At 63.0% G+C, this 54,854-nt stretch carries 54 protein-coding genes, 3 tRNA genes and 2 pseudogenes (2 of these 59 running past the window's edge); 21 read left to right on the top strand and 38 right to left on the bottom strand.

The window, feature by feature from the left end:
* The 3 genes from metG to A3OO_RS0113070 form a co-directional block, all read left to right on the top strand.
* Positions 1–722: the final stretch of a methionine--tRNA ligase gene (metG, locus tag A3OO_RS0113085; protein ID WP_040573438.1), read on the top strand. The gene continues 838 nt to the left of window position 1, outside the view; only the last 722 of its 1,560 coding nucleotides appear in the window; its start codon lies beyond the left edge, outside the window; its stop codon occupies positions 720–722.
* Between the two features lie 262 nt (positions 723–984).
* Positions 985–1,467, top strand: a complete 483-nt coding sequence (locus A3OO_RS0113075; protein WP_156824821.1) for a hypothetical protein — start codon at positions 985–987, stop codon at positions 1,465–1,467.
* Between the two features lie 96 nt (positions 1,468–1,563).
* The gene (locus tag A3OO_RS0113070; protein ID WP_018408286.1) at positions 1,564–2,376 is read left to right on the top strand and encodes a class I SAM-dependent methyltransferase; all 813 of its coding nucleotides are present in this window, start codon (positions 1,564–1,566) and stop codon (positions 2,374–2,376) included.
* Positions 2,377–2,385: 9 nt separating this feature from the next.
* On the opposite strand, the gene A3OO_RS0113065 is transcribed toward A3OO_RS0113070, so the two are convergent.
* From A3OO_RS0113065 to A3OO_RS0113055, 3 genes and pseudogenes are all read right to left on the bottom strand, one after another.
* Positions 2,386–2,754: a VOC family protein gene (locus A3OO_RS0113065; RefSeq protein WP_018408285.1), complete on the bottom strand. Its 369-nt coding sequence runs from the start codon at positions 2,752–2,754 to the stop codon at positions 2,386–2,388.
* A gap of 57 nt (positions 2,755–2,811) precedes the next feature.
* Positions 2,812–3,899, bottom strand: a pseudogene (locus A3OO_RS21685) (CapA family protein).
* 62 nt (positions 3,900–3,961) lie between these two features.
* A complete protein-coding gene (locus tag A3OO_RS0113055; protein ID WP_018408282.1) occupies positions 3,962–4,228 on the bottom strand; it encodes a hypothetical protein in 267 nt (88 codons plus the stop codon).
* A gap of 257 nt (positions 4,229–4,485) precedes the next feature.
* Between A3OO_RS0113055 and A3OO_RS0113050 the strand changes: the two genes are divergently transcribed.
* From A3OO_RS0113050 to mazG, 4 genes are all read left to right on the top strand, one after another.
* Complete coding sequence (locus tag A3OO_RS0113050; RefSeq protein WP_018408281.1) at positions 4,486–5,277, top strand: TatD family hydrolase; 792 nt, start codon at positions 4,486–4,488, stop codon at positions 5,275–5,277.
* Entirely contained in the window at positions 5,274–6,068 is a 795-nt protein-coding gene (locus tag A3OO_RS0113045; protein ID WP_018408280.1) for an MBL fold metallo-hydrolase, read from the top strand. Before A3OO_RS0113050 ends, A3OO_RS0113045 begins: the two co-directional genes overlap by 4 nt.
* 514 nt (positions 6,069–6,582) lie before the next feature.
* Positions 6,583–7,248, top strand: a complete 666-nt coding sequence (locus A3OO_RS0113035; RefSeq protein ID WP_026222959.1) for a cold-shock protein — start codon at positions 6,583–6,585, stop codon at positions 7,246–7,248.
* Positions 7,249–7,319: 71 nt separating this feature from the next.
* Entirely contained in the window at positions 7,320–8,141 is an 822-nt protein-coding gene (gene mazG, locus A3OO_RS0113030) for a nucleoside triphosphate pyrophosphohydrolase (RefSeq protein ID WP_026222958.1), read from the top strand.
* A gap of 37 nt (positions 8,142–8,178) precedes the next feature.
* On the opposite strand, the gene hflX is transcribed toward mazG, so the two are convergent.
* The 7 genes from hflX to dusB form a co-directional block, all read right to left on the bottom strand.
* Entirely contained in the window at positions 8,179–9,543 is a 1,365-nt protein-coding gene (gene hflX / locus A3OO_RS0113025; RefSeq protein ID WP_018408276.1) for a GTPase HflX, read from the bottom strand.
* A gap of 4 nt (positions 9,544–9,547) precedes the next feature.
* Positions 9,548–9,811 (bottom strand): RNA chaperone Hfq, encoded by a 264-nt coding sequence (hfq, locus tag A3OO_RS0113020; protein WP_026222957.1) that lies wholly within the window; start codon positions 9,809–9,811, stop codon positions 9,548–9,550.
* A gap of 229 nt (positions 9,812–10,040) precedes the next feature.
* A complete protein-coding gene (gene ntrX, locus A3OO_RS0113010; protein WP_018408274.1) occupies positions 10,041–11,408 on the bottom strand; it encodes a nitrogen assimilation response regulator NtrX in 1,368 nt (455 codons plus the stop codon).
* A complete protein-coding gene (locus A3OO_RS0113005) occupies positions 11,408–13,696 on the bottom strand; it encodes a sensor histidine kinase NtrY-like (protein WP_018408273.1) in 2,289 nt (762 codons plus the stop codon). Before A3OO_RS0113005 ends, ntrX begins: the two co-directional genes overlap by 1 nt.
* A 55-nt stretch (positions 13,697–13,751) precedes the next feature.
* Positions 13,752–15,224, bottom strand: coding sequence for a nitrogen regulation protein NR(I) (ntrC, locus tag A3OO_RS0113000; RefSeq protein ID WP_026222956.1), 1,473 nt, complete (start codon positions 15,222–15,224; stop codon positions 13,752–13,754).
* Between the two features lie 28 nt (positions 15,225–15,252).
* Entirely contained in the window at positions 15,253–16,425 is a 1,173-nt protein-coding gene (locus A3OO_RS0112995) for a two-component system sensor histidine kinase NtrB (protein WP_018408271.1), read from the bottom strand.
* Positions 16,422–17,471 carry a tRNA dihydrouridine synthase DusB gene (dusB, locus tag A3OO_RS0112990; RefSeq protein ID WP_156824820.1) on the bottom strand — a complete coding sequence of 350 codons (1,050 nt, stop codon included), beginning with the start codon at positions 17,469–17,471 and terminating at the stop codon, positions 16,422–16,424. Before dusB ends, A3OO_RS0112995 begins: the two co-directional genes overlap by 4 nt.
* Before the next feature lie 100 nt (positions 17,472–17,571).
* On the opposite strand from dusB, the gene A3OO_RS0112985 reads away from it, so the two are divergent.
* From A3OO_RS0112985 to A3OO_RS0112970, 3 genes are all read left to right on the top strand, one after another.
* Positions 17,572–18,783: a bifunctional 2-C-methyl-D-erythritol 4-phosphate cytidylyltransferase/2-C-methyl-D-erythritol 2,4-cyclodiphosphate synthase gene (locus A3OO_RS0112985; protein WP_018408269.1), complete on the top strand. Its 1,212-nt coding sequence runs from the start codon at positions 17,572–17,574 to the stop codon at positions 18,781–18,783.
* A gap of 261 nt (positions 18,784–19,044) precedes the next feature.
* The gene (arfB, locus tag A3OO_RS0112975; protein ID WP_018408267.1) at positions 19,045–19,470 is read left to right on the top strand and encodes an alternative ribosome rescue aminoacyl-tRNA hydrolase ArfB; all 426 of its coding nucleotides are present in this window, start codon (positions 19,045–19,047) and stop codon (positions 19,468–19,470) included.
* Positions 19,471–19,660: 190 nt separating this feature from the next.
* Positions 19,661–20,170 carry a CinA family protein gene (locus A3OO_RS0112970; RefSeq protein WP_018408266.1) on the top strand — a complete coding sequence of 170 codons (510 nt, stop codon included), beginning with the start codon at positions 19,661–19,663 and terminating at the stop codon, positions 20,168–20,170.
* Here the strand turns inward: A3OO_RS0112970 and A3OO_RS0112965 are convergent.
* On the bottom strand, positions 20,155–20,625 hold the full coding sequence (locus A3OO_RS0112965) for a type II toxin-antitoxin system RatA family toxin (RefSeq protein ID WP_026222955.1): 471 nt from the start codon (positions 20,623–20,625) through the stop codon (positions 20,155–20,157). The genes A3OO_RS0112970 and A3OO_RS0112965 overlap by 16 nt on opposite strands.
* A gap of 130 nt (positions 20,626–20,755) precedes the next feature.
* On the opposite strand from A3OO_RS0112965, the gene A3OO_RS0112960 reads away from it, so the two are divergent.
* Entirely contained in the window at positions 20,756–21,250 is a 495-nt protein-coding gene (locus A3OO_RS0112960) for a hypothetical protein (protein WP_018408264.1), read from the top strand.
* Between the two features lie 222 nt (positions 21,251–21,472).
* Here A3OO_RS0112960 and lipA read toward each other — a convergent pair whose 3' ends face one another.
* From lipA to A3OO_RS0112935, 5 genes and pseudogenes are all read right to left on the bottom strand, one after another.
* The gene (gene lipA / locus A3OO_RS0112955) at positions 21,473–22,453 is read right to left on the bottom strand and encodes a lipoyl synthase (protein WP_018408263.1); all 981 of its coding nucleotides are present in this window, start codon (positions 22,451–22,453) and stop codon (positions 21,473–21,475) included.
* Positions 22,454–22,489: 36 nt separating this feature from the next.
* Positions 22,490–22,819: a hypothetical protein gene (locus tag A3OO_RS0112950; protein WP_018408262.1), complete on the bottom strand. Its 330-nt coding sequence runs from the start codon at positions 22,817–22,819 to the stop codon at positions 22,490–22,492.
* 216 nt (positions 22,820–23,035) lie between these two features.
* Positions 23,036–26,499: pseudogene (gene dnaE / locus A3OO_RS21680) on the bottom strand (DNA polymerase III subunit alpha).
* A 148-nt stretch (positions 26,500–26,647) separates the two neighbouring features.
* Positions 26,648–26,980, bottom strand: coding sequence for a hypothetical protein (locus tag A3OO_RS0112940; protein WP_018408261.1), 333 nt, complete (start codon positions 26,978–26,980; stop codon positions 26,648–26,650).
* 161 nt (positions 26,981–27,141) lie between these two features.
* A complete protein-coding gene (locus tag A3OO_RS0112935) occupies positions 27,142–27,480 on the bottom strand; it encodes a phasin family protein (RefSeq protein ID WP_026222954.1) in 339 nt (112 codons plus the stop codon).
* 236 nt (positions 27,481–27,716) lie between these two features.
* Between A3OO_RS0112935 and A3OO_RS0112930 the strand changes: the two genes are divergently transcribed.
* Positions 27,717–29,387: a serine hydrolase gene (locus tag A3OO_RS0112930; RefSeq protein ID WP_018408259.1), complete on the top strand. Its 1,671-nt coding sequence runs from the start codon at positions 27,717–27,719 to the stop codon at positions 29,385–29,387.
* Positions 29,388–29,431: 44 nt separating this feature from the next.
* Here A3OO_RS0112930 and A3OO_RS0112925 read toward each other — a convergent pair whose 3' ends face one another.
* Entirely contained in the window at positions 29,432–30,157 is a 726-nt protein-coding gene (locus A3OO_RS0112925) for a DnaJ domain-containing protein (protein WP_018408258.1), read from the bottom strand.
* Between the two features lie 10 nt (positions 30,158–30,167).
* A complete protein-coding gene (locus A3OO_RS0112920; protein ID WP_018408257.1) occupies positions 30,168–30,875 on the bottom strand; it encodes a hypothetical protein in 708 nt (235 codons plus the stop codon).
* A 119-nt stretch (positions 30,876–30,994) separates the two neighbouring features.
* Between A3OO_RS0112920 and A3OO_RS0112915 the strand changes: the two genes are divergently transcribed.
* Positions 30,995–31,585: a DUF2478 domain-containing protein gene (locus A3OO_RS0112915; protein WP_018408256.1), complete on the top strand. Its 591-nt coding sequence runs from the start codon at positions 30,995–30,997 to the stop codon at positions 31,583–31,585.
* Here the strand turns inward: A3OO_RS0112915 and A3OO_RS0112910 are convergent.
* Positions 31,578–32,609 carry an amino acid ABC transporter substrate-binding protein gene (locus tag A3OO_RS0112910; protein ID WP_018408255.1) on the bottom strand — a complete coding sequence of 344 codons (1,032 nt, stop codon included), beginning with the start codon at positions 32,607–32,609 and terminating at the stop codon, positions 31,578–31,580. The genes A3OO_RS0112915 and A3OO_RS0112910 overlap by 8 nt on opposite strands.
* 75 nt (positions 32,610–32,684) lie before the next feature.
* On the opposite strand from A3OO_RS0112910, the gene metC reads away from it, so the two are divergent.
* Together metC and A3OO_RS0112900 are read left to right on the top strand one after the other, a co-directional pair.
* Positions 32,685–33,869 (top strand): cystathionine beta-lyase, encoded by a 1,185-nt coding sequence (gene metC / locus A3OO_RS0112905; RefSeq protein ID WP_018408254.1) that lies wholly within the window; start codon positions 32,685–32,687, stop codon positions 33,867–33,869.
* Between the two features lie 74 nt (positions 33,870–33,943).
* The gene (locus A3OO_RS0112900; RefSeq protein ID WP_040573433.1) at positions 33,944–34,300 is read left to right on the top strand and encodes a hypothetical protein; all 357 of its coding nucleotides are present in this window, start codon (positions 33,944–33,946) and stop codon (positions 34,298–34,300) included.
* A 5-nt stretch (positions 34,301–34,305) separates the two neighbouring features.
* Here the strand turns inward: A3OO_RS0112900 and A3OO_RS0112895 are convergent, their stop codons facing one another.
* The 10 genes from A3OO_RS0112895 to A3OO_RS0112850 form a co-directional block, all read right to left on the bottom strand.
* A complete protein-coding gene (locus A3OO_RS0112895) occupies positions 34,306–34,776 on the bottom strand; it encodes an NUDIX hydrolase (RefSeq protein WP_018408252.1) in 471 nt (156 codons plus the stop codon).
* A complete protein-coding gene (locus A3OO_RS0112890; protein WP_018408251.1) occupies positions 34,773–35,771 on the bottom strand; it encodes an inorganic phosphate transporter in 999 nt (332 codons plus the stop codon). The genes A3OO_RS0112895 and A3OO_RS0112890 overlap by 4 nt, the downstream gene beginning before the upstream one ends.
* A 9-nt stretch (positions 35,772–35,780) precedes the next feature.
* On the bottom strand, positions 35,781–36,425 hold the full coding sequence (locus tag A3OO_RS0112885) for a DUF47 domain-containing protein (RefSeq protein ID WP_018408250.1): 645 nt from the start codon (positions 36,423–36,425) through the stop codon (positions 35,781–35,783).
* A gap of 126 nt (positions 36,426–36,551) precedes the next feature.
* Positions 36,552–37,274: a DUF2865 domain-containing protein gene (locus A3OO_RS0112880; protein ID WP_018408249.1), complete on the bottom strand. Its 723-nt coding sequence runs from the start codon at positions 37,272–37,274 to the stop codon at positions 36,552–36,554.
* Positions 37,275–37,302: 28 nt separating this feature from the next.
* Positions 37,303–37,379, bottom strand: a tRNA-Arg gene (locus tag A3OO_RS0112875).
* Positions 37,380–37,460: 81 nt separating this feature from the next.
* Positions 37,461–37,537, bottom strand: a tRNA-Arg gene (locus tag A3OO_RS0112870).
* Between the two features lie 9 nt (positions 37,538–37,546).
* Positions 37,547–37,855, bottom strand: coding sequence for an ETC complex I subunit (locus A3OO_RS0112865; RefSeq protein ID WP_026222953.1), 309 nt, complete (start codon positions 37,853–37,855; stop codon positions 37,547–37,549).
* 64 nt (positions 37,856–37,919) lie between these two features.
* Positions 37,920–37,996: transfer RNA gene (locus A3OO_RS0112860), tRNA-Pro, on the bottom strand.
* Between the two features lie 83 nt (positions 37,997–38,079).
* Positions 38,080–38,541, bottom strand: coding sequence for a DUF192 domain-containing protein (locus A3OO_RS0112855; protein WP_026222952.1), 462 nt, complete (start codon positions 38,539–38,541; stop codon positions 38,080–38,082).
* A 40-nt stretch (positions 38,542–38,581) separates the two neighbouring features.
* Positions 38,582–39,193, bottom strand: coding sequence for a cold-shock protein (locus A3OO_RS0112850; protein ID WP_018408246.1), 612 nt, complete (start codon positions 39,191–39,193; stop codon positions 38,582–38,584).
* 401 nt (positions 39,194–39,594) lie between these two features.
* On the opposite strand from A3OO_RS0112850, the gene A3OO_RS0112840 reads away from it, so the two are divergent.
* Entirely contained in the window at positions 39,595–41,064 is a 1,470-nt protein-coding gene (locus tag A3OO_RS0112840) for an aspartate aminotransferase family protein (RefSeq protein WP_018408244.1), read from the top strand.
* 39 nt (positions 41,065–41,103) lie between these two features.
* Here A3OO_RS0112840 and A3OO_RS0112835 read toward each other — a convergent pair whose 3' ends face one another.
* Positions 41,104–41,994, bottom strand: a complete 891-nt coding sequence (locus A3OO_RS0112835) for a branched-chain amino acid aminotransferase (RefSeq protein ID WP_018408243.1) — start codon at positions 41,992–41,994, stop codon at positions 41,104–41,106.
* 134 nt (positions 41,995–42,128) lie between these two features.
* On the opposite strand from A3OO_RS0112835, the gene A3OO_RS0112830 reads away from it, so the two are divergent.
* From A3OO_RS0112830 to A3OO_RS0112820, 3 genes are read left to right on the top strand one after another with little or no spacing between them, the layout of a single operon-like run.
* A complete protein-coding gene (locus tag A3OO_RS0112830; protein WP_018408242.1) occupies positions 42,129–42,692 on the top strand; it encodes a MarR family winged helix-turn-helix transcriptional regulator in 564 nt (187 codons plus the stop codon).
* Positions 42,689–43,429 carry a response regulator gene (locus A3OO_RS0112825; protein WP_040573876.1) on the top strand — a complete coding sequence of 247 codons (741 nt, stop codon included), beginning with the start codon at positions 42,689–42,691 and terminating at the stop codon, positions 43,427–43,429. Before A3OO_RS0112830 ends, A3OO_RS0112825 begins: the two co-directional genes overlap by 4 nt.
* A gap of 19 nt (positions 43,430–43,448) precedes the next feature.
* Positions 43,449–44,819 carry an ATP-binding protein gene (locus tag A3OO_RS0112820; RefSeq protein ID WP_018408240.1) on the top strand — a complete coding sequence of 457 codons (1,371 nt, stop codon included), beginning with the start codon at positions 43,449–43,451 and terminating at the stop codon, positions 44,817–44,819.
* A gap of 72 nt (positions 44,820–44,891) precedes the next feature.
* Here the strand turns inward: A3OO_RS0112820 and A3OO_RS0112815 are convergent, their stop codons facing one another.
* The 4 genes from A3OO_RS0112815 to A3OO_RS0112795 form a co-directional block, all read right to left on the bottom strand.
* The gene (locus tag A3OO_RS0112815; RefSeq protein WP_018408239.1) at positions 44,892–45,569 is read right to left on the bottom strand and encodes a hypothetical protein; all 678 of its coding nucleotides are present in this window, start codon (positions 45,567–45,569) and stop codon (positions 44,892–44,894) included.
* A 77-nt stretch (positions 45,570–45,646) separates the two neighbouring features.
* Positions 45,647–46,468 carry a pyrroline-5-carboxylate reductase gene (gene proC / locus A3OO_RS0112810; RefSeq protein ID WP_018408238.1) on the bottom strand — a complete coding sequence of 274 codons (822 nt, stop codon included), beginning with the start codon at positions 46,466–46,468 and terminating at the stop codon, positions 45,647–45,649.
* Positions 46,465–46,968, bottom strand: a complete 504-nt coding sequence (locus A3OO_RS0112805) for a type III secretion system chaperone family protein (protein WP_018408237.1) — start codon at positions 46,966–46,968, stop codon at positions 46,465–46,467. The genes proC and A3OO_RS0112805 overlap by 4 nt, the downstream gene beginning before the upstream one ends.
* 357 nt (positions 46,969–47,325) lie before the next feature.
* A complete protein-coding gene (locus tag A3OO_RS0112795) occupies positions 47,326–47,820 on the bottom strand; it encodes a L,D-transpeptidase (protein ID WP_018408235.1) in 495 nt (164 codons plus the stop codon).
* Between the two features lie 344 nt (positions 47,821–48,164).
* On the opposite strand from A3OO_RS0112795, the gene A3OO_RS0112790 reads away from it, so the two are divergent.
* Positions 48,165–49,034: a methyltransferase domain-containing protein gene (locus tag A3OO_RS0112790; protein ID WP_018408234.1), complete on the top strand. Its 870-nt coding sequence runs from the start codon at positions 48,165–48,167 to the stop codon at positions 49,032–49,034.
* A 114-nt stretch (positions 49,035–49,148) separates the two neighbouring features.
* Here the strand turns inward: A3OO_RS0112790 and A3OO_RS0112780 are convergent, their stop codons facing one another.
* Positions 49,149–49,508, bottom strand: a complete 360-nt coding sequence (locus A3OO_RS0112780; RefSeq protein WP_018408233.1) for a protease inhibitor I42 family protein — start codon at positions 49,506–49,508, stop codon at positions 49,149–49,151.
* 58 nt (positions 49,509–49,566) lie between these two features.
* Positions 49,567–50,235: a methyltransferase family protein gene (locus tag A3OO_RS0112775; RefSeq protein ID WP_018408232.1), complete on the bottom strand. Its 669-nt coding sequence runs from the start codon at positions 50,233–50,235 to the stop codon at positions 49,567–49,569.
* 1,037 nt (positions 50,236–51,272) lie between these two features.
* On the opposite strand from A3OO_RS0112775, the gene A3OO_RS0112765 reads away from it, so the two are divergent.
* Positions 51,273–52,682 (top strand): TolC family outer membrane protein, encoded by a 1,410-nt coding sequence (locus tag A3OO_RS0112765; RefSeq protein ID WP_026222947.1) that lies wholly within the window; start codon positions 51,273–51,275, stop codon positions 52,680–52,682.
* A gap of 39 nt (positions 52,683–52,721) precedes the next feature.
* Here A3OO_RS0112765 and A3OO_RS0112760 read toward each other — a convergent pair whose 3' ends face one another.
* Positions 52,722–53,375 carry a hypothetical protein gene (locus A3OO_RS0112760; RefSeq protein ID WP_018408229.1) on the bottom strand — a complete coding sequence of 218 codons (654 nt, stop codon included), beginning with the start codon at positions 53,373–53,375 and terminating at the stop codon, positions 52,722–52,724.
* Between the two features lie 356 nt (positions 53,376–53,731).
* Positions 53,732–54,854 carry the 3' portion of an NAD(P)/FAD-dependent oxidoreductase gene (locus A3OO_RS21675; protein WP_018408228.1) on the bottom strand. Its footprint extends 14 nt past the window's final position, so only the last 1,123 of its 1,137 coding nucleotides appear in the window; its start codon lies off the right edge, out of view — the gene reads right to left on this strand; it ends in the stop codon at positions 53,732–53,734.

Genomic DNA, 54,854 nt, shown 5'->3' with positions numbered 1-54,854 from the left:
TCCTGATGTCCGCAGGCGCGCCTCTGCCCAAGCAGGTCGTCGTGCATGGCTTCCTGTTTTCCAAAGGCGAGAAGATGTCGAAGTCGGTCGGCAATGTCGTCGATCCCATCGATCTGGCCGAGCGCTATGGCGTTGACCAGCTGCGCTACTTCTTCTTGCGCGAGATTCCTTTTGGCCAGGACGGCAATTATTCGCACGAGGCGATCGTCAATCGCATCAACGCCGACCTCGCCAATGATCTCGGCAATCTCGCGCAGCGGTCGCTGTCGATGATCGCCAAGAATTGTATGGGCGCCGTACCACGTATACACGCGCTTACGGACGCCGACCAAGACATTCTCGCGCAGGCGGCCGACGTTCTCGCGAAAGCGCGCGCCGCCATGGAGGATTACGCGCCGCACCACGCCCTGGCGGAAATTTTCCGTATCGTCGCCGAGGCCAATCGTTATTTCGCCGGTGAAGAGCCCTGGGCGAAGAAGAAGAGCGACCCTGCGCGGATGGAGACGATTCTCTACGTCACCGCCGAGACGCTGCGCCGTCTGGCGATTCCCCTGCAGCCGTTTATGCCCGAGTCCGCCGGCAAGCTTCTCGATCTCCTGGGCGTTGGCCCGGATGAACGCGACTTGGCGCATGCCGACGAGGCGAACGCCCTGCAGGAGGGCGCGCCACTGCCGCCGCCGACGCCGGTGTTTCCACGGTTTGTGGAAGAGAAGGCGAATTAGCCCGCTCCAGCAGGCGCGGGGAGCCGCCGCCGCGCTCGCCATGTGCTGACCATAATCAGCCGTTTCAAATGGCGGCGGCGCAGCGGCGCGCAATGACCTTCGTCATTGCGGGCTTGTCGGCCAAAGCGCGGGCGTGCAATTATGATCGCCCGGGCTCCTTGTGAAGGAACTCGCGCCGCTCGGTCGAGCGCCCGCGCAACAATATCCGCCTTCGTTGTGTCGTATCTCGGACGGCTCTTTTTCTTACAGAGGAACTCATGGAATGGCGCGTGGCATTTCAACAATTCTGACGGCGGTTATCTTCGGCGCGATCGGTTTTGGGCTCGGCATCTACGCTGCGCCGACCGAAGGCGTCGCCAATCTGAAAGCCGCGATCGAGGGCCGGTTTAAACCTGCGCCCGCCGAGGACGCTGCGCCGGCCGAAACCCCGGCGACTCCCGCCGAGTCGGACGCGACGGCCCAACCCGACGCCTCGGCCGCGCCTGCGCCTGAGACGCCTCCGGCTGAGCAGCCGGCGGCCGTAGAGGCTCCAATGGAGAGCGCGCCTGCGCCCGCTCCGGCGCCGTTGACCGAAGCGCCGCCGCCGCCCCAACCCGCGCCCATGGCGATGCCGGAGGCGCCTCCGGCCCCAGAGGCAGTGGTCGAGCAGCCGGTCAAGCCCAAGCCGAAGCCGAAGCCCAAGGCTAAGCCCAAGCCGAAGCCCGCAGCTCCGGTCGAGGCGCCGGCGGAACAACCTGCGCAGTAAAGCGCCAGTCGCCGCCGCCCAGCCCCTGTTTCGCTCACGAGCAGGGGCGGGGTCGCAGCAGGCGCTTCTGGCTCTGTTCATCGAGGGAATGTCGCCATGACCAGCGACACAGCGCGCTTCGTCGGCGACATTCCCATTTTTTACGACCGGGGCCTCGGCCCGGTGATCTTTGAGGATTATGCCGCCGATATCGCCCATCGGACGGCCGCGAGCGCTCCCCTCGACTTGCTCGAAACGGCGGCAGGCACGGGAATCGTCACGCGCAAGCTGCGCGACTTTCTCAGCCCGCAGGCGAAGTTGACGGCGTCGGATCTCAACGCGCCTATGCTCGAAGTGGCGATGACGAAGTTCGGCGCGACCGAGCAAGTGATATTCCGACCGGCCGATGCGACCGCCCTGCCGTTTGACGACGAAGCCTTCGACGCGATCGTCTGCCAGTTCGGACTGATGTTCTTTCCCGATAAGCACCGTGCGCATCGCGAGGCGCGACGCACGCTGCGGCCTGGCGGCCGTTACCTCTTTAGCGTCTGGGATGCGCCGAGCTACAATCCTTTCTCCCGCATCGGACTCGAGGTGGTCGAGCTCTTCTTTCCCGACGATCCGCCGCAGTTTTTGAAGGCGCCCTTTTCATGCTCCGAGATTGATCCGATCAAGGAATCGCTGCTGGGCGCCGGCTTCACGGACATCACCATTTCCGTACGGCCGCGCGTCAAGGAGGTAGCCGACCCTGCGGCCTTCGCGAGGGGGCTCGTTTTCGGCAGTCCGCTCTTTGAACAGATTCGCGAGCGCGGCGGCGTGCGCCCCGAATCGCTTGTCGAGGCGCTGGCGGAGAGGTTCACGCAAGAACTCGGCGATAACCCCATGCGCCTGCCGATGCAGGCGATTTTCTATGAAGCCAGGGCGGCGTAGGGCGGCGTCCTACTGCGGCATGGTCATCAGCTCGAGCACATGGCCGTCCGGGCTCTTGAAATAGACTCCTCGGCCGCCGTTCCAGTCGTTCAGCTGGCCGTCCGTGAATCGACCCGGCGCGCTTCCAAAGACGACTCCTTCGTCCTTCACGCGGCGGAAGATCTCGTCAAATTCTTCGTCGCCGACGTGGAAGGCATAGTGGCTGGCGCCGAAGCCCTCATCCTTGTCGAACAGCAGGGTGAGTTCGCTGTTGACCTTCACAGGCGCGAAATGGCCCTTGGCGCCGTCGTAGCGCAGACCGAAAATCCGTGCGAACCAGCGCGCCGCCGCCTCATTATCGCGCGCCGGCACGATGGTGTGATTGAGAATGATGGCCATCGTTCAAGCTCCGCCTGTCTCTCGACGAATTTCAGATGGGGAGTAGCGGCCTCCCAGTCACGAGCGTCGCGGCGCTACTTCGCCGCCGGACCAGGACGCCGACAGCGCGCCATCGGGTTGGCGCCGGACGCGAACGCCGAATGGCGCGCTTTCGCGATCGAGCGTTTGCGCGAGCCATTCGGCATCGGCGCTCGACGCCCGTTCGAGACGAAAGCGCCGCATATGCAGCGGGACCAATCTCAGTTGGATGAGATCGCCGTTCGCGTCGAGATCGACGAAATACATCAGTGAGAGATCGCCGCGATAGCGTTCGTGGCCACTGATGCCCTCGTAGTCGTTCAGGAAATCACCGCAGCCATAAAGCGCCAAGCGGTTGCGATAGACTTCGAATCCCCTCGCATGATGTGACGAATGTCCGTGGACGACGGAAGCGCCGGCGTCTTCGATCAGCCGATGCGCGAATTGTCTCTGGGCGTTCGAAACGCCATAGCCCCAGTTCGAGCCCCAGTGGATCGACATCACCAAAATATCTTCGCTCCGCGCCGCGCTTCGCGCCAGGTCGCAGGCGAAGGCGGCGCTTTCCGCAGAAAGGTCAGGCAGAAGATTGACGCCGGGCGACGACGGCGTCGCCGCCCACTCCAAGGGCGTTCCGCTGTCGGGCAGGGCGAAGGACAGCACGACCACCCGTCCCTTGCTCGAGATCTCAATAATCGCCGGCCGCTGCGCTTGGCCGGCGGAGCGTCCGGCGCCGGCGACGGCGATATTCAGACGCTCGAGCACGCCGAGAGGAGGCCGGAGCGGCCCCAATCGAGAACGTGATTATTGGCAAGCGCGCAGCAATCGATTCCGGCGGCGCGCAGACATTCCGCATTCTGCGGACTGACGCGATAATTGATCGCCTTGTGTTCGGCCGTCTCGCTGCGCGTCACGCTCGTTTCGAGATTGACGATGCGCGCGTCAGGCGCGTGCGCTTCAAGCTCGGCGAGCGCGTCGCCCCAGATATAGGAAGGATCAACCGACCGCGGAATCGGCCCGGACGCCGCTTCGGCCAGGCGAACATATTCATGCGCCGAGGAAACATATTCCTCATAGAGGTTCGGCGGGCAGGGCAACGGAAGGATCTGATCGACGCCTCGGCCGATCATCACATCGCCACACAGGAAAAGTCGGACGGCCGGCGCGCCGTCACGCGGCGGCGCGGCGACGCTCATATCGTTGGGGGAAGATTCTCTTCGTCGTCGCCGGCGACCAGCGAGACGATTTCTCCCGCCACGTCCTTGAGCGGCGCGCCGGCGCCAAAGATGTCCGGATCGCCGGACATCCACATGGCCGCCTCCTCGACATCAGCGATCGTTGGCCGCAGATCCATGATCGCCGACAGCGTCGCGTCGTCGATATCGCCGAGGACGTCCGTCACGTCCTTGATCGTCGCCAGCGGGCGGCCGTCGCCGTCCGGCGCGGAAGACTGCGTCAAGTTTTTGCTCCTCGCGCTTGCAACGTCCCGCCCGAGCTTGATCCGTGACGGTCTCGCATAATGCCGGCGATGAGAAAGGCGCGTTGCATAGCCAAGAAAATATAGCGCCGCGCATCTTAGCCGCGAAGGAGCCCTAGGCTAAATATTTGTGTTTTCCGCCGTCCGAGCCATATTGCCGCATAGATCCAAACGCGTCATCAAGCACCCGGCGCCCGCGCCCGCGGCCATTCCGTGTTGCTCTTTCCTGACCGAGTCTGATGCTCATCGACACCCATTGTCACCTAGACTTTCCCGATTTCGCGCCAGAGCTCGCGGAGACGATCGCCCGCGCGAAAGCGCGCGGCGTCGCGAGAATGATCACGATCTCGACGCATCTATCGCGCTTCGAGCGTGTAAAGGCGGTTGCCGAAGCCTATTCGGAGGTCTTTTGCACCGTCGGGACGCATCCGCACCATTCGCACGAAGAGGCCGAGCCGACCGTCGAGGCGCTGGTGACTCTGTCGCAACATCCAAAATGCGTCGGATTGGGCGAAGCGGGCCTCGACTATCACTATGACCACGCGCCGCGCGACGTAGCGCAGCGCATCTTCCGCATTCACGTCCAGGCCGCCCGCGAAACCGGCCTTCCGCTCGTCATCCATACCCGTGACGCCGATGAAGACTGCGCCGCGATTTTGAAGGACGAAATGGGGAAGGGGGCTTTCCCCGCCCTGCTCCATTGCTTCACGAGCGGGCCCGCGCTCGCCCAAACCGCGCTGCAGCTCGGCCTCTATATTTCCTTTTCCGGCGTCGTGACCTTCAAGAACGCCGAATATCTGCGCGAGATCGCCCGCGACGTGCCGCTGGAGCGCATGCTGGTCGAAACCGACGCGCCGTTCCTTGCGCCGACGCCCCATCGCGGCAAGCGCAACGAGCCGGCCTTCGTCGTCGACACCGCGCGCGTGCTCGCCGACCTCAAGGGAATCAGCGCCGCCGAACTTGCAATCGCCACAACGCAAAATGCGCTGCGGCTGTTTTCCAAAATGCCGCCTCTGGACGCCGTCGCGTGAGCCTGAGAATCAGGATCCTTGGGTGCGGCTCGTCGGGCGGCGTGCCGCGCGTCGGGCAGGGCTGGGGAAAGTGCGATCCGGACAATCCTAAAAATCGGCGCCGGCGCTGCTCGATTCTCGTCGCGCGCGGCCCTGCTGACGCAGCGACGCAAGTGCTCGTGGACACCGGACCGGATCTGCGCGAGCAGCTCATCGACGCCGACGTCAAGCGGCTCGACGCGGTTTTCTATACCCATCCCCATGCCGACCACACGCACGGCGTCGACGATGTGCGCGGCCTGGTCATTCTGAGCGGTCGGCGCATCCCGGCCTATATGGACGAACCGACTTCGCGGTCCTTCGCCACGAAGTTCGACTACATCTTCAAGACGCCGCCGGGGAGCTTTTATCCGCCGCTGATGACCGAACATCGGCTGCATCTGGGGCGCGCCGAGACGGTCGACGGACCGGGCGGCGCGATCGTCGCCACGCCTTTTCGCCTGGACCATGGCGACATGGACGCACTCGGTTTTCGCTTCGACAACGTGGCCTACACGCCGGATCTTCACGCAATTCCGCCAGAGAGCGTTCAGTATCTGGAAGGGCTCGATCTCTGGATTATCGACGCGCTGCGCCATCAGCGGCACGGCACGCATCTGTCCGTCAGTCAGGCGCTGGACTTCATCGCGCATTTCAAGCCAAAGCGCGCCGTTCTGACGGATCTGCACGTCGATTTGGATTACGACGCGCTCGCCGCGACGCTGCCGGAAAATGTCACGCCGGCTTTTGACGGAATGGCGCTCGAAGTCTGACGTCGCAGGCATCGCCAAAAATGATATATTTTGGTTCCATAATATCGATTATGCGAATCGTGGATGAGGGATGCGCTGGCGCCGTCGGCTCATGCCTTTCGCTCGCCTGAGAATTTGCGTCGATGTCATGTCGGGCGGAACGCCGCCGCCGGCGCCCTCGGATGACGCATTATGTTGACAAGGCGGCGCGTGTTCAGCGCATGGCGCGGCAATCCCACCCGCGCAGCTCATCTAAACTCCTGCAATCGCGAACATTCCCGCCGACGCAGGAATTTGACCTTGTTGTCAAACCATGGCGACTGTTTGGATTTTTGGATCACCCCACGGATTTCTCTGGCCTTCGGGGGCAAAACTCTGGTAAAAGGCTCGCTGCGCGGGACTATATGGCATTCAAGAGGCACATCATCGTCGTTTCCGGGCGGGCGCGTTATTTGAGACGCGCCAACTGGAGCGGTTGGGCGCACAAGGTTGGCATAGCGGTCTTGCCGTTTTTGGCGGAGACGAGCAGGTAGACATGAGCAAAGGTAGAGATTTTCGGGGCCCCCGCAAGCGCGGATTTGATGACGACGCTCCGTATAGCTATGATTCGCCGCGCACGAGCCGGGCGCCGCGATCACCCTTTGGCGGCGGATTTCCAGATTCGCCGCCTCCGATGTCGAACGAGCCAGCAGTCGACGCCATCGTGAAGTGGTTTAAGACTGACAAGGGGTTCGGCTTCGTTGAGCTTGCCAATGGCACCGGCGATGCGTTCCTCCATATCGGCGCCGTTCAGGCGGCGGGATACGACACGCTGCCGCCCGGCGCGAAATTGCAGGTGCAGGTCACGAGCTCGGTGAAGGGCCAGCAAGTGGCGCGCATTCTCGAGGTCGATTTGGCTGGCGCCGCTGAGCGCGCGCCTCCGCCGCCGCCGCGCGCAGGCGGCGGTTTTGACAGCCCCCGGCCCCGTCGTCAGGCGCCCGATCCGTCGACCGCCGTTCCGGTCGCCGGCAAGGTCAAATGGTTCGACGAGACAAAAGGCTTTGGCTTCGTGCAGTCGGACGACGGCGGCAAGGACGTGTTCGTCCATATTTCGATTCTGGGCCCTTCCGGCGTGAACCGGCTCGCCGAGGGGCAGCCGGTCACTATGCAGGTCGTCGATACGGCGAAAGGCAGAGAAGCGCTGTCGATCATCCTGGATTGAGCCTCGCTCCGTAGATCCGTGCGCCGCGATCCTCCTTGAGGGCCGCGGCGCTTTTCTTTTGGGGAAACCTCATGTCCGGTCGACCGCACGGCGACGTCGCCAGACTGATCGAAATCATGGCGGCGCTGCGCACGCCCGGCAGCGGTTGTCCCTGGGATCTCGAGCAGGATTTCCGCTCGATCGCGCCCTACACGATCGAGGAAGCCTATGAGGTCGCTGACGCCATCGAGCGCAACGATCTCACCGATCTCAAAGATGAGTTGGGCGATCTCCTCTTGCAGGTCGTGTTCCATGCCCGAATGGCGCAGGAGCAGGCCGCCTTCGCCTTCAAGGACGTCGTCGACGCCATCTGCGACAAGCTCATTCGCCGGCATCCGCACGTCTTCGGCGACGTCCAGGCTCTCGACGCCGACGGCGTGACCACACAATGGAGCGCAATCAAAGCGCGCGAGAAGGCGGGCAAGCAGGGCGCGCCGCCGGCCAGTTTGCTTGACGGCGTGCCCCTCGCCCTGCCCGCGCTGACGCGCGCCCTGAAGCTGCAACAGAAGGCGTCCGCGGTCGGCTTCGACTGGGACGACGCGCAGCAGGTTCTTGGCAAGATTCGCGAGGAAACCGAGGAAGTCGCCGCGGAACTCGCGGCTCCCGGCGCCAGCGCCTCGCCGGCGCTCGAGGAGGAGATCGGCGATCTGCTGTTCGTGGTCACCAATCTTGCGCGCCACGCCAGGGTTGATCCCGAGCAGGCGCTTCGCTGCGCCAACACGAAATTCGAGCGGCGGTTCCACCACATCGAGCAGCGTCTCAAGGAGATGGGCCATTCGCCTGAAGCAGCGTCTCTCGATGAGATGGAGGCGCTGTGGGTCGAGGCGAAAGGCGCGGAGCGCAAGCCGCGCTGACGGCTCTCTCAAACGTCTGAAGATTACGCGCCGTCTGTTAGCGCCCCGCGCCGGCTTCACGGATCATTTCGGCCTGCGGGAACCGCCTCGCGAGGCCCTCCGAACGTTCAGGATCGATACGAACGACGAGATGGACGCCGCCCTCCGGCAACGCTTCACGTTCGAGCACTTCGGTATGGGCGTGAAGCCAGGCGAGCCCTTCGCCGTCGGCGACGTCGAGGTTCATTTCAAATCGAACCCGTCCCGCCGCCAGGGTGGACTCTATTCTTGCCAGCAACTCATCGAGCCCCTGCCCGGTCAAGGCTGATACGAGCGTCGGCCGCCGTTGAGGCTCGATCCCGCTCACGGCGAGCTGCAGCGCCGAAAGCCGATCGGGATCGAGCGCGTCGATCTTGTTCCAAACTTCCAAAATCCGCCCCTCGGCTTCGCCTTTCAGACCGAGTTCGCTCAGGATCGACTCCACGTCCTTCGCCTGCGCTTCCCAATCTTCGTGCGAGACGTCCCGAATATGGAGAACCACGTCGGCCAGCGTCACTTCTTCGAGCGTCGCCCGGAAGGCGGAGACGAGCATGGTGGGCAGGTCGGAGATGAATCCCACCGTGTCGGAGAGCAGAATGCGCGCGCCATGCGGCAGTTTGATCTGGCGAAGCGTGGGATCGAGGGTCGCGAACAGCATGTCCTGCGCCAGCACCTCGGCCTTGGTCAGGCGATTGAAAAGCGTGGACTTTCCGGCATTCGTGTAACCGACGAGCGCGACGACCGGATAGGGAACGTCTCGCCGCGTCTTGCGATGCAGCGCGCGCGTGCGCTTCACCTTGTCAAGATCGTGCTCGATGCGCCGCATTCGCTCCTCGATCAGGCGCCGGTCCGTCTCGATCTGCGTCTCGCCGGGTCCGCCAAGAAAGCCGAAACCGCCGCGCTGGCGTTCAAGGTGGGTCCAGGAGCGGACGAGCCGCGACTTCTGATAGGCGAGATGCGCGAGCTCCACCTGCAGCGAGCCTTCCTTGGTTCGGGCGCGCTCGCCGAAGATTTCGAGAATGAGCCCGGTCCTGTCGATGACCTTGGCGTCCCACGCCCTTTCAAGATTGCGCTGCTGCACGGGCGAGAGCTGGCAGTCCATGCTGACGAGCACGGCGTCCTTCGCCTTGACGAGTTCGCCGATCTCTTCGACCTTGCCCTTCCCTAGGTATGTCGCGGGCCGAACTTCGTTCAACGATATGGGGACTTGACCGACGACATCGAGGTCGATCGCCTCGGCAAGCCCCACCGCCTCCATGAGACGCGCCGCCGTGTCGCGCGCACGCGCCGCGCCGCCTTGAGTCCCATAGGGCCCAATGACCAATGCGCGGGCGCCGGCGCCGTTCGGCGCCGTCCCGTTATCTGCTCCGCTGTCAGCCTTCAATCGCCTACCGCTGCTTGTCGGCCTGGCCCTCGTCGTCGCCCGGCTCAAACATTTGTATGGGGTGTCCGGGCATGATCGTCGAGATGGCGTGCTTGTAGACGAGCTGAGAATGCCCGTCTCGTCGCAGCAACAGGCAAAAATTATCGAACCAGGTGACGATTCCCTGGAGCTTGACGCCATTGACGAGGAAGATCGTGAGCGGGACTTTATTCTTCCTGACGAAATTCAAAAATGTATCTTGCAGATTCTGCGAACGCTCTGACGACATCGGCTGTCCTGTTCTTTTTTGTGAGCCGAGCGGAATGACGCCGCCCCCAGGGGATCGTTCTTCTTTTTTCGCCGCCGTGTTCATTAGAACCTTTCAAATGGCGAAGCGCAAGGCGCAAGTCGCGCGCTTTCCGCCGCCAGTTCATGGCAAGCGTTCGGCTTTAACTCCGCGCCGACTCTCGCCGCCAACATAATGTAACGCTTTAACTAGCTCTTCTAAGTTAATGTTTCTATGACTCGACCGAGAGCGACTTAAGTTTTCGGTGTAAGGCCGAGCGCTCCATGCCGATGAACTCCGCCGTTCGGGAGATATTCCCCGAGAAGCGATTGAGCTGAGCGACGAGGTATTCGCGCTCGAAAACTTCCCGCGCCTCTCTGAGGGGCAGGCTCATCAGTTTCTCGCCGCGCACTCCGGCGGGAGTCGCCGGCACGAGTTCGCCGACATCGGCCGGAAGCATTTCGGCCGTGATCGTCGCGCTGGAATCGCCAGACGTAAGGATCATCAGGCGCTCGACATTATTTCTCAACTGGCGGATGTTGCCGGGCCAGTCATGCAACTGCAGGATAGCAAGGGCGTCTTCCGAGATCCGTCGGCGCGGCATGCCGGAAGCGAGCGACATATTCTCCATGAAATAGTCGATGAGCGCCGGGATGTCCTCGCGCCGCTCCGCCAGCGAGGGAATTCGGATCGGCACCACCGCGAGGCGATGAAATAGATCCTCGCGCAGCGTCCCCTCTTCGATCGCCGACGCGAGATCGCGCGCCGAGGACGAGATGATGCGCACGTCGACCTCGACCTTGTTCGATCCGCCGACCCGCTGAAACGTTTGATCGACCAGCACGCGCAGGATTTTTGCCTGGCTATCCTTCGGCATGTCGGCGATTTCGTCGAGGAACAGCGTCCCGCCATGCGCCTCCTCAAGCGCGCCGATCTTGCGCTCGCCGTCGGCGCCTTCGCGACCGAACAGCTCGATTTCCATGTTCTCCGGCGTGATCGTGGCCGAATTGATGACGACGAACGGCCCGCCGGCGCGACTCGAGGCCTCGTGGATGCAGCGGGCGGCGAGTTCCTTGCCTGTCCCAGGGGCGCCGGTGATCAGCACGCGCGAATTCACAGGGGCGACGCGGCCAATGAGCTGCTGCAGCTGATGGGCCGCCGGCGAATCGCCGACGATGCGGTCGAAGGCTCCTGCCCGCTGGCGCAGCGCGGAAAGTTCGCGCCGCAGCTGATAGGCTTCAAGCGCCCGCTCGGCGACGAGCACCAGCCGATCCGCCTTGAAGGGCTTTTCGATAAAGTCGTATGCGCCGATCTTGATCGCGCTGACCGCGGTTTCGATATTGCCGTGGCCCGAGATCATGACCACGGGCAGGCCCTTGTGCTGCTTCTGCGCGACTTCGAGCACCTGGAGGCCGTCGAGCCGAGACCCTTGCAGCCAGATGTCGAGAAAAACCAGATGCGGACGCCGGCTTGCGATCGCCGCAAGCGCTTCATCGGAGTCTTTGGCGGTGCGGACCCCGTGCCCTTCGTCGCTCAGAATCCCGGCGACAAGCTCTCTGATGTCCTCTTCATCGTCGACGATCAAAATATCGCTGGCCATTATACCCCGCTCTGTCCCGGCTCACTTGCATGCGCCGGCGCTTTTTCAGCCTGTGCGCCAGCCGCGCGCGGCTCCTCTTTCGAGGACGTTTCCGCGGCAAGGGGCACAATGAGCCTGACGCAGGCCCCCCGACCCGACGGCGCGTCCAGCAGCTCCAGCCGGCCTCCGTGATCCTCGACGATCTTGGCGACGATCGGCAGACCCAGTCCGGTGCCGTCCGATCGCGTCGTCATGTAAGGCTCGAGCAAGCGCTGCCGGTTCATCGCCGGGAAGCCCTTACCATTATCGATCACGTAGATTTCCGCCATGCGATCGCGCACATTCAATCTGATTTCGACTCTTCCCTTTTCCAGAGCGTCTTTTTCTTCTCGTGCGGCGATGCCTTCGACGGCGTTCTTCACGATATTGGTGAGCGCTTGCGACAGCAAGCGGCGATCGAACTGCGCGATGACGGACGTTTCCGGCAACTCTTCGACGATGTCGAGATCGGCGTTGCCGACGCGCATGAGGAACGCGACCTGCCGAATGCATTCGTTGAGATCGTCGCGCGCCGGGCGCGCCTTCGGCATACGCGCAAAGGACGAAAACTCGTCGACCATACGCTTGATGTCGTCGACCTGGCGCACAATCGTGTCTGTGCATTGGTCGAAAATGTCTCGATCTTCCTGGATGACCTTGCCGTATTTGCGGCGCAGCCGCTCGGCCGAAAGCTGAATCGGCGTCAACGGATTTTTAATTTCATGCGCGATGCGCCGTGCGACGTCCGCCCAGGCGGAGGTGCGCTGCGCCATCACGAGGTCCGTGATGTCGTCGAGCGTCACCACGTAGTTGTGATGTCCCGCATCGGCGCGCGCCGAGGTGACTCGCACATTCAAGGTGCGCTCGGCGACGCCGCGCTTGATGATGATCTGGCTTTGAACGGCGCGCGGAAAGACTTCCGCCGCGTCCTTCAGGATCGGGACGATCTCCGGCAAGACCGACGCCACCGAGGCGCCGACGGTCGCCTGCCCCGTCGGGTCCGCCAGCGACAATTCCTCGGCTGAGCGGTTGAGAATGGTGACGACGCTTTCCGAGTCCACGCCCATCACCGCGACCGGCACGCCGGAGAGCACGGCCTCGGTGAATTCGCGACGCTCGTCATTGATCCGATTGGCCTCGATCAGCCGGTTTTGCTGAAGATTGAGCTCGGTCGTCATATTGTTGAAGACGTCGCCGAGGCGCGCCAAATCGCCATGCTGCTTGTCGACGTTGACGCGAACATCGAGATTGCCGGCCGACACCTCGTCGGTTGCGGCGATGAGATCCCGGATCGGCGTCACCAGCCGGTCGGCGAAATCCAGTCCAAACCAGATGGACGACAGCAGCATGATCGTCGTCAAGAAGGCGTACATCAGCACGAATGCGCGCTGGACGGCAGCGCGATAGGCGTCGAAGACGTCATAGCTGCTGATCAGGTTCTGAGCCTGTTTGGGAAATTCCACGGCGATCGGGTCAATTGGCCGAGTGACGTAAAGGAATGTGTCCTGAAAGGCGCTAAGCGCACGCAAAGCGACGAAGCTCTTGCCGTCATCGATCACGAGGCACAGAGGCTCCCCGCGCCGCGCGTCGTCGAACTCGGATTGCGGCGGGGCGATGATAATGGAGGCGGCGTTCTGCGCCACGTCGACGCGGTCGAGAATTTCGCCGTTGGATTTCACCAGCGCCGCGACGGAGAAGCCCAGAAAATACGCTCGCGACTGAAATATTTGATGAAAGTACGGACGGTCCGAGTTGTAGAGAATGGCTGCGCGATCAAGATCGGACGCCGTGAGCTGCGCCTCCTGGAGCAAGGCCCGGCACTGACTCTCGCGGAACACCGCCGCGGCTTCCGCCGTATTGTGGACGAAGACCTTGACGCTCGACATGAAGGCGGGATTGAGCACGCGCTCCAGAGTCAGCGATCCCGCCACGGCCAGCAGAATCGCCGGAATCAAAGCAATGACCACGAAAAAGCCGACCGTGCGCACGTGTAGGCGCGCCGCCGCTTCCCCGCGCCGCCAGACTCGGTAGAGGCGCCAGGCCTTGACGATCACCATCGCGAGCAGAACGGCGACAAAGACGCCGTTGATGATGAGCAGCGGCAATAGGCGGTCGTCTGTCGGCGATATCGCGCCGAATTCGGCCACGACCAGGAATGTAGCCAAAGCACAGCCGACGGCGCCGATCACAATGATCGGGCCGAACCAGCTGCGAAACGGCGTTCTGCCTTTCGCCTTTGGCGGAGAAGCCGAGTCTCCGGTCAGGGCCATGGCGCCTGTATAGGCTCCGCCCGCGCCGGTTGCAATTGAACGGCCCGAAGAGTCGCTATCGCGGTGAACGCATCAGGCGGATGTCTAGATCGTTCACTTTCTTGCGCAGCGTATTGCGGTTCAGTCCGAGCAATTCCGCCGCCTTGATTTGATTGCCGCGCGTGGCCGCAAGCGCCGCGGACACAAGCGGAATTTCGATCTCGCGAATGATCCGATGATAGAGACCGGGCGGCGGCAACTGATCCCCATAGTCGCGGAAGAGCTTGGCGAGATGAAGCTCGACGGAGCTCGAAAGCGTTTGTCCATCAGACAATTCTTGCGACGGCGCGGCTGCGGCTGAGCCTTTGTCGCCCGGGTCAGCCTGCCGAATCTCATGTTCAAGTTCGGTCTCGACGAGCTGATCGGAAATGACTTCCTGCGGGTGCAGCGCGGCAAGCCTGCGGATGAGGTTTTCGAGTTCGCGGATGTTGCCCGGCCAGCGATATCTCTTCATCCGGTCGAGCGCGGCCTGATCGATGTATTTCTGCGGCAGTCCTTCGCTCGCCGCCACCTTGAAGAAGTGATGCACGAGGTCGGGGATGTCCTCGGCGCGCTCGCGCAACGGCGGCAGCCGAAGCGGCACGACGTTCAGGCGGAAGTAGAGATCCTCGCGGAACAGGCCCTGCTGGATCAGGATCCGTAGATCCTTGTTGGTGGCGGCGATGATTCGGACATTGGTCTTGATCGGCGTGCGACCGCCCACGGTCGTGTATTCGCCCTGCTGCAACACGCGAAGCAGCCTGGTCTGCGCCTCCATCGGCATGTCGCCGATCTCGTCGAGAAACAGCGTGCCGCCCTCGGCCTGCTCGAAGCGCCCGGCCGATCGCTGGTTGGCGCCGGTGAAGGCGCCCTTCTCATGGCCGAAGAGTTCGCTTTCGATCAGATCGCGCGGAATCGCCGCCATATTCACGGCGACGAAGGGGCCTTTTTTGCGCTTTCCGTAATCGTGCAGGGCTCGGGCGACAAGCTCCTTGCCGGTTCCCGACTCGCCATTGATCATGACCGTGAGGTCGGTCTGCATCAATCGCGCGAGGGAGCGATAGATTTCCTGCATCGCGGGGGAGCGGCCGACGAGCGGCATTCCCTCGATCTCATCGTGGCGGTCATCTTCGGGCTGCTTGCGGGGCTCGGCCATGGCGCGGCCGACGATGCCCACGAGCTCCTTGAGGTCGAAAGGTTTGGGCAGATAGTCGTATGCGCCGCGCTCTGACGCCCGAATGGCGGTCATGAACGTGTTTTGCGCGCTCATGACGATGATCGGAAGCTCAGGACGAAGCTTTTTGATGCGCGGCAGAAGCTCGAAAGCGTTCTCGTCGGGCATGACGACGTCGGTGACCACGAGATCGCCCTCGCCCGACTGCACCCACCGCCACAAGGTCGCGGCCGCGCCGGTGGTGCGCACTTCATAGCCTGCGCGCGAAAGCGCCTGCGCGACGACCGTGCGTATGGACGCGTCGTCGTCGGCGACCAGAATTTCTCCTCGCGTCATTGCTTCGGTCTCCCGCCTTTGCGAGATGTCATGCACGCCGTTCCTCGCGTTGATCGGGCCGCTTTGCCCTGTACATCGGCATCAAAACCCGAAACGTTGTCCGTCTGGGGAGGGACTCGCACTCCACGATGCCGCCGTGGTCGTTGACGATCTTCGCAACCAGTGCAAGTCCGAGGCCAGTTCCTGTCGATTTGGTGGTGACAAAGGGATCAAAGAGATGCGCGGCGATGTCTTCCGGAACGCCGGGGCCATTGTCGCGCACACAGAATTCGAGCGGCAGTCCAATGGGGCTTTTCTCGCCAAGCGCGCGCAGGCTGACGCCGGGCCGGAAAGCGGTCGAGAGTTCGATCTCCCCATCGACGGCTTCGCCGACGGCTTCCGCCGCGTTCTTCACGAGATTGAGGAACGCCTGCACCAATTGATCGCGGTTGGCGTAAACCGGCGGCAGCGATGGGTCGTAGTTCTCGACGAAGCGAACGTTGCGGGCGAATCCGCTCTGTGCGACGCGCTTCACGTGATCCAGCACCGAATGGATGTTCACCTGCTCGCGCTGCAACGGACGCGCGTCGGAAAACACTTCCATCCGGTCGACAAGCCGCACAATCCGATCGGTCTCGTCGCAAATCAGCCGCGTCAGCGCGCGGTCCTGATCGCCCAGCGCCGATTCGAGCAGTTGTGCGGCGCCGCGAATGCCGGACAGCGGATTCTTGATTTCATGCGCCAGCATCGAGGCCAGCCCAGAAACCGAGCGAACGGCGCCACGATGCGTCAATTGCCTGTCTATTTTGTCGGCAATTGTCCGCTCCTGCAGCATGACAAGCACGAGCCCGTCGCCTTCGGGCAGCGGCGCGCAATGAACGTCGACGCGTCGGTCGGCCTCCTGGCCGGGGCGGCCGAGATCGACCTTGTATTCGTTAATCGTCGCGCCACGTTCGCGAACCTGCTCGATGAGCGCCGTGAGCGGCGATCCGAACGGCAGCAGCCGATCAAGCGACTGACCGATGAGCAGAGGCTTGCCGAGTTCGAAGAAGGCCTCCGCGGCGGCGTTGGCGTCCTCAATGACGCCATCGCGGGCGACGGTCAGAATCGCGTTGGGCAGAGCCTCAAGCATGCATGATCGGCCGGCGTCATTGATGATCTTGAGCGGCTCGTAGCCGCCGCAATGCGCGCTATTGCGTCGAGGGCGGTCGAAAACGCTCATGCCGCGATCCCCTGCTCTGCAGGCTGCGCCTTCAGAAAAATCAGCTCAATCAGCCGCGCCGCCTCATCGGGCGAATCTGTGGTGACCAGCGCGTGGCGCGCATCGGCTGCGGCATGTACCGCCGAGCGACCGACGAGGCGATCGACATAGGCGGCGAGATGTTTGCGCGCGTGCCTCAACCCGGCCGACGCGCCCATCGACGCCAGCAGACCTTCGAGGTGTTCGCGCGCGATGTCGGCGCGCTGCGCCAGCGTGGGCGGCGCGCGCCGATCGCCGGTCTGCAGAAAATGCGCGATATCGCCGACGATCCAGGGTTGCCCCAGGGCCGCCCGTCCGATCATGACCCCGTCGGCGCGCGAATGCTCGAGCATCTCCACGGCGTCGTCTTCGCCGGCGCAGTCGCCATTGGCGATCACCGGAATTCGCACGGCCGCTTTCGCCGCCGCGATCGCCCGCCAATCGGCCTTGCCTGCATAAAACTGCTGGCGCGTGCGCCCATGCACGGTGATCATCGCGGCGCCTTCGGCTTCCGCGCGTCGCGCAAGCTCCGCGACGTTTCGGGTCGTTTCATCCCATCCAAGCCGCATCTTGACGCTCAGCGGCACGCATATTGCCTCGCGTGCTGCAGAGATCAGCCGCGCCGCTTGATCGAGATCGCGCATCAGCGCGGCGCCCGCGAGGCCTCCGGTGACACGCTTGCAAGGACAGCCCATGTTGATGTCGATCCAGTCAGCTCCAGAGGATTCGGCGCTTCGCGCGGCCGCCGCCATTTCCGCCGGCTCGCGCGTGGCGATCTGAATGACCCGGGGCCACGCGCCGGCGCATTCCAGCCGCATCGCCGTTTCGCGATCGCCGCGGGCGACGCCAGCGGCCATCACCATCTCGCTTACCGTCGCCGACGCCCCCAGACGCGACGCGATACGGCGCATGGTCGGGTCGGTCACGCCGGCCATCGGCGCGAGCAGCGCGCGACCGGTGAGCGTGATCCCGCCAATGCTCAAAGGCGAAGGGTCAAAGCCAACGCCTAGTTTTTTGGCAGTAGCCATCTTGCCCACATCATAAGCAGTTCTCTTCGCACTTGCAACATAGCATTTCTCCAGCCCGTCGCCATTTGACGGCGTTGGCGAAAACCGACAGAGAGCGGCCATGGGCGCCGCTCACCACATTCCTTCCATCGCCATCCTGATCGTCGCCGGCGGGCGCGGCGCGCGGGCGGGCGACGGCCTGCCCAAACAATATCGACCGATCGCCGGCATGACGCTGCTCGCCCGAACGCTGCATGGGCTGCATATGGCCATGCCCCAGGCAACGCTCAAGGTCGTCATCCATAAAGACGACCTCGACCAATACGCCGCGAGCGTCGCGGAGCTCTCCCCTTCCGATCGGGCGCGGCTTCTGCCGCCGGCCTTCGGCGGCGCGAGTCGGCAGGAAAGCGTCAGGAACGGCCTCGAGGCACTCGCGAGCGAGGGCGCGCCGGACATCGTGCTGATTCATGACGCGGCGCGTCCTTTCGCGGACGCCGCGCTCATCGCGCGCGCGATCGAAGCCGCCGAGATTCATGGCGCCGCCGCCCCCGGCGTGCCGCTCGCCGATACGATAAAGGAGATCGACGCCGCCGGCGTCGTCGTCGCGACGCCCGACCGCGCGAGGCTCCGCGCCGTGCAAACGCCGCAGTCCTTTCGCTTCGATCTGATAATGGAAGCCCATCGCGCTGCGGCCGCCGGCGGGCGCGATTATACCGACGACGCCATGATCGCCGAAGCCGCCGGCGTGAAGGTGCATATTTTTGAAGGCGACGCCGCCAATTTCAAACTCACGACGCAACAGGACTTCGCGCGCGCCATGGAGCAGTTGAAGCAACCCGCATTCGCCGATCTGCCCGACATCCGCATGGGTCAGGGGTATGACGTCCACGCCTTCGGGCCGGGCGGTGCCGTCTGGCTCGGCGGCGTCGCGGTCCCGCATACGCATGGTCTCGCCGGCCATTCGGACGCCGACGTGCTGTCCCACGCCATCACCGACGCCATTCTCGGCGCGATTGCCGAGGGCGACATCGGCGCGCATTTCCCGCCGTCCGATCCGCAATGGAAGGGTGCGGCGTCGTCGATCTTTCTGGCGCGCGCCTGCGAACTGGTCCGGGCGCGCGGCGGCGCGATCGCCAATGTCGATGCCACGATCATTTGTGAAGCGCCGAAGATCGGCCCGCACCGCGAGCGGATCCGTGAAAGCCTCGCCGCGACGATGGGCGTCGAGATCGGCCGCGTCGCGATCAAGGCGACGACCACCGAGCGGCTGGGATTTACCGGCCGGCAGGAAGGCATGGCGGCGCTGGCGATCGCGACGGTAAGGTTGCCGTGAGGGACTGAGCGAACCTGCGTCTGCTCCCAGTCGCGTCACTGCGCGCCGGACGCGAAGCGATCCAGTGTCGCTGACGAATCGGATTGTCATTCCCGACGCGCGCTTGCGCGCGATCGGGAATCCAGAGGCGCAACAAGTATCCTCGTTATTGCTCTGGATTCCCGGTCAGGCCTGCGGCCTGACCGGGAATGACACAGCGCGCAATGACGACTGGCCCGCATGACCTGCTATTAAGACCGGTTCGCAAAGCCGAGGCCTCTCATGATCCGCGTGACCGATAGAATCGCGCTCCACGAATGGGAAATCGTGGAGGAGTTCGCGCGCGCGTCGGGGCCCGGCGGCCAGAATGTGCAGAAGGTCGAAACCGCCGTGCGGCTGCGCTTCGATATCCGCAATTCGCCCAGCCTCGTGGATGACGTGAAGGCGCGGCTCGCGCGCCTCGCCGGCCGGCGGTTGACGAAGGACGGCGTCATCCTCATCGAAGCGCGCCGCCATCGCACGCAGGAACGCAATCGGGCGGATGCGCTCGATCGTCTCATCGACCTTATCCGCATCGCGGCGGCTCCGCCGCCCCCGCCGCGAAAGAAGACCCGACCGACGCTCGGCTCTAAGCTGAGACGTCTCGACGGCAAGAAGCAGCGCGGCGACGTGAAGGCGCTGCGCGGCAAGCCGACACATGAGTTATGATCCGGCTGATCCGTGTTGGGCCATGTCATTCCCGGCAGACCGCAGGCCTGACCGGGAATCCAGAGCCGATACAGCAGCGCTGGTTTTGCCCTGGATTCCCATCGCGCGCGTTGCGCGCGATCGGGAATGACACTTGAGCCGTTCAAAGGATGTCGTATGACATACGTAATCCAGATTTATGAGATACGTAATGAGTGAACATACGACTTACATAAAAGCTAATGCGCTTCTCGATAAAGCCCGCGCCAAAGGCCTGCGTCTTGCGTGCGCCGAATCCTGCACCGGCGGGCTGGTGGCCGCAGCGCTCACCGAAATCCCAGGCTCGTCCGATGTGTTCGAGCGCGGGTTCGTCACCTATTCCAATGAGGCGAAGCGCGACATGCTGGGCGTCGCTGACGCATTGCTCAAGGCGCATGGCGCCGTCAGCGCCGAGGTCGCGCGCGCCATGGCGCTGGGCGCCGTCGATCACTCGCTGGCCGATGTCGCCGTCGCGGTGACGGGCGTCGCCGGACCCGGCGGCGGTTCGGCGGAAAAGCCTGTGGGGCTCGTTCATTTCGCCTGCGCCCGGCGCGACGGCGGCGTCGACCATGTTGAGCGGCGCTATGGACCGCAGACGCGCGCCGAGATCCGCGCCGCCTCCGTCATGCAAGCGCTGGACATGATGATGGACGCCGTCGACGCGGCTCAACGGCGGCCGTAAACCTCGTCGGCGCGCGTGGCGAAGGCGTCCGCATATTTGTGGAACGCGCGATCAAACATCGCGCCCATCACAAAGCCAAGCGCCGGACTCTTGAATTCATAGGCGATGTAGAACTCGACCATCGACCGCGGCGCGCCGGCGGTCACCGCCGGCTCGTCGCGAAACGTCCAGCGATTATCGAGCTTTCGAAACGGTCCCTCGGCGCACTCGACTCGGATGTCCAGTTTGTTGGAGTCGCAGCAGACGCGGCTCACATAGCGCTCGCAGATCGCTTTGAAGCCGACCTGCATCTCGATCAGCGACACCTCGACCCCAGGCGAGATCTCCGACCGTCTGCGGATGCGAACGGCCTCGCAGAGGGGCACGAATTGCGGATAGGATTCAACGTCGCGCACTAGCGCAAACATTTCTCCTGCGCTGTGCGGCACGTAGCGACGGTTGCGGAAACTCTTCATGGGCCAAGCTTCTAGTTCATTGACGAGAGCGGCAAAAGTCGGCGCCGTCACGCGGCTGGAACAATTGCGTCGCATCGCAGTTCTATCGACGAGCTCTCGCTGGCTCATGAGATATTCTACGGAGGGAACAATGGCCAACAAATCAGATTTCACAGCTGATGAATGGAAAAAACTGCTTGAATCGCCGCTGCTGGCCGGCTTCGCCGTAAGCGCCGGCGATCCGAGCGGCTTCATCGGCACGCTGCAGGAGGGTTTCGCGAGCGCCAAGGCTTTGGCCGCCGCAAAATCCGATCCCAACGCCGACGCGCTGATCAAGGCGGTTGTCGAGGACCTTCTCACGCCGGACGGACGCACTGCGGCCCGCGACGGGGTGAAGGGCGTGGTTGACGGGGCCAAAGTGGAGGAGTTCAAAGACCGGGCGCTCGTCGAGTTGCGCCGCACCGCCTCCATCCTCGATTCGAAAGCGCCCAATGAGTCGAAGGCGTTCAAGAACTGGCTCAATCATATCGCCAATCTGGTGGCGGAAGCGGGCGTCGAGGGCGGTTTTCTGGGCTTTGGCGGCGTGAAGGTCACCGACGCCGAACGCGCGACGCTGGCGGAAATCTCCACCGCGCTTAGCGCTTAATCTACCTCCGTTTTTCGAGGAAAATTTGCAAAATCGGGGAGGACGAGCCCCCTCCCTGTCCCACCCCGCTTCGCGGGAGAGGGGACGCCAATGAGCCGCATTTCGGAAAGCTCGATGAAGCGCCGAGTCTAACTCCCTCTCCCGCGAAGCGGGGGAGGGTGGGGGTGGGGGCTAAGCCGCGCCCACATGTTAATTCCGCATGTCCGCGTCCACCCGGCACGTTTACCGTTCCGCGAGCCGCTGTTCGCGCGCCGAGCGGAGCTTGGCGAAATCGTCGCCGGCATGATGCGACGAGCGGGTGAGCGGCGAGGCGGCGACGTAGAGAAAGCCCTTCGCGTAGGCGAGCGTCTTATAGGACTCGAATTCCTCCGGCGTCACGAAGCGCTCGATCGCGTGGTGCTTGCGCGTCGGCTGCAGATATTGGCCGATGGTGATGAAATCGATGTCCGCCGAGCGCATGTCGTCCATCACCTGCATCACCTCGAGACGGCTCTCGCCGAGCCCGACCATGATTCCCGACTTGGTGAAAAGCGAGGGGTTCAGCTCCTTGGCGCGCTGAAGCAATCGCAGCGAGTGGAAATAGCGCGCGCCCGGCCGCACCGTCACATAGAGCGACGGCACGGTCTCGAGATTGTGATTGAAGACGTCCGGCCCCGCCGCCACCACCCGCTCCAGCGCGCCAGGCTTTCTGAGGAAGTCCGGCGTGAGCACTTCGATCGTCGTTTCGGGACAGGCCGACCGGATGGCTGCGATGGTCTCGGCGAAATGACCGGCGCCGCCGTCATCGAGATCGTCGCGATCGACGGACGTCACCACGACATGCGACAGGCCAAGAGCGCGCGTCGCTTCCCCGACCCTGCCCGGCTCGGTCGGATCGAGCCGCGTCGGCAGGCCCGTGGCGACATTGCAGAACGCGCAGGCGCGCGTGCAGATCTCGCCCATGATCATGAAGGTGGCGTGCTTTTTCTCCCAGCATTCGCCGATGTTGGGACAGGAAGCTTCCTGGCAGACGGTCGTGAGCCCGGCGTCCTTTAAGAGGCCGCTGGTTTCCGCCCAGGCCTTCGAACCCGGCGCCTTGACGCGAATCCACGGCGGCTTGCGCAGCATAGGCGCGTCGGGCCGGCCCGCCTTTTCAGGATGACGGAGAGGCGCCTCGCCCCGTTTCTTTCGGGGGTCGTCATTCAAGAGATCAAGCACGGTCAAGAGCGGAGAGTCTCCTCTCTCACCAAGCTAGGCATATCAATGGCGAACGGCAATGTCCTCGGGAGATCTATTGGCGAGAGGCAGCGCTCCGCACGCGACGCAGAACAGCGCCGCGCCGACCGCGCCGGAAACCAAGACCGCTTCCGCGCATCGTTGCCCCACGCCGGCCCGAACCGCGAGTTCGGCCGCCAGCCATGCCCCCGTGACCCCCGAGAGCAGCAAAGCCCCTGCTCGCACGTCGGCGTGCAGAACATGCGAGAGCTTTGTGGCGCTCCAGCCGACAAGGCCGCCGATGAGCAGAAGAGCGAGGAACTGCGCGTTGGGCGCGCCAACGATCGCGGCTGCGGCTGAGAGCAACGCGTCCATGAGTGCCTCCCGGCGGGGTGAGGAAAGGTTGCAGCTAGAGCTGACGCCCCATCAACGATTTAGACGAGGCTTTGTTCCCAGCTTTCCTACGGAAACCGCGCACCTCGCGGTGCGCTCCTGTGCCGCTGTCACCAAGCTGATTCAAAATAAGCAGACATAATGCTTTTAAATCATGTACTTGAATGTTAAACTTATTGTTTAAGTTTAACGTCGTCTCTACAGATATTCGACCTCCAGAACGCCCGGTATGGCGCGCAGTGCGCCCGCGACGTCCGGAGTGATGGGATAGCTTCCGGGCAGTCGGATTTCGATTTCCTCCCGTCCCGAATCGCGCTTCAGAAGAATCGACACCTCGCCGTCGCCGCGGCCGGCGAGCCGCGTCTTGATTCCGTCGAGCGGCCCCTCGTCCCCGACCACGACACGCAGGCCCTTTTGCGCGCGCGCCGCCGCCGCGGCCAAAGGTTCGACCGTGACGATGCGCGCCCGGACGTCCTCGCCCTCGACCGCCGCGGAGAGGGTCACCAGCACCGCCGCGCCCTTCTCCAGAAGGTCGCGATATTGCGTCAGTCCCTCCTGGAACAGAATCGCCTCATATTGTCCGCTGACGTCCGAGAGCTGCAGGATGCCCATCTTGGAGCCGGACTTGGTGCGCCTCTCGGTCCTGTCCAGAACCACGGCGGCGAGCCGGCCAGCGGTGGCTCCCCGCTTGACCGAGGCGGCGAATTCGCTCCAGCGCGACACGCGGATTTTCGGCAAGAGGCCGGCGTAAGCGTCGAGCGGATGGCCCGAGAGAAAAAAGCCAGCGGCTTCATATTCGCGCCGCAACGTCTCGGCCGCTGGCCAGGGCGGGGTCTTTGGAACCGCAAGGTCCGCAGCCTCGGCTTCGCCAAAGAGCGCATTTTGTCCGGCCTTGCGGTCCTCGGCGTGCCTGTTGGCCGCGGCGAGCATCGCCTCGATCGCCGCGAAAGCCCGGGCGCGATTAGGCTCGAGTTCGTCGAACGCGCCGCAGGCGGCGAGGCTCTCCAGCGTCTTCTTGTTTACTTCGCGCGGGTTCAGACGTCTCGCGACGTCGGCGAGACTCGCAAATCGGCGCTCCGCCCGCGAACGCACAAGCGACTCGGCCTGCGCTTCGCCGACGCCCTTGAGCGCCGAAAATGCGTAGCGGATCGCGAGCCTGCCTTCGGCGCCCGGCGCGACGTCAAAGTCGACGCCCGACTCATTGATCGACGGCGGTTCGACCGCGATGCCCATGCGCCGCGCCTCGTCGCGGAACTCGGCAAGCTTGTCGGTCTGGCTCTTGTCGAATGTCATCGAGGCGGCAAGGAACTCCGCCGGATAATGCGTCTTGAACCAGGCGGTCTGATAGGCGATCAGCGCATAGGCCGCCGCATGGCTCTTGTTGAAGCCGTAATCAGCGAATTTCGCCAAGAGGTCGAAGATTTCGTTGGCCTTCTGCTTGCTGAGCCCCCGCTCCATCGCGCCGCTGACGAAACGGTCGCGCTGGGCGTCCATCTCGGACTTGATCTTCTTGCCCATGGCGCGACGCAGATTGTCGGCTTCGCCGAGCGAATAGCCGGAGAGGAGCTGAGCGATCTGCATCACCTGCTCCTGGTAGATGATGACGCCGAAGGTCTCCTTCAGAATGGGCTCGATCGCCGGGTGAATGTAGTCTGGCTCTTCGTCGCCGAGCTTCACCGCGCAATAGGTTGGGATATTCGCCATCGGTCCGGGGCGATACAGCGCCACCAGCGCAATGATGTCCTCAAACCGATCGGCGTGCATTTCGACCAGCGCCTTGCGCATGCCGGCGCTTTCCAGCTGGAATATCCCGACGGTCTCGCCGCGGCCGAGCAGCGCATAGGTCGCCGGATCATCGAGCGGAACCTTGGCGAGATCGAAATGGGGATCTCGGCGGCGCGCCAGGCGGCTTGCCGTTGCGAGAACGGTGAGCGTCTTCAGACCGAGAAAGTCGAATTTGATCAGCCCCGCCGGCTCGACCCACTTCATATTGAACTGGGTCGCCGGCATGTCGGACTTGGGGTCGCGGTAAAGCGGCGTCACCTCGTGCAGCGGCCGGTCGCCGATGACGACGCCGGCGGCGTGGGTGGAGGCGTTGGAATAAAGCCCCTCGAGCAAACCGGCGATTTTAAAGAGCCGCTTGACGCGCTCGTCCTCCTCCACGGCCTCGCGCAACTTCTGCTCGCTCGCCAGCGCTTCGGCGAGCGTGACGGGCTTGGCGGGATTCTGCGGCACGAGCTTGGCGAGCTTGTCGACCTGTCCGAGCGGCATTTCGAGAACGCGACCGACGCTGCGCAAAACGCCGCGCGCCAGGAAGGAGCCGAAGGTGATGATCTGCGCGACTCGGTCGGCGCCATAGCGGCGTCTGACATAGTCGATCACTTCGCCGCGGCGCGTCTGGCAGAAGTCGATGTCGAAATCCGGCATCGAATTGCGCTCAGGGTTAAGGAAGCGTTCGAAGAAGAGTCCGAAGCGAACCGGATCCAGATCGGTGATGGTCAGCGCGTAGGCGACGAGCGAGCCCGCGCCGGAGCCGCGTCCCGGTCCAACCGGAATTCCCTGAGATTTGGCGAATTTGATGAAGTCCGAAACGATAAGGAAGTAGCCTGGGAAGCGCATCTTCTCGATGACGGAAAGTTCGAAATCTAGACGCGCGGCGTATTCCACCCGCGTTCGGCCCGGCGCCGGCCCATGCGCGGCGAGGCGCTGCTCAAGCCCTTCGATCGCTTCACGGCGCAGCTCCTGCGCCTCGATGTCGTCGAGCGACTGAGCATCGCGCGCGTCTTGCACGAATCGCGGCATGATCGGCTTGCGCGTCCGCGGTCGGAAGCTGACTCGACGGGCGATCTCCAGCGTGTTGGCGGTCGCCTCTGGGAGATCGGCGAACTGCGCGCGCATTTGGGCGCGAGTCTTGAAGTAGTGCTCGGGCGAGACCCGCCTCCGATCGTCGACGCTCGTCACCGCGCCTTCGGCGATGCAGAGCAGCGCATCATGCGCTTCATAGTCGTCCTGGGCGGAGCGAAGAAGGGCTCATTGGTGGCCACGAGCGGCAAGCCGCGACGATAGGCAAGGTCCAGCAGCTGCGGCTCGACGTCGCGTTCAGAGCGCAAATTGTGGCGCTGGACCTCGATATACAGCCTGTCGCCGTAGAGACGCTCGAGCGTCGCCAGGCGCGCGCCCGCCTGCTCCGGCCTGCCCTGCGCCAGGGCGCGGTCCAAGGCGCCGTCGGGCCCGCCGGTCAGCGCGATCAACTCCTCGGCGTCGGCGGCGAGCGCGTCCAGCGTCAGATGCGGCTCGTCGCCCTGCTCGACTTCGAGAAAGGCGCGCGAGGCGAGCCGCATCAAATTGCGATAGCCGGCCTCGGTCTTGGCCAGCAGCACGATATTGGCGAAACGATCGTCGCGCGCCGAGACTGCGCCGCCCTTGCCGTCGGCGAAATCGACCCGGAGCTGTGCGCCTGCGATCGGTTGGAGGCCGGCCTTGGCCGCCTTCTCCGAAAATTCCAGGGCCGCGAAGAGATTATTGGTGTCAGTGACAGCGAGCGCGGGCTGGAGATCGCGCACCGCGAGATCAATCAGCTTGCCAAGCGAAAGCGCGCCCTCGCGCAGCGAATAGGCGGTGTGGAGGTGAAGATGCACAAAGCCGGCTTCGGCGGCAGGCATGGTCGCAGGCCTTGGGGAACGCGGGGCGGATCGGGTCGAAGTCTACAGTTTGGCGCCCCGTCCCGGAACTCCTCGCGCGCCGCCGTCCCCAGATAGCGTGAAAAGCGGCGCCCGCCCCGACGGTTTCAGGTCTGGGGCGGAAAGCGGTCTATCGCTGCAAAACCGCGAAGCGGTGAACGTTCACGCCATATTCGGTGAGGAGCCGGTGCATCGCGGGAGAGAGGCGAACCACACGAGACGCGCTCAGATTCGAGCTGCAGTCGTTCTTGAGGCCGACGTATTTTTCGTGAAGGGCGTTCGCCTCCCCTTCGCCAACGGTTGAGCGGACCTGCTCAAGCACGGCGTTCACTTCCGCCCCGCCATATTGCTGGACGAGGGAACAGCCGATGCGCACATCCTGCGCAGTCGCGGGCGTTGCAGCGCTCAGAAGAAACGCGCCAAACAGGGCGAGGGCGGCGAGGGCCGGCTTTCCATGACTCATGTGGTGCTCCTTGGCTAAAGACGGCCGTTCGGACTTTGCTTGACCACAGGTCTCCAGCGAAGCAGCACGAACGGCGCTCAGTCTAAAGCCCGGCGGAGGCGACAGCCTCCCCGGGGCTCATGTGTCCTAGCCGCGCTTTGGACGTACGTGTTTAGCGCCTATTACTCGGCCGGGCTATAGACTTTCGCGGCAGACTCGATCGGCTTGAACGCTTCCTTGGCGAGCGAGGTGTAGAGCTCTCCGAGCTTGGTCGCTTCGGCCATGAAATCCTCGTAGGCGCTCTTGGCGAAATCGGACTGAAGCTGAAGCGCTTCGTCGATCTTCTTGACCGCGATCAGCTTTTCGGCCAGGACGCGGCTCTTTTCGAAGGATTTCTTGGAATAATCGGTGGTCTCGGCGGCGATGCTCTGCCAGCCCTTGGTCACCGCGGCCGCAGCGGCGGACACGGCTTCAAACTGCTCTTTGCCGAGCTTCTGAACGCTGTCGAAATTAGCTGCCATGGGTTCGTCCTCATGATTTTGGCGCAAAGGCGCCCTATGCGGCGCTATGCGCCCGCTCACGACTTTTTTATATGCAATGCACAAATTAAAGTCAATGAAAATGTTGCGGCGCAATAAACGTTGCGCGAGGCTAGCGCTTAACCAGCGGGTAACTGCAAGCCCTTAAATTGCCAAATCGTCACTTTTGGCGCGGCTGGGCGGTTGCGCGAACAACAGTGAAGTCAAGGGGCGCGTTTATGCTGAGATCGAGTTTGTCGGACCGCCTGCCGCGGCCCCGCTCCCTCGCGGCAAGCTTTGCCACGATCACGGTCCTCGTCACAATGTCGGCGATCCCCGCGGAGGCGCGCGGCAGACATCATTTTCATCACCGCAGCGCTTCTGACGACCGCAATTCGGCCGTTCGGGCGCGCGCCAACGCCAATAGCGATCCTGTCGTCGGCGAACATCGCGGCTTTTCGGCCATCGTCGTCGACGCCAACAGCGGCCGCGCGCTCTATTCCCGCTCCGAGCACGAGTTGCGCCATCCAGCCTCGGTCACAAAGGTGATGACGCTCTATCTTCTGTTCGAGCAGCTCGAACAAGGGCGGCTGCGCCTCGACTCGCCTCTGATGATTTCGCAACACGCGGCGGCGCAGGCGCCGTCCAAGCTAGGCCTGCGTCCTGGACAGACGATCAGCGTCGACAATGCGATCAAGGCGGTCGTCACCAAATCGGCCAATGACATCGCCTGCGCGATCGCCGAGAACGTCGCGGGCGACGAGCATAGTTTCGCGCAGATGATGACGCGCAAGGCCCATGCGCTCGGGATGCGCAACACCAATTATGAGAACGCATCGGGACTTCCAGATCCAAATCAGGTCACGACGGCCTATGATCTTGCGGTGCTCGGACGCGCCATCCAGGAGCGCTTTCCGCGCTACTATCGCTATTTCTCGACGCCGAGCTTCGCCTACAATGGCGCGCTGCACCGAAATCACAATCATCTCCTCGGCCAGGTCGAGGGCATGGACGGCATCAAGACCGGCTATACGCGCGCGTCCGGCTTCAATCTTCTGACCTCCGTGCGCCGTCGCGGGCATCACATCGTCGCGGTGGTGATGGGCGGCAAGACCGCCTACGGGCGGGATCGCATCATGGCGGGACTGATCGAGGAAAATATCGACGGCGGCTCTTCCGTAAGAACTGCGGCGGCGGTGAGCGAAGATCCGCGCGCCATCGAGGCGCAAGACCGGCTCGCTTCTGAGCGCGCGATGCGCGCCGAGCGCGCCGCGGAACGCGCCCAACAGATCGCCGCCGAGCGCTTGGCTTATGCAGAGCCTCAGGAAAATTCGGGTGCGGAGCCCGAACCGTTTGTCCGCCAGCTGAACGCTCCGGTTCCGGCGGCGGCCATTCCGCCGCAGGAGAGCGCCGAGCGGCCAGCAGTTCGTCCTGCCTTCGTTTCTGGCGGTCAGAAGCGAACGAGCGACGACAGGGATGCGGAACGCAAGGGCGCGTCTCCGGGCGCGAAAGGCCGCGCCGGCGCAACGCCAGTCGCCGCACGCGACGGCTCGACGACGAACGGCGCGCGTAAAATCGACGTTACGCCCGTGTCGACGACGCCTTCCGCCATTCGCGGCAGCGGCGCAAAATCACAGGTCAAGGCGGACGCCGCGCGTCCTGGGCGCCCGGGCTGGATGATTCAGATCGGCGCGACCGACGATCAGGATAAAGCCAACCAGTTGCTCGTGCGCGCTCGGAGCCAGCTGCAAGGCTTTCCCGCGACCGCGAAGGCGTTCACCGAGAAGGTTCAGAGGGGAAGCGAAACGCTCTATCGCGCGCGTTTCGCTGGACTCGAGGAAGACACGGCGCAGTCGGCGTGTAAGGCGCTCAAGCGCTCCGGCTTCTCCTGCTTCACGACAAAGAACTGATCATGTCCGCGACTTGGGACCACGACTACAGCGCGCGACGTGCGTCAGTGCTGGTGACGCCGCATCAGGACGTCCTTGGCCTCGTTTACCCTGGCCGCAAGATCCGTCGTTCCGCCAAGATCTGGATGAAGCTTCTTCATCAATTCACGATGGGCGCGCGCAATATCTGCCGCCGCCGCGCCGCGCTTGAGGCCGAGGATTTCGTAAGCCTCGTCTTCCGAAATCGCGCCCGAGCGACGCGCGCCGCCCTCGCCCGGACGAAAACCCCCCGAGTTTGCGTGCGTATCGCTTGCCGCACGCCAGCCGGAAAATCGGCGGTCCAGATAAGCCTCTAAGAGCCTGGCGCCGTCAGGATCGTCACGGCGGCAAACGTCGTAAAGTTCGAGGAGCGCAGGCCGCGCCAATGAATCCAGATGCGCGCCTTCGTGCTGCCCGGCCAGAATCACGCCCCGTATAGCTCCCGAGGAATGGTCGAGCTCCATCTCGATCATCGCTGATCGAACCCGTGATACGCCGCCGGCGCCTGCCCCCGCTTTGCGAAAGCCGCTCAGCGCGCCCCCGCCGACGCCCATGAGCCAAACGCCAAAGCCCAAGAGCGCCATGCCGAGGTCAAGGCGTCCCCGCACCAGAAGCAAGGCGCCCAGCGCGAGAGCAAGGAAGCCGCCCCCGCGCTTGAAAATCACCGCCAATAGCGCCGGCGACGTCTTCGTATAGGCGTTCAGCGCCATGATCGTCAGGAGCAGGGCGATGAGTCCGATCAGAATGGGCATCCTTTTATCCTCAACCGATCTGAGACAGTAGCAGGCGCGCTGCGCCCTCGCCTTCGTCGGCGCGCCGCTCCAATTCGCGTCTGCCCCCCACCGCATACGCCGCCGCGGCGGCGAGAAGCTCCGCCAAACGCCGCGGAGCCGTGGCGTCAAACGCCGCATAGGCGCCGCCCGTCAGGCGAGCGATCTCACGATAGGCCTGCTGTGCGGCTAAGTCCTGGCCCTCCTGGAACATGAAGGCTTTGACGCCGAGCAACCCGAGTTCGCCTGCCGTCGCCGCGAGGGCGTCGAGCCGTTCCTCCATGGCGTCGCCGATGTAAATAAGCGCGCCCACGCGTCCCGCACGCGATTCATCGAGAGCGTGACGCAGAACCTTGCCGATCTGCGTGCGGCCGCCGCGACAGGCGATGCGCGACATCAGGGCGCCGAGCCCCTCGCCTCCCGAGACAAAGCGCGAGGCGCGGCATTCCCCGAAGCCGCGGAAATAGACGAGTTGAACGTCCAGTCCGCCCTGCGCGGCGGTCGTGCGGAACATTTCGCCCTGAATCGACTGGGCCATGTCCCAGGTCGGCTGTCGGCTCATTGTGGCGTCCAGCGCGAAAATCAGGCGTCCGCGCGACGCGCTCGTCGCGACGTTCTTGGCCTTGTCCAGGAAGGCGTCTATCGGCCCCGATTGCGCAGAGCCTTGAGCTGCCGGCGGTTTAGGTGAATGTTCGCCCACTGCGGTTCACGTCGTTTTATCGGACGCTCTCTATCAAATCGGCCGCGCTCTCTGATAAACAAGAGGCTTGGCGCGCAACCTGAAACATAGGCTCTTTCAGCGCGCACGGCGAGGATTCGATGTCGATCCCCAGCGAAGAATCTCATGCCTTGAGCGAGTCGCCGCTGTCGGCCGCGATCGGATGGACGCGCATCGCGGCCCTGCCCGCGGAAGATAGCGTTCGGGTTCAGTCCCTCATGCAAGCTTTCGCCGAAGAGCTGATGCGGGATGGCGTGCGAGTCGGCGGCGTGACGCAGACGCGCGTCGCTGAGCCCTCTGGCCGATCGGCGATCATGTTGCGCGACGTCGCCACCGGCGCATTTTATCCGATCTCGCAGGACCTCGGCCCCGGTTCGGTCGCCTGCAATCTCGATACGAGCGAACTGGCGCTCGCCTGCGCGGCGATTGAGCGCGCGGCGCGCGACGGCGCGCAACTGATCGTGGTCAGCAAGTTCTCCAAACAGGAGGCCTCGCGCGGCGGTCTCTGCGACGCCTTCCGAGCGGCGATGACCGCGCGCATTCCGGTGATCGCGGCGGTTTCTCCGCATTATCGCGACGAATGGCGCGCCTTCGCCGGGCCGCTGGCGGAAGACATCGCGCCCGAGCGCCAAGCGTTGGCGGATTGGTGGGCGAAGCTACGCGCGCCCTCGCCGGATCGAACGTCTATCTGACCGGCGGCGCATACATCAGGCCGCCCTTGTTCCACAAAGCATTCAGCCTGCGCTCCATGGCGTAAGGCGCGCCCTGCCCGAGATTGCGCTCAAAAACGTCGGCGTAATTGCCGACATGTTTAACGATTCGGTAGGCCCAATCCTGAGAAAGGCCGAGATCGTCGCCATGGGCGCCGTCAACGCCGAGCAGCCGCCGTATTTGCGGATTTTCGGAAGACAAAGCGGAGTCGGCGTTCGCCTTCGACACCTCCAGCTCCTCTGCGTCGATCATCGCGAAAAGCGTCCAGCGAACGATGTTCAGCCACTGGTCGTCGCCTTGGCGCACAAGCGGGCCGCGCGGCGACTTCGAAAGAAGGTCCGGCAGAACCGCGTGATCCGCAGGGGCGGTCAAGCCGATGCGGACGCTGTGCAGCATGGAAACGTCAGCGGTCAGCGCCTCGCATTTCTCCTCGTCATAGGCCTTGGCCGCTTCCTCGAGGCTCGGAAACAGCTTGGGATCATATTTCGCCTTGCGAGCGCGGAAAAAGTCGGCGACCGCGAGTTCATAGGGCGTGCCCTGCTCGATGCAGATCGATGCGCCGTCCAGGTCTTGAACCGAAGCGGATCCGCGCTTGCGTCGAACCAAAAACCCTTGTCCGTCGTGCATGAATACGGCGGCGTAGATCAGCTTTTGGCCGGCGTCGCGGGACTGGGTCCACGGCGACGCGCTGACGAGCAGATCGGCGGCGCCGGCTTGCAGCGCGCCGGCGCGCTCTTTCTGCGAAAGCTCAACGAATCGCGCCTTGGCCGGGTCGTCGAGGACGGCGCTCGCGACGGCCCGGCAGAAATCGACGTCGAAGCCACGCCATTCGCCCGCGCCGTCGCGCTGAGCAAAGCCGGGCGCGTCGGTGACGCCGCAGGTCAAAAAGCCGCGCTTCATGATTTGCGCAAGCGTCGGACCGACATCCGTTTGCGCCCCGGCGCTGAGGGCGAAAAGCGCTCCGGCGAAGGCCGCAAAGAAGGCGAAAGCTGTGCGGCGGATCATGGCGGGCTCGGCATCCGGCGGAGGATATACTACGGTCGCGCGGCGTTCACGCAAAAGCGAGTCGTCAGAGGCGGCATGTCCGAAGAAAAGAGAAAAGCAAAGCGCAAGTTAAAGCCGGCCACTCTGGTGACGCAAGCCGGCCGCACGCCATTCGATCATTTCGGCTTCGTCAATCCGCCCATTTATCGCGGTTCGACGGTGCTCTTCCCGACGGTCGCCGCTCTCGAGGCGTTACGGCAGCCGTACACCTACGGCACCAAGGGAACGCCCACGACTCGCGCGCTCGAGCAGGGCTGGAGCGAGATCGCCGGCGCCGCTGATACGGTGTTGACGCCCTCCGGCCTTGCCGCGATCGGGCTGGCGCTGCTCACCGCGACGCATGCGGGCGCGCACGCGCTCATCGTGGATTCCGCCTATCAGCCGACGAGGATCTTCTGCGACGGTCTCCTCGCGCGCTTCGGGGTCAAAGTCGACTATTATGATCCCTTGATCGGCGGCGGCATCGCCGCGATGATGAAGCCCGAAACGACCGCGGTGCTCGTCGAGTCGCCCGGTTCCCAGACCATGGAAGTTCAAGACATTCCCGCAATCGCCGCCGCCGCCCACGCCCATGGCGCCTGCGTGATCGCGGACAACACCTGGGCGACCCCTCTATTCTTCCCGCCGCATGAGCGCGGCTGCGACCTCGCCGTCGAAGCCGGCACCAAATATCTGGCTGGCCACGCAGATCTCCTCATGGGGCTCGTTTCCGCCAATTCTGAGTGGGCGAAGCGCCTGCGCGCCACCTTCAACGCCTTCAGCATGGGGTCTAGTCCCGACGACGCTGCGCTCGCCTTACGCGGGCTGCGCACCATGGCGCTACGGCTGCGCGAACAGGAGCGCGCCGCCCTCGACATCGCGCAGTGGCTGGAGGACCGACCGGAAGTTTCGCGCGTGCTGCATCCCGCCCTTGCGACGCATTCCGGACACGCGCTGTGGAAACGCGACTTTACCGGCGCCTCTGGCGTTTTTTCGGTTATCCTCAAAGAGACTTCAAAAAAGGCGGTCGCCGCTTTTGTCGACGGATTGGAATTGTTCGGTATCGGATTCTCATGGGGCGGCTATGAAAGCCTTGTCCTGCCCTTCGACTGCTCTTCATACAGGACGGCGACGCGCTGGACGCCGGAAGGACCGGCGCTGCGCTTCTCGATCGGACTGGAGGATGTCGCAGATCTGAAGTCGGATCTCGAGGCGGGGCTCGCTCGGCTCAACGGCTCGTGAAGGCGGCGCGCCGCAGCGCATTCCAGGTTTTCGCATACCTATCGTGAAAAGATGTGTTGAAGAGGAGAAGCAGTATGGTGGCCGTTTCCCGGGTTGCTGCCTATGTGGCCGTCTGCAGTTTTTTGATTGCGGGCGTCGCGTCGGCGCTGGCGGCCAGTGGTCAAGATTTTCCGAACTCCACATGCGCCTGCAAGGGATGTGGCCAGAACAAGTCGGACCTCATCGGCAAATGCCCCGACGTCTGCAAGGATAAGACGGTCTACGACAAAGGCGACAAGGATGCTGCCCCAGCAGCTGGAGCCAAGAGCCGCTCGAGCAGGAGAGACAAGACCGCCAAAGTTCCCGAACCTACGGGGTTTTGTAAGGCCGCCCGCATGAAGCTTCCGAAAGGCTGGATGCGCGCCGATCCTCCGTCGGCGAAAACGCGCTAGGCGCGCTAGACTTTTGGCGGAGTCGACGCGTCGCAGAACGCCAGCATCAGGTCGCGCAGTTCTGGCTCCTCGACGAGTCCGGCGGCGACGACGCACTCGAACCATCGGGTGGCGCGCTGCTTCTTCTCGCGCCAATTCTTGCGCTGCCTTTGCACGCGGAGAGAAAACACCTCGACGCAGCAGTCGACGGCCGCGCCGCTGTCGAGGCGTTTTTCATAGCGGAAATCGCCGAGCTTCACTTTGTCCGTCTTGCCGACGAGGCCCGCCTCCTGCACCGCTTCGATCGCCGCGACGATATGCGGTTTGCGGCCTTTCATCGGCCAGCCCTTCGGAATCACCCAGCGCTTTGTGTCGCGGGAGGTGACCAGCATGATCTCCAGGCGGCCATTGTTGATTCGCCAAGGTAAAGCCGCGTATTGCGTGCGAAGGACAGAACCTGCGCCGACGCGCTTCTTCTTCGTTTTGGGCGTCTTCATGCCGCGAACCTCGCGAGCACGTAGAAGGCCGCGGCGAAAAAGGCGGCCATCGGCATGGTGATGACCCACGCGACAACAATGTCCTTCGCGACATTCCAGCGGACCGCCGCCACGCGCCTCGACGCGCCCACGCCAATGATCGCGCCGGTGATCGTATGCGTCGTCGACACAGGAACGCCCAGCGCCGTCGCGAGGAACAGAGTGATCGCGCCGCCCGTCTCGGCGCAGAACCCTTGCACCGGCGTCAGGCGGGTGATCCTGGATCCCATCGTGCGCACGATCCGCCATCCGCCGAACAAGGTTCCAAGGCCCATCGCCGCCTGACAGGCGATGACAACCCAAAATGGCACGTAGAACTCACCGCCGAGCGCCCCGTGCGAATAGAGGAGCACCGCGATCACGCCCATGGTTTTCTGCGCGTCATTGCCGCCATGGCCCAGCGAATAAAGCGAGGCGGAGGCGAATTGCAGGATGCGAAACAGCGAATCGACGCCGCCCGGCGTCCGGCGCACGAATATCCAGGACACGAGCAGGATCAGCGCGAGCGCCAGGACGAATCCGAGCGCCGGCGACAATACGATCGCTGCGCCGGTCTTGAGCAGCCCGTTCCAGACGATCGCGGACGCGCCGACTTTGGCCACGCCGGCGCCCACGAGACCTCCGACGAGGGCGTGTGAACTCGATGACGGAATGCCCAATCCCCATGTGATCAGATTCCAGACGATCGCCCCCATCAGTGCGCCGAACACTACGAAATCATCCACGATATCCGGTGAGACGATGCCAGCGCCCACTGTTTGCGCCACGTGAAGCCCAAAAAACAGGAAGGCGATGAAGTTGAAGAAGGCGGCCCACGCCACTGCGAACTGCGGACGCAGAACGCGGGTTGAGACGATCGTCGCGATGGAATTGGCGGCGTCGTGCAGACCGTTCAGGAAATCGAAGATCAGAGCGACCGCGACGAGCCCAATCAGATAGAATGAAAAGTTCTGCAAGCGTCGTCCCTAAGTATGCTCGATGACGATGCCGGCGACGCGGTCGGCGACGTCCTCGAAGCCGTCGACGACTCTTTCAAGATGGCCGTAGATTTCCGCGCCGACGATAAACGCCATCGGGTCTTTGTGGCGGTGCGCCAGAAACAGCTCCTTCAGGCCCTGATCGTGGATAGCGTCGGCCTCGTCCTCAATGCGGGTAATCTCCTCGCTGAACGCGTTGAGCCTGCCGGCATTCTGGCGCATCAAGCGCAACAAAGGTATGGCGCTGCGCGTGAGCTCCGCCGATTGGACGATAATGTCGCCCATGCGACGCATGCCGGGCTCAAAATCTCGCGTCTCGTAGAGCAGCGTCGCCTTCGCCGTTTGATGCATTTGGTCGATCGCGTCGTCCATCGCGGTGACCAGGTCACGGATGTCGCTGCGATCAAACGGGGTGATGAACGTGCGGCGAACCGCCAGATGGGCCTCGCGGACGATCGCGTCCGCCTCATGTTCCTGGCGGCGGATTTCTTGACTGCAGACGAGCACGCGGTCCCCCCCGTTCAGCAAGTCCCGCAAGGCGTGTGATCCGGCGACGAGCGTCTCCGCATGCCGCTCGAAAAGATCGAAGAAGCGCTCCTCTCTCGGCATGAGCGCCTGAAACCAAGACAGCATGGCGCTCTCGCCTCCCGCGAATCTGTCACAAAAGCGTCACAAACGAGCTCGCGGCACATAGCCGGCGCGGCTTCGAGTGTAAAGCGCGAGACGCCGCGGCCGCGACGATTTTGGCGGGCGCTGCGTCTATTCAGCGCGACGGAATCCGTTCCGGGAGGCGTGCGCCTCTTCCCGCGCAAGGTCGCGCGACAGCACACCTCGTAGCCGCGCCCTGATCTGGCGCGAGGCGTGACTGACGCTCACCAGGCTTGAGCGGCTGTAAATGAATGCGCCCTTCTCGCCAACAAGGATATCCCCGGTTTGCAATGTGGGATCGCGGCGGGACAGCCCAAGGTAATAGTCGTGAGACGCGGCCGGATCGTTGCACGCGCACCCCGCCGTCAGCTTGTCGCGAAAGCTGAACGCCGCCGGAAGCGCCGAATAGCGTTGCCCTTTGGCGTTGCGCGCCTGCTCGATGCTTGCGCCCTCGTAGAGCTGCACCTGTGCCGACGGACAGGCGAGTTCGCAAGAGTGCTGGCCGGAAATCCGCGATAATTTGACGAGGGGAAAATAATAGCCGTCGCAGGCGCGCACGCAGTAGCCGCCGCCGGACATCGAGTCCGTGTCGGCGGCGCCTACGGGTTCGGGTTTGGCGTAATGAACTGAAGTCTTCGGCGGGCGCCGCGGCTGCCGCGGGCGCGCACGCATGACCCGCCAGGAGCGGTGGGACGAGAACGCCGGAGGTTGATCGGGTCCGAACAAGAAATCTAAAAATTCACCTTGAGCCAAAACGTCGAAGGGTGAGATGAGCGCCAAGGCGAACGCCAGAGCGCCGGCGATCCCTGTCGCACCCGGGCGGTTGAGCCGCATTCGCCGTCCCCGTCTACTATACTTCGACTGGCGACCCCGGCAGGATTCGAACCTGCGACCTACTGCTTCGAAGGCAGTTGCTCTATCCAGCTGAGCTACGGAGCCGTCGACGGCGCAGCTTTCGCCGCGGGACCGTATCAGTTCGGCCAACGCGGCGCCAGCAACGCCCGACAGGGTAGTCATATATGGCGACCCCGGCAGGATTCGAACCTGCGACCTACTGCTTAGAAGGCAGTTGCTCTATCCGGCTGAGCTACGGGGTCGAAACAGCCTCAGTGCGTCCAGAGACCGATGCGGCTGGTCTTGAAATTATCTGAATAGGATGCGCCGCGCCGGGCCGCCAGATTGGGCTTCGGCTCCTCGACCCGGTAGGCGAGGCCGCTGCGCTCCGCGTAGGCGATCGCCTCCTCCTTGGTGGAAAAATTGAGCCTGACCTGCTGGCGCATGTCACCGGAGCTCGTCCAGCCCATGAGCGGCTCGATGCTGCGCGGAAGCTCCGGCTCGAAGTCAAGCCGCCACATGTCCGATCCCGGACCGGACTGAGTGGCGCTCGGCGCTGGAAGATAAATGCGTGCGGTCATAGGGCCTCGTCGTTGGCTGCGCTCGTAGACGCGTCATGAGAGCGGCGCGCGGCGGTCTTCGCGCTGGTCGGGGCAGCAGGATTCGAACCTGCGACCTGAAGTACCCAAAACTTCCGCGCTACCAGGCTGCGCTATACCCCGCCGGACCAAGCCGCGCCTACGGCGGCTCTGCCCTCGCTCAAATTTCGCTACCACGCACGGCCGCCCCTCACAAGGGAATGCGACTATCGCTTGAACATGCGGTGCCGCACCTGGTCCCCGGGCGCGAGCGACATTTTCCGCGCGGCGCCGGCGTTCAGCTCCAGCACCGCATAGGCTGGCGCAGGCGAAGGGATGATTCGCTCCGACATCGGCTCGGTGTCGGCGGCTACGCCCACCACACGCCCATCACGCCCGATGAAAACCATATCGAGCGGAATGTAAGTATTTCTCATCCACATCGAAACAGGCCCCTCGGCCTTGAATTCGAACAGCATGCCGTGATCGGCGGGCATCGATTTGCGGAACATGAGGCCGCGGGCGCGCGCCCTGGGCGTGTCGGCGACTTCGACTTTGAAGTCATGCTCGCCCGTCGCCGTCACGATGCGCATGATTTCAACGGCGGGTTCGGCCCGCGCGACTGTCGAGGCGATCAGCGCCAGAAAGATCGACATAACTATCGTGCGGAAGATTTGCGCAGTTCTCATTCGGGTGGGCTCCAAAGAGCCGTGCGCAGCATGGATGTCTTCAGTGCGACGGGACGCTTTTAGCGTCGAGCGGCCGCACTTCGGCCGCCATCAGACCCTTGGGACCGTCGCCGTAACGCACGAGCACGCTATCGCCCGGCTTGAGTTCGGTCATGCCGTAGCGGCGCACCGTCTCCATGTGCAGAAAGATGTCTTCGGTGCCTTCGCCGCGCGTGAGGAAGCCGAATCCCTTCATGCGGTTGAACCATTTGACGATGGCGATCTCATAGCCGCTTGTCGGGACAACCTGAACATGGGTGCGCCCGGCGCAGGATTGTGACGGATGCACCGCAGTGGTTTCGTCCATCGCGATGACGCGAAAGACCTGCATGCCCTTGCCGCGCTTCTGCGCCTCGCAAACGACTCGCGCGCCTTCAAAGGCCGTTTGCAGACCGCCGCGGCGGAGAATGGTGACATGCAGGAGAATATCGTCGGAGCCGTCGTCGGGCACCACGAAACCATAGCCCTTGGCGACATCGAACCATTTAATCCGTCCCGCGACTTCGACCAATTCGAGGCCGGCCTCATCGGATTCTGTCGCGCTTGTTGTCAAATCATCTTGAAAAGTCACTTTAGCGCTCACCGACCAACTCCCCGTGCTGATCCAGAGCATTCGATTGGCGCGCGCTGGCAATTATCCTGTAGCGCGAATCACCCCGCGTCGCTCATGAATCACTCTTAACAAGATAACACCCACGGCGCGCCATCCAACCGGCAAATTTCGTCCACCAACGAATGTCTGTGGATACGCGCGCCGCGCTGCGCGAATGGGCGAAGCCATTGTCGCAGAAACTGAAACATGCGCGCGCGCCACGACGCGTGCAGCGATATTGCGCGATAAACGCAGATTCTGTCGCGGATAAAATCGGCGGAGACGTCCAAAATCTTTGAGCCTGTGGCTCATGCGCCACATCGACGGGGATTTGACAAACGCGCCCCGGGCGCGCAATCGGAACCCGGCGAGCCTCGTGCGCCCTGTCGCCTGCCCGCCTTTCCTCGGTTGGAGCGCCGCCAATGACCAACTCGTCGACCGCGCCAGCGAACGCGCCCAAGACTGTCCGCGCTACGGGAAGCGCCCCAGCGCAAGTTGATCCCCGCTATGATCTTGCCGCGCTTGTGGCGGCCCGCGAGAGCGAGCGCTTTTCGCTGCATACAAAGCACCTCAATGAAATGTGGGTGCGCGTTCTCAAGACGATCGGCTATGACGTTGGCTTCACCCGGGGCCTTGGGCCTTATCTGTGGGACCGCAAGGGCGACCGCTATCTCGATCTCCTCAGCGGCTGGGGAGTCTTCGCGCTCGGACGCAACCATCCGGCCGTGCGCGATGCGCTCGTAAGCGTGCTTGACGGCGAGTTCGCCAATCTCGTGCAACTTGACGTTTCAGTGCTGGCCGGCGTTCTCGCGGAAAAATTGCTCGCCTACGCGCCTTGGCTGGAAAAGGTCTTTTTCGCCAATTCGGGCGCGGAGTCGGTTGAAGCGGCGATCAAATTCGCGCGCGCGGCGACGGGTCGGCCCGGAATCTTGCACTGCGCGCATTCCTTTCACGGTCTGACATATGGTTCGCTGTCGATGAACGGCGACGAAATCTTCAAGAAGGGTTTTGGGCCGCTGCTGCCGAATGCGCGCGAGGTCGCGTTCGATGATCTCGAAGCGCTCGAACGCGCTTTGGCGGGCCGCGACGTCGCCGCCTTCTTCGTCGAGCCGATCCAGGGCAAGGGCGTCAACATTCCGCAAGAGGGCTATCTTCTCGGCGCGCAGGCGCTCTGCCGCAAATACGGAACGCTGTTCGTCGCCGACGAGATTCAGACGGGAGTGGGCCGGACGGGCCGGTTTTTCGCCATCGATCACTTCCCGGGCGTCGAACCCGATATGATCGTCGTCGCAAAGGCGCTGTCCGGCGGCCATGTTCCGGTCGGAGCGGTGCTCACGCGTAAAGCGATCTTCGACAAGGTCTTCGACCGCATGGATCGCGCCGTCGTGCACGGCTCGACCTTCAGCAAGAACGATCTCGCTATGGCGGCCGGCGTCGTAACGCTCGACGTGCTGAAGAACGAGCGGGTGATCGAGAATGCGGCCAAGACGGGCGACCGTCTGCTCGCTTCGTTCCAACGGATGGCTGGCGGCTACGAGCTTGTCGCCGACGTGCGCGGCAAGGGCCTCATGATCGGAATCGAATTCGGGCCGCCGAAGTCGTTCAAACTGAAGGCCGCTTGGAATCTCCTGGAGACGGTGAATTCAGGCCTGTTCTGCCAACTCATCTCCATCCCGCTGTTTCGCGATCATAAAGTGCTGACGCAAGTGGCCGGGCACGGCAATCACACGATCAAGCTGCTGCCGCCGCTCACGATTTCCGATGAAGATTGCGATTGGATCGAGCAATCCTTCGATGCGGTCATTGCAGACGCGCATAAGGCGCCGTCCGCCGTCTGGTCGCTCGGCAAGACTCTGGCGGAACACGCGATTAAGGCGCGAATGAGCGGCTGACCGCTTTTGCGCGCGTGGGAGCCGCGCGCAGAGTCGCGCTCAAGCCGCGGGCGAAGGCTGCTTTTCCACCTCGCGCGAATAGTCTTCGATCAGCGCGCGCGAAAGCTCGCCCGGCGTGAAGCGATAGACGCCGATTTCCGAAACGGGCGTCACTTCTGCGCCGGTGCCGCAGATGAGGCACTCCGAAAACGACGCCAGCTCCTCAGGCATGATCCTGCGCTCGACGACTTCAACGCCGCGTCTTTTCGCAAGGTCAATCACCGTGCGCCTGGTGATGCCGTCGAGGAAACAATCGGCGATCGGCGTATGCAGCGCGCCGTCCTGAACAAAAAAGACGTTTGCGCCGGTGCATTCGGCGACTCGGCCGAGCCAATCGTACATCAGCGCGTCGGCAAAGCCGCGCCGCTCCGCGCGGTGCTTCGAAATGGTGCAAATCATATAAAGACCTGCGGCCTTCGCCATCGAAGGCGCGGTCAGCGGATCGGGGCGCCGGTATTCGGCGATGTCGAGCTTGATGCCTTTCATCTTGGTCTCGACGTCAAACATGCTCGGCCAATCCCAAACGGCGATTGCGACGTTGATCGTCGAATTCTGCGCCGCGACCGCCATCATTTCGCTGCCGCGCCAAGCCACCGGACGCACATAGCAGTTCGAGAGGCCATTGGCCTTGACGGTCTCATGCTTAGCGGCGTCGATCTCTTCGACGCTGTATGGAATCTCGAAATCGAGGATTCGAGCGGACGTCTGAAACCGCTCGGAATGTTCCCGCGATTTGAAGATCGTCCCGCCGTAGGCGCGCTCGCCTTCGAAGACGCAAGACGCGTAATGCAGCCCATGCGAGAGAACGTGAAGCTTCGCTTCGCGCCACGGAACGAGCGCACCATTATACCAAATGAATCCGTCGCGCTGATCGAAGGGCGGAAGCGACATGGCGAACTCCGGAAGACGCGATCGAGAGGCCAAACAAGGCGCTGCGACGCTTGGTCAGCACTAGCTATCGGTCAGATTTATGTCAATATAGTTGACGTAAATAGCTCGTGCCAAAACGTCAGGCAATAAATAGCGTGGATGAACTCGTAGCGGGAAAAATCCCCGAGCCGCCCAGCGTCGCCGCCTGGCCGAATACGGCCGCGGAAGCGGCCGCCGCCGCGGGCGACGGCGACGCGCTCGAGCTCGTGGAGTTATTTTTTTTCGCCTATCGTGATTTCGTGGGGGACGCCGACCGGCTGCTCGAGAACTATGGGTTCGGACGGGCGCATCACCGTGTGCTGCATTTCGTCAACCGTCGCCCTGGCCTCACCATCGCCGCGCTGCTGGACATTTTGAAAATCACCAAGCAGAGCCTCAACCGCGTGCTCAAACAACTTCTTGAGGCGGGCTTCGTCGAGGCGCGCGCCGGCGTCGTCGACCGCCGCCAGCGCCTGCTCTATCCGACCCCCAAGGGCGCGACGCTCGCGCGCGATCTCGCGGCGCTGCAATCAGCGCGTTTCCGGACAGTCATGGACGAGCTCCCGCCTGCGGCGCGCGGCGCCGCCTCAAAATTCCTGTTCGCGATGATCGACTCCGGCGAGCGCGAACGCGTTCGAGCGCATCTTGCATGCGCGAAAACAGCCGGCGCCGCGACATGACGGTTATTTCCCAACGCGCCGCGCCGCACGCGAAAGCGGCCCATATCCTCGTCGTTGACGACGATCAGCGCATTCGCACCTTGCTCTCGCGCTATTTGATGAATGAGGGCTATTTCGTTAGCGCTGCGGCCGATACGAGGGAGGCGAGCGCCAGAATGCGCGACATCGCCTTCGATCTCATTGTCCTGGATGTCATGATGCCTGGCGAAAGCGGCACGGCCTTCGTGGCGCGGCTGCGCAAGAGCGCGGAACCGCTGCGCTCCGCGCCCATCCTGATGCTGACGGCGCTTACCGAGACGGCGGACCGTGTCGAAGGGCTTGAAGCCGGCGTCGATGACTATCTCGCCAAGCCTTTCGATCCGCGGGAGTTGTCGCTGCGCATCGCCAGCATTTTGCGCCGCGCGCGGCGCGCAGATTCCGCGGGACCAAAGCGCTTTGGCGAATTCGCCTTTGATCCGTCGCGAGGCGAGTTGCTGCACGACGGCGCGCCGGTCCGCCTCACGACGCGCGAGCGCGATCTGTTGCGGGCGCTGGCCGAAAGCGACGGCGCGATTGTCTCCCGCCAAACTTTGGCGCAACGTGATCCCGCACGAAGCGCGAGCGAGCGCAGCGTCGATGTTGAGATCGCCCGATTGAGGCGAAAGATCGAGACCGACCCGAATGCGCCGCGCTATCTTCAGACGGTGCGCGGGCACGGCTATCGTCTGCTCGTCGACCCGCTACGCGCCAACGGCTGAAAATGATAGAGTCGTCACGATGACAGTCGTCTTACCGGAAGTTCTCGCCGCGCCCCGCAATCTGTGGCGGCGCTTCGCCAACTGGCTGCATGACCGCATGCCGAAGGGGCTTTACGCCCGCGCGCTGCTGATCGTGATCCTGCCGGTCGTGCTCCTCCAGTCCGCGGTCGCCTATGTTTTCATGGAGCGGCATTGGGAGGTCGTGACCTACCGTCTTTCCGCGGGGGTGGCCCGGCAAGTGGCGGCGCTCGTCGATATCTACCAGACGTTCCCGGACGACCCGGATCACGCGCGACTGCGCCGCATCGCCGCCTTCGATCTCAATATGGAGATTGCGGTTCTCCCCAAGCAGGACCTGCCTGGGCCGGCGCCAAAGTCGTCTTTGTTCTCGCTGCTGGACAAGGCGCTCACGAAGGAGCTCACGCGCAAACTTAAGGAGCCCTTCTGGATCAACACCGCGCTTCCCGGCAGCCTGATCGAAATCCGCGTCGCGCTCAACGACGCGACGTTGAGAATGCTCGCCACGCGCACGCACGCATACGCCTCGAACTCGTATATTTTCTTCATGTGGATGGCGATCGCCTCAGTCATCATCCTCGCCATCGCCACGTCCTTCTTGCGCAATCAGATCAGGCCGATCCTGCGGCTGGCCCGCGCCGCCGAGGAGTTCGGCAAAGGCCGCAATGTCGTATTCAGTCCGCGCGGCGCACGCGAGGTGCGTCAGGCGGGAGCCGCCTTTCTCGACATGAAACGCCGTTTCGAACGCGCGATCGAGCAACGCACGACGATGCTCAATGGCGTTTCGCACGATCTGCGAACCATCATCACGCGTTTCAAGCTTTCGCTGGCGCTGATGCGCGATTCGCATGAAGCCGTCGAAATGCGCAAGGATGTCGACGAGATGGAGCGCATGGTCGAGGCCTATCTCGCCTTTGCGCGCGGCGACGGCGACGAAAAATCCTCCCCCACCGATATTGCGGCCATCCTCGACGAACTGCGGGCGGACACTGTGAAGCGCGGTCTCGCGGCGTCCGTGAAGATTGAGGGCGATCCGACAATCGTCGCGCGGCCGGCGGCGATCAAGCGGCTGCTCGCCAACCTGGTCGGCAATGCGCAGCGCTACGGCAAGCGGATCGAACTCTCAGTGATCAATGACGGCGCGATGATGACCGTTCATATCGATGACGACGGGCCCGGCATCGCCGTCGAGCGTCGCGAAGACGCTTTCAGGCCGTTCTACCGGCTAGACGAATCCCGCAACCAGAACGACGGAAACTCAGGGCTAGGCCTCGCCATCGCACGCGACATCGCACGCGGCCATGGCGGGGACATTACGCTCGACCGCAGCCCGCTCGGCGGCTTGCGGGCGACGGCAAGTCTCCCGCTTTAGAGCAAGGAATCGCTCGATACCAAAATGGTGGAGCAGGTTCTCATCGAGGAACCTGCTCCGGGCGGCAGCCAATCACGCGCGCGCGTGGGGATAGCCGCTGTCGTCGTCGTGGTAATCGCGCCCACCACGTCGCGTCCGCCAGCCGAACAGACTTTGCGCGAAGGAATAGAAGGGCCGCGTCAGTCTTGCGAAATCCTCCGCCCGATCGACGTAGCGCTCGCCGCGCGTGAGTTCGCGATCGAGCGTCGATAGGGCGTCGTGAATATCGCCTGCGAACCAATCCTCGAGCACGCGGCTCCAGGCTAACGCCAACCCCTGCAGTTTGAGCGAGCCGACCGGGCCCTCGCTGTCGATGTCCGCCGCCTCCAGCATGAAGCGCATCGAGTTCACGGTTTCGCGGTTGAGCGCCGCGGCGGTGAGCGGATCGCGCGCCGCCCAGCGGCCGACGCTCGCCAGCGCCTCACGATGCGGTTCGAGCGAATCGAGCCGGCGGCGCAAAACGTCATAGAGCCGCTCGCGCGCGGGTTCGTGTGAGGCTTCCTTGGGCGCCGCGTCGAGAACCTCCCGGTCGATGCGCCGAGAGAACGCCCCCATGATCGCGCCCTTCGATGGAAAAAGTTCGCGCAGATCGGCAAGCGAGTTGCCAGCCTCATGAGCGATATCGGTGAGCGTCACGTCGCTGAACTCTCGCCGCGTGGCGAGCCGCAGCGTCGCATCGATCACTCGGTCGCGGGAGCCGCCGCTGGTCATGTCTGTCTCCAGGTCCGAAGGAATTTTCTAGTCAGTATTCTATTGTCGCCGGGCCGCGGGACAAGGCGCGCGCCGTCTCAACCGGAAAGTTCCCCTGCCCGGCGCTTCGCCGCAGCTACGGCGCGGCGCATCAGCGCGGCGAGGCCGTCCTCCGGCGCTTCAAGAACCTCGAGCGCCGCCGCCGTCGTGCCGCCTGGCGACGTCACGCGCCGGCGCAATTCGTCGGGGCCTGTCTCGGGCTGTCGGCGCATCAGTTCGCCGGCGCCTTCGACCGTCGCTCGGGCGAGCCGCGCCGCGAGGGCGGCCGGCAGACCGGCTTCGGCGCCGGCGGCGGCGAGGCACTCGGCGAAATAGAAGACATAAGCGGGACCCGAGCCGGAAACCGCCGTCACGACGTCGATGAGCGCCTCGTCATCGACCCACTCGACGCCGCCGACGGCGCTAAGCAATGCGTCGGCGAGCGCGCGCTGAGCGGCGCTCGTCGTTGCGCTGGCGTAGGCGCCGGTGACGCCGCGCCCGATCGCCGCCGGCGTATTTGGCATCGCGCGCACGACGGCTTGCGTCGGCAGGCGCGCGGCGAGGTCCGCGATGCGCTTGCCGGCGAGGATCGACACGACAATGGCGCCGCGCGCCACGAAAGGGGACGCGGCCGCGGCACCCGCATCGAACGCCTGCGGCTTGACGGCGAGAACCACGGCGTCGCAAGGAGCAGCGGCGCCGTTCAGCGCGTAGCCCTTCGCGGCGCACAGCTCCTGGAGCCGCGGCGACGGCTGCGGCTCGACGATTGACGCTGCTCCCAGCAGATCCTGCGCGGCCCAGCCTTCGAGTAGCGCCAGACCCATGTTTCCGGCGCCGATCAGAGCGACCGACTTTCCGCGCAGCTCGCCCGCGTCGGTCACGCCTCGCCTTTCGTCTCGAAATTGGCGGTGGCGAGCGCTTCCCTGGCGTTCTTTCCGGCCCAGAGCACGAATTGAAAGGCTTGATAATGCCGCTCACACGCCTGAAGCGCGTTGTCGAGCAAGGCCGCGCATTGCGTCGCCGAGGGCTGCGCCCCTCCCGTCAGGATGAGGCCATGACGGTGCATCGCGACCCCCTCCTTCGGCCAGAAGTCGAAGTGCCCGATCCACATCTGCTCGTTGATCGCATTGACGAGCGACATCAGTTCACCGCGCCTCCGTTCGGGCGCCTTGAGATCGAAAGCGCAACTGACGTGCAGCGTTTCGAGCTGCGGAAGCCAAGTAAAGGCGACGTGATATTCCGTCCAAGCTCCGGCGACGGAAATGGAAATCTCGTCTTCATCGTCTCGATCGAAGGACCAATCATTGGTGGCCGCCAGTTGCTCCACAACATCCACCGGATGTTCAGCGCGTTCCGTTTCTTTTTCCGTTGCGATCAGCATGTGCCAACCTTTTTCTCAATGTCAGCATAACGCGGCGACTAAAAGACAGGCGACGATGCGTCGTGGAGCTTTGCGTGAGGGTGCCTCCTTTTCAAGCGATTGATTCAAAGTCGAATCATCTCTTGCGATCACTATACTCCACACAAGAACTAGGACGCCAAAAAAGCGATCGTCAGACTGTGTTCGAGGCGGAGACTGCGGGATTCGCGTGTCTGCGTCCATGCCGCGGCTGCCCTCTTCCACAGCCACGCGCGCCAAAAAAAAGCTCTGGATAAAAGACGAATCGCGCGGAGAACGAAAGAGCCTCGTCCGCACGTTCGCGGGCGAGGCTTGCGATTATTTGATGGATCGCCTGGGCTAGCGCGTCATCATGACCGGCGATCCCACGTCGACGCGATCGTAGAGGTCGGAAACGTCCTCGTTCAACATTCGAATGCAGCCGTAGGAGGCGGCCGTGCCGATTGAAGCGCGCATCCTCTGGGTCGTGCCGTGAATCGCCACTTCGCCGCTGCTGAGCGTCAAAGCGCGCACGCCCATCGGGTTGCGCGGCGAGCCGCCACGAATGAAATTCGGCAGTTCCGGGTGGTCGGCTTTCACTACCGCTGGCGGAACCCAGTCGGGATTGACATATTTTCCCTCGATGGACGTCGCGCCCGACCATTCCTTGCCGCGCTTGGGGACGGCCACGGGGTAGCTGATGGCGACTCCTGTATCGACAACATAGAACAGCCTTCGCTGGCTGGCGCTGATCACGACCGTGCCGGGAGCGACGTGGGGAGAGAAAGAGACGATGTTGCGCGCGTTCGCGTCCTGCGGAAGCGCGGCGACGCCAAGGCCGACAACTGTCGCCATCAAAACTGACTGAAGCGTTCCGATTGACGTTCCAGCTGACGTTCCGGTTGACTTGGCGGTGTGGGATCGACGCAAAAAAGCAAATAGATTACGCATGACGCTACACCCTACGTGTTGAAGCCTCGACAGCGACTTCTCGAATGGCGGCAGTCTAACTTTGGCCATGATCTTGTCGAAACGTTTCGCGTTTTCAGGTTATGGCTTAACGTTAAGATAATTTGGGATGTTCTATCGTCGCGACCGCTTCGCTTCAGATCATCGCTTCAAGATTGCGCCATCCTTTCGTCGAAATTCATGCGCTTTGCGCACTTGCAGGGTAACTGGCGCGGGCGCGGTAATAAGGCATGAGCGAGACAGTCGGACCGCCGAAGATTTTTGATCGCGCGCTGCTGCGGCGGCGCTTGCGCCGCGCCATGTCGAAAGGCGCGCCGGATTTCCTGATGACGCGCGCCGCCGACGATCTGCTCGATCGCCTGCTGACGGTGAAGCGCGAATTTCCGCGCGCGCTCGATCTCGGCTCGCCGAGCGCGCATTTCGCGCAAGCCGTCGTCGCGAGCGGCCGTGCGCGGCCTTTGCGCGCGAGCGGCCATGCCGGCGACGTCATCGCTGACGAAGAAGCTCCGCCCTTCGCGCAGGGCTCATTCGATCTGATCGTCTCCGGCATGTCGCTGCAGTGGGTGAACGATCTGCCGGGCGCGCTGGCGCAAGCGAGACGCATACTTGCGCCGGACGGACTCTTCCTCGCCTGCCTCGCCGGCGGCGCCAGTCTTGTCGAGCTTCGCGCCGCCTTGGCGCAGGCCGAAGAAGAAATCACCGGCGGGGCGAGTCCCCGCGTATCGCCTTTCGTCGACGTGCGCGACATGGGCGGGCTGCTGCAGCGCGCGGGCTTCGCCCTGCCCGTCGCCGACATCGACAGCTTCACGCTGCGCTATGAGTCAATCTTGGGGCTGATGAAGGATTTGCGCGCGATGGGCGCCGCCAACGTCCTTGTCAAACGGTCTCGCAAACCCCTGCGGCGCGACGTGGTTGCGCGCGCGGCGCAAATCTACGCCGAGCGCTTCTCGGACCCCGATGGACGCGTGCGCGCGAGCTTCGAAATCGTCTGGGCGTCGGGCTGGGCGCCGCATGAGAGCCAGCAAAAGCCGGCGAAGCCCGGCTCGGCCATGATGAGTCTCGAAGACGCGATGAAATTCCCGCGCGAGAGCGAATCCTGAACTCGAGCGCTTCCCGATCACATGGAATCATGTGATCGATAAGGAATCGCTCAACATCAAAATTTTGGAGCAGATTCTCATCGAAAAAGTCTGTCAACTTTTTCGGAACCTGCTCTAAGGCGCGACCTCCACCTCGACGCTGCGGGTTTTAACGGGCGCAGGCTCCCATGGGCGCTGATAGGCGAAGACGATTTCGGCATGTCCGGGTTTGAGCGCGCGAATTTTCCAATGACGCACGCTGGGGCTGCCGACCATGCGTCGCCGCCCGCCGCTGCGGCCGCCGTCCGAAATCGACAGAATGTCGAGATCACGGCTCGCAGCCGGATCGATGCGCCAGGAATAGCCGGTCGTCATATTCTCCTGCAGCGAAAAAATCGCGCTGCCGCCCGGCGCGAGCTTTATGACGTCGCTGGCTTGCGCCGGCAGCGCGACGAAAAGGCTGAATAGCAGCAAGCGCGACAGCAGACGCTTCATGAGTTTCCCTTTGCCGCGTTGGCGATCCGTAGTGAAGCTGCGGGCGCAGTCGCGCAGCTTAATATACGCCCGGAATGAGCCGCGCCGTACGTGCGCGATAGGCCTCATAGGCCGCGCGGAACTCCGAACTCAACAGGCGTTCCTCGGCGTTCATCCGCGCGACGAGCGGCGGAATATTCGCCAGCGCCAGGACGACGCCCACCGCCGTATTGAACGCCAGCCCCCAGCCAAGCGCCGAGATCAACAGGCCGAGATAGCTTGGATGTCTGATGCGGCTGTAAAGTCCCGTGGTGACGAGTTCGTGTCCAGGCTGAATGGCGACAAGGCCACTGAAGCGGCGCCCGAGCACGGCGACCGGCCACAGACGCAATGCTCCGCCTGCGGCGAGCAGAGCGACGCCGAGCCACCGCACGGCGTCTCCGTCCAATCTCCACAGTCCCTGCCGATCGGCCCAGGCAGGCAGATAGGCGCCGAGAAGCCCGATGACGAGAAAGGTCGGGATCACCCACCGATTGCCGCGGTCTTCCCGCTGGCCAGAGCTGAGATTGCCGCCGACGAAGAGCGACGCGACTCCGAGCGCGAGCGTGACGACGACAAGCGCCGTCCGCGCCGAATTGGCGAAGTAGGCGTCAACCCCGCCGGCGCCAAGGATCGCCAGCGCGAGATAAAGGCCGATGGACAGCGCCACGGCCAGCGCGCGGATCAGCAGCGGACGCATGGAAATCATGGGTCCAACTTATTGGTCGATCCCCGAGCGACGCACGGGACCAGCGAAAGGATCAACTTACTTGCGGTGCTTCGCAGCCTGGCTGCGCGTGGCGAACCCGACTGACTTTACCTGGCCTGGGCATTTTCCGCATGTCACGCGACCTTTCGGGCTGACGTAAGCGCAAAGCCCGCGCGCGAGGCACTCGTCCGTCGTCACGGGGCGTGCGCTCGCCGCGGAAGTGATAACGCCGCCGCCAATGCACGCGGCGATCGCGAGGATGAGAAGATTACGCATAACAAACTCCTTTAAATTGAGAGAAGTTAGAATGAGTCGGTAACTAGCGCGGCCCGCAATCTGGGAAAGCAAACATATTTCTCTCGAGCGGTGATCCTCCATTCGTGCCTTTCCGTCCGACATTTTTTCGTCCATCGGCCGCTCAAGCAAACTGCGCGAGCGACGCGTATCGCCTCCCCGGACACTGACACGCGACCGCCAAGAGCCTAGCTATCTGACTAGATCGATTGCCTCTCGGCCGGCTCGGTCGAGCGCGCTGCCGCGCCCGGCAAGCCCCGCCGCAACGCCCCCGACGCCATCCCCGTTCAATAATCGGGCGTCTAGCCGTGAACCGCGAACCGGCAAGATGCTCGGCGCCGATCTGCTTGCGGAGGCTTTGCGTCGGATTGGGGTCGCTGCTCAAAGAATAGGCATCGCCGCCCAAATAATTCTCTCCAATAAATTTTGTCATTAAACCCCTTTTGAAATTAACCAAATCAGTTTTTTATGAAAAGGAGCTCAAGTCCGGAGCAAGCGCTGTGTCATTTTTGCCACGTCAACAATAAATGTCGACTGATCAACGTTACTCATCTTCCTGTGATGCGTTGCTGCTGTTACAATTACCGCTATACGCAAAGATATCATGATTGTGACGAGTGAACGGGATCAGATCTGCTGCGCCCACGCATTCGCTCCCAATTTTCAAAGCGGCGTAAGAGCCTGGAAGGCTCATTCCGGCGTTGAGCGGTACGCTTCGCGCTGGAGCGAGAGAGTGGGATTCCATGAAATCGTTCGGCGCGCTTACAGTCGTAGCGGCAGGGGCAGGCCTCGCGTTGGCAAGCGCAAGCGATGTCTCAGCCGAAACAATTTCCTCTGCGCTCGCTCGGGCTTATGCGGGTAACCCGGACCTAAACGAGCAACGCGCCGACGTGCGTGCGCGTGACGAAGACGTCTCGAGCGCCTGGTCCGGACTGCGTCCCAACGCCAATATTCAGGCAAGCGTCGGCGCGCAGCGCTCGAACCTCAGGATTCCAGTGCGACTGCCGGTGATCAATCAGCGCATCCCGCTTACTGATGAATATACGGGATATCCGCGTGGGGCCACGCTGAACGTCTCGCAAAATGTCTTTGATGGCGGTCGCACGGAGAATTCGGTGCGCCGCGCCGAGTCGAGCGTATTCGAGTCGCGCGCCCTGATGCGGCTTTCTGAGCAGGAGATATTGCGCAGCGGCGCGACCGCTTTCATGGACGTGATGCGCGACGCGGCGATCCTATCGCTGCGCAAGAGCAACATCGCCGTGCTCGATCTACAGTTGCACGATACGCAGAAGCGCTATCAATCCGGTGACGTGACGAATACCGACGTGTCGCAAAGCGAAGCCTCCGTCTCCCATGCGCGCTCAGAATATTTTGCCGCCGAGGCGCAACTGAAAAGCAGCGCCGCCGTTTACCGGCAGATAATCGGTGTGGAGCCGAAACGTCTCGAGCCGGCCCCATCGGTTGAGCGGATGTTGCCCAAATCAGTGAGGGATGCGATTGACGTCGCGCTTGTCGAACATCCCGCCATCGTCGCGGCCTTACATCGGGTGGACACCGCGGAGTCGGCGGTGAAAGTCGCCGAGGGCGCGCTTTTGCCCACGCTGTCGGTCAATGCGCAAGTATCCCAGCAGTATGACTCTTTCCTTGGACTGCCCGGCTCGCGGCAATTTTCGGCGGGCGTCAACGGCGCGCTCAATGTCCCCCTCTACCAGGGAGGAGGGGAGTATTCCTCGATCCGTAAGGCGAAAGAGGTGCTCGGCAAGGCGCGCCTCAACGCCGACGCACAGCGCGACCGCGTTCGTGCTAACGTTGTCTCGAGCTATGGTCTGCTGGACACGGCCAGATCGCAGATCAGATCGGATCAGGCGACGGTGAAGGCGGCCGAACTCGCTCTCAAAGGCGTTCGGGACGAGGCGCAGGTGGGGCAGCGCACGACGCTCGACGTGTTGAACGCTCAGCAGACTTTGCTCAATGCGCGCGCCAATCTGGTCATTTCCCAAAGGGACCGTGTCGTTGCCTCATACGCGATTTTAGCCGCGATCGGCAGACTGACGGCCGAGACGCTCAATCTCAATGTCGTGCGCTACGACCCTGTCGTTCATTTCGAGCAGGTCAAATACAAATGGTACGGAACCGATACGCCTGATCGATGAACATGCGCGGCGCGGCGCCGCGACGAGCAACGCCTGAACCTACAAGCGAGGTTTGACGCCCGACTGTTTTTCGGGATCCTCGGCCGAGGCCTCATTCTGCCGGACAACTTCGCTGTCCATCAAGCTCACGTTGAATCGCGTGGCGTCGGGCTCGTTGAGCCAGACTTTCAAATCGTAGCTCGGCCCGGATTGCCACGCCCATCCCTGGCAGTCGCGCTCGGCTTTGGGCTTTGGATGGTATTTGGAATATTTTTCGCTCACTTTGAATTCTTCGATGATGAAATCGAGAAGCTCCGGACAGGTCATCGGTGACAGGAACACGCCGTTCAGCCTGTAGACCTTGCCGGTCCGCGGGGTGAGCGCATAGTTGACGATGGAGCCGTCCTCAAATCTGCAGGAGAACTGTTTCCCATATTCAGATGACGATGCGAAGAACTCCTCGGCGCGCATGCCGCCATGAAACGAGACCTTTCCGAAGTTGTTGCATTGCGACCGCGCGAGTCTCGCCGCTTCATCCTTGGACATGCCGAGCGAAAAGCCCCGCAGATCGCGTTTGAGGGACTGAGCCTGGGCGTCCTGCACGCCTGAGAAGATCACAACAGACAGCAGAAGAACCATGAACCGCGTCTGTCGTATCGAGCGGCTCGAGTTCATCTGGGTTTCCTGATCGAAAATCCGGCTCAAGAGTATCATTATCGATCTCCTTGCTGAAACAAGCTGTCGATTCAAGGGAGACCAGGGAAAAAGTCGGGTCAGTCAAGCGCCGCGCCGAAAACGTTATCGTTGGGCCATCTCACATTCATCTCGCTGGGGCAGACCGCAGTAGCGTTCGAGAGTTCCGTTGTTGAAATGACGCGCCTAGCCCGAGACCATCGCATCGGGCGCTTCTTGGCTCATGCGTTTATTTGTACAAGTTGATACTTGATCTGTAAACGCCGTTAATGGCCGACCTTCAACCGCATGATGCGCGGCGAGTCTGGTCGGTTGATTTGGAGAAGAGGCTTGTGTCTTTTTAGCAGCCATAAACGTGGCTCGGTGGGAATATGGACTTAGTCGATACGCGGCATCGCCTGTTCGGGAACGCGCGTCGCGCGCGCGATCGCGCGGACGCCGCTAGGAAACTGCGAGGCGAGCCATATAAGGGCGTCCTGGCCAACCGAATGTCTGAAGAACATGCTGTTCAACGGCTTTGAAACGCGCATTTGCTTTCTAACGATCTTACTGAAGCGGTCATGAAACTCATGCGAGGTCGCGCCTTCGAGAAACATGTTGGCCGCCAGAACTGCGCTGCAGCTCGCCATGCCCATCCCGTCGCCGGTGAAAGAAGGGATCACCGCAATCTGATCTCCAAGCCGCCACAGGCCCGGCGGGTCCGCAGGGGACGGATTGTGTACAAAACCATAAGGAATGCGGCTGATCGCAAGCGGGCGATCCAGCAAAGGCACGGCGCCCTCCAAGTAAGCCGCTACGTAGCCCGACTCGCTGCTGAATTGCTGCAGAACACCTTGCCAGGTTCCCCCTCCTTCGGCGAAGCGGTCTTCGCTGATCACGAAACACAAATTGACGCGATCGTCTTCGACAAGCATTAGCCCGAGATAGCATTCCTTGAGGAGAATGAGCTCCGTCACCCACCGCAGATGCTCAGTCTTTTTCTTGTTGAAACGGTAATACATTTTCAAAGCAAGATAATCGCTTTGGCGCCCAGGCGCAGCGCGCTTGACGCCACGCAAATCGTGCTTGCCACTCGCAAGAAAAATCGCGCGAGCCGGCGCGCTATCTCCGGAGCCGAAGGACACTTCGAAGCCGCCGTCATCCGATTGCTCGATGCGTCGCGCCGCCTTGCCGCGAATGACGTTCACGCCGCAGGACGTCGCATGTTCGAGGAGAGCCTCGTCGAGGATTTTTCTCGATAGCGCCAGAGCCGGAAAAGGCAGCGGTTGGTCCACGCTGCGATTTCCCCGAACCAATCGCACACGGTTGATCGGTCGAGCGCCCAGATCCACCGGGTCTACGCCAAGAGATCGCAAATTCGCGCTGACCTCACGGCTCATGAACTCGCCGCAAATCTTATGACTGGCCGACGACGAGCGCTCATAGAGATCGACGCGCCGACCCGCGCGGGATAAAGCAAGGGCCGCCGTAGCTCCAGCGACGCCGCCGCCGATGATCACG

Source organism: Methylocystis rosea SV97 (assembly GCF_000372845.1).
GTDB classification, from domain to species: domain Bacteria; phylum Pseudomonadota; class Alphaproteobacteria; order Rhizobiales; family Beijerinckiaceae; genus Methylocystis; species Methylocystis rosea.
Note: the sequence above shows the minus strand (reverse complement) of the source record. Positions and strands in the feature narration are given on the sequence as shown.

What these genes read in the sequence shown, in the direction of transcription:
- A3OO_RS0113075 (WP_156824821.1), top strand. Translation starts at nt 985, where the DNA reads ATGGCGCGTGGCATTTCAACAATTCTGACGGCGGTTATCTTCGGCGCG.
- A3OO_RS0113070 (WP_018408286.1), top strand. Translation starts at nt 1,564, where the DNA reads ATGACCAGCGACACAGCGCGCTTCGTCGGCGACATTCCCATTTTTTAC.
- A3OO_RS0113065 (WP_018408285.1), bottom strand. Translation starts at nt 2,754, where the DNA reads ATGGCCATCATTCTCAATCACACCATCGTGCCGGCGCGCGATAATGAG.
- A3OO_RS0113050 (WP_018408281.1), top strand. Translation starts at nt 4,486, where the DNA reads ATGCTCATCGACACCCATTGTCACCTAGACTTTCCCGATTTCGCGCCA.
- A3OO_RS0113035 (WP_026222959.1), top strand. Translation starts at nt 6,583, where the DNA reads ATGAGCAAAGGTAGAGATTTTCGGGGCCCCCGCAAGCGCGGATTTGAT.
- mazG (WP_026222958.1), top strand. Translation starts at nt 7,320, where the DNA reads ATGTCCGGTCGACCGCACGGCGACGTCGCCAGACTGATCGAAATCATG.
- hfq (WP_026222957.1), bottom strand. Translation starts at nt 9,811, where the DNA reads ATGTCGTCAGAGCGTTCGCAGAATCTGCAAGATACATTTTTGAATTTC.
- ntrX (WP_018408274.1), bottom strand. Translation starts at nt 11,408, where the DNA reads ATGGCCAGCGATATTTTGATCGTCGACGATGAAGAGGACATCAGAGAG.
- A3OO_RS0113005 (WP_018408273.1), bottom strand. Translation starts at nt 13,696, where the DNA reads ATGGCCCTGACCGGAGACTCGGCTTCTCCGCCAAAGGCGAAAGGCAGA.
- ntrC (WP_026222956.1), bottom strand. Translation starts at nt 15,224, where the DNA reads ATGACGCGAGGAGAAATTCTGGTCGCCGACGACGACGCGTCCATACGC.
- A3OO_RS0112995 (WP_018408271.1), bottom strand. Translation starts at nt 16,425, where the DNA reads ATGAGCGTTTTCGACCGCCCTCGACGCAATAGCGCGCATTGCGGCGGC.
- dusB (WP_156824820.1), bottom strand. Translation starts at nt 17,471, where the DNA reads ATGGCTACTGCCAAAAAACTAGGCGTTGGCTTTGACCCTTCGCCTTTG.
- A3OO_RS0112985 (WP_018408269.1), top strand. Translation starts at nt 17,572, where the DNA reads ATGGGCGCCGCTCACCACATTCCTTCCATCGCCATCCTGATCGTCGCC.
- arfB (WP_018408267.1), top strand. Translation starts at nt 19,045, where the DNA reads ATGATCCGCGTGACCGATAGAATCGCGCTCCACGAATGGGAAATCGTG.
- A3OO_RS0112970 (WP_018408266.1), top strand. Translation starts at nt 19,661, where the DNA reads ATGAGTGAACATACGACTTACATAAAAGCTAATGCGCTTCTCGATAAA.
- A3OO_RS0112965 (WP_026222955.1), bottom strand. Translation starts at nt 20,625, where the DNA reads ATGAAGAGTTTCCGCAACCGTCGCTACGTGCCGCACAGCGCAGGAGAA.
- A3OO_RS0112960 (WP_018408264.1), top strand. Translation starts at nt 20,756, where the DNA reads ATGGCCAACAAATCAGATTTCACAGCTGATGAATGGAAAAAACTGCTT.
- A3OO_RS0112950 (WP_018408262.1), bottom strand. Translation starts at nt 22,819, where the DNA reads ATGGACGCGTTGCTCTCAGCCGCAGCCGCGATCGTTGGCGCGCCCAAC.
- A3OO_RS0112940 (WP_018408261.1), bottom strand. Translation starts at nt 26,980, where the DNA reads ATGAGTCATGGAAAGCCGGCCCTCGCCGCCCTCGCCCTGTTTGGCGCG.
- A3OO_RS0112935 (WP_026222954.1), bottom strand. Translation starts at nt 27,480, where the DNA reads ATGGCAGCTAATTTCGACAGCGTTCAGAAGCTCGGCAAAGAGCAGTTT.
- A3OO_RS0112930 (WP_018408259.1), top strand. Translation starts at nt 27,717, where the DNA reads ATGCTGAGATCGAGTTTGTCGGACCGCCTGCCGCGGCCCCGCTCCCTC.
- A3OO_RS0112925 (WP_018408258.1), bottom strand. Translation starts at nt 30,157, where the DNA reads ATGCCCATTCTGATCGGACTCATCGCCCTGCTCCTGACGATCATGGCG.
- A3OO_RS0112915 (WP_018408256.1), top strand. Translation starts at nt 30,995, where the DNA reads ATGTCGATCCCCAGCGAAGAATCTCATGCCTTGAGCGAGTCGCCGCTG.
- A3OO_RS0112910 (WP_018408255.1), bottom strand. Translation starts at nt 32,609, where the DNA reads ATGATCCGCCGCACAGCTTTCGCCTTCTTTGCGGCCTTCGCCGGAGCG.
- metC (WP_018408254.1), top strand. Translation starts at nt 32,685, where the DNA reads ATGTCCGAAGAAAAGAGAAAAGCAAAGCGCAAGTTAAAGCCGGCCACT.
- A3OO_RS0112900 (WP_040573433.1), top strand. Translation starts at nt 33,944, where the DNA reads ATGGTGGCCGTTTCCCGGGTTGCTGCCTATGTGGCCGTCTGCAGTTTT.
- A3OO_RS0112895 (WP_018408252.1), bottom strand. Translation starts at nt 34,776, where the DNA reads ATGAAGACGCCCAAAACGAAGAAGAAGCGCGTCGGCGCAGGTTCTGTC.
- A3OO_RS0112885 (WP_018408250.1), bottom strand. Translation starts at nt 36,425, where the DNA reads ATGCTGTCTTGGTTTCAGGCGCTCATGCCGAGAGAGGAGCGCTTCTTC.
- A3OO_RS0112880 (WP_018408249.1), bottom strand. Translation starts at nt 37,274, where the DNA reads ATGCGGCTCAACCGCCCGGGTGCGACAGGGATCGCCGGCGCTCTGGCG.
- A3OO_RS0112865 (WP_026222953.1), bottom strand. Translation starts at nt 37,855, where the DNA reads ATGACCGCACGCATTTATCTTCCAGCGCCGAGCGCCACTCAGTCCGGT.
- A3OO_RS0112855 (WP_026222952.1), bottom strand. Translation starts at nt 38,541, where the DNA reads ATGAGAACTGCGCAAATCTTCCGCACGATAGTTATGTCGATCTTTCTG.
- A3OO_RS0112850 (WP_018408246.1), bottom strand. Translation starts at nt 39,193, where the DNA reads ATGCTCTGGATCAGCACGGGGAGTTGGTCGGTGAGCGCTAAAGTGACT.
- A3OO_RS0112840 (WP_018408244.1), top strand. Translation starts at nt 39,595, where the DNA reads ATGACCAACTCGTCGACCGCGCCAGCGAACGCGCCCAAGACTGTCCGC.
- A3OO_RS0112835 (WP_018408243.1), bottom strand. Translation starts at nt 41,994, where the DNA reads ATGTCGCTTCCGCCCTTCGATCAGCGCGACGGATTCATTTGGTATAAT.
- A3OO_RS0112825 (WP_040573876.1), top strand. Translation starts at nt 42,689, where the DNA reads ATGACGGTTATTTCCCAACGCGCCGCGCCGCACGCGAAAGCGGCCCAT.
- A3OO_RS0112820 (WP_018408240.1), top strand. Translation starts at nt 43,449, where the DNA reads ATGACAGTCGTCTTACCGGAAGTTCTCGCCGCGCCCCGCAATCTGTGG.
- A3OO_RS0112815 (WP_018408239.1), bottom strand. Translation starts at nt 45,569, where the DNA reads ATGACCAGCGGCGGCTCCCGCGACCGAGTGATCGATGCGACGCTGCGG.
- A3OO_RS0112805 (WP_018408237.1), bottom strand. Translation starts at nt 46,968, where the DNA reads ATGCTGATCGCAACGGAAAAAGAAACGGAACGCGCTGAACATCCGGTG.
- A3OO_RS0112795 (WP_018408235.1), bottom strand. Translation starts at nt 47,820, where the DNA reads ATGGCGACAGTTGTCGGCCTTGGCGTCGCCGCGCTTCCGCAGGACGCG.
- A3OO_RS0112790 (WP_018408234.1), top strand. Translation starts at nt 48,165, where the DNA reads ATGAGCGAGACAGTCGGACCGCCGAAGATTTTTGATCGCGCGCTGCTG.
- A3OO_RS0112780 (WP_018408233.1), bottom strand. Translation starts at nt 49,508, where the DNA reads ATGAAGCGTCTGCTGTCGCGCTTGCTGCTATTCAGCCTTTTCGTCGCG.
- A3OO_RS0112775 (WP_018408232.1), bottom strand. Translation starts at nt 50,235, where the DNA reads ATGATTTCCATGCGTCCGCTGCTGATCCGCGCGCTGGCCGTGGCGCTG.
- A3OO_RS0112765 (WP_026222947.1), top strand. Translation starts at nt 51,273, where the DNA reads ATGAAATCGTTCGGCGCGCTTACAGTCGTAGCGGCAGGGGCAGGCCTC.
- A3OO_RS0112760 (WP_018408229.1), bottom strand. Translation starts at nt 53,375, where the DNA reads ATGATACTCTTGAGCCGGATTTTCGATCAGGAAACCCAGATGAACTCG.